General features: G+C 43.0%; 53 protein-coding genes and 4 pseudogenes (1 of these 57 running past the window's edge). 37 read left to right on the top strand and 20 right to left on the bottom strand.

Going from position 1 to position 57,671, the window contains the following annotated elements:
• The 9 genes from AC3WU2_RS26280 to AC3WU2_RS26240 form a co-directional block, all read left to right on the top strand.
• Positions 1 to 956, top strand: partial view of a DEAD/DEAH box helicase gene (locus AC3WU2_RS26280; protein WP_492457914.1) — the 3' end only. 4,750 nt of this gene lie to the left of the window's left edge; the window shows 956 of its 5,706 coding nt (coding positions 4,751–5,706); the start codon falls outside the window, past its left edge; its stop codon occupies positions 954 to 956.
• Positions 937 to 2,031: a PD-(D/E)XK nuclease family protein gene (locus tag AC3WU2_RS26275; RefSeq protein ID WP_492457913.1), complete on the top strand. Its 1,095-nt coding sequence runs from the start codon at positions 937 to 939 to the stop codon at positions 2,029 to 2,031. The genes AC3WU2_RS26280 and AC3WU2_RS26275 overlap by 20 nt, the downstream gene beginning before the upstream one ends.
• Positions 2,032 to 2,139: 108 nt before the next feature.
• Positions 2,140 to 3,744, top strand: a complete 1,605-nt coding sequence (locus tag AC3WU2_RS26270; RefSeq protein ID WP_492457912.1) for a dsRNA-binding motif domain-containing protein — start codon at positions 2,140 to 2,142, stop codon at positions 3,742 to 3,744.
• 58 nt (positions 3,745 to 3,802) lie between these two features.
• The gene (locus AC3WU2_RS26265; protein WP_492457911.1) at positions 3,803 to 6,292 is read left to right on the top strand and encodes an MBL fold metallo-hydrolase; all 2,490 of its coding nucleotides are present in this window, start codon (positions 3,803 to 3,805) and stop codon (positions 6,290 to 6,292) included.
• 12 nt (positions 6,293 to 6,304) lie between these two features.
• Positions 6,305 to 7,657 carry a hypothetical protein gene (locus AC3WU2_RS26260; RefSeq protein ID WP_492457910.1) on the top strand — a complete coding sequence of 451 codons (1,353 nt, stop codon included), beginning with the start codon at positions 6,305 to 6,307 and terminating at the stop codon, positions 7,655 to 7,657.
• Between the two features lie 13 nt (positions 7,658 to 7,670).
• Positions 7,671 to 9,425 (top strand): Hsp70 family protein, encoded by a 1,755-nt coding sequence (locus AC3WU2_RS26255; protein WP_492457909.1) that lies wholly within the window; start codon positions 7,671 to 7,673, stop codon positions 9,423 to 9,425.
• 12 nt (positions 9,426 to 9,437) lie between these two features.
• Complete coding sequence (locus AC3WU2_RS26250) at positions 9,438 to 11,171, top strand: HEAT repeat domain-containing protein (protein WP_492457908.1); 1,734 nt, start codon at positions 9,438 to 9,440, stop codon at positions 11,169 to 11,171.
• An 86-nt stretch (positions 11,172 to 11,257) separates the two neighbouring features.
• Positions 11,258 to 12,394 (top strand): hypothetical protein, encoded by a 1,137-nt coding sequence (locus tag AC3WU2_RS26245; RefSeq protein ID WP_492457907.1) that lies wholly within the window; start codon positions 11,258 to 11,260, stop codon positions 12,392 to 12,394.
• Positions 12,395 to 12,477: 83 nt separating this feature from the next.
• On the top strand, positions 12,478 to 13,461 hold the full coding sequence (locus AC3WU2_RS26240) for a hypothetical protein (protein ID WP_492457906.1): 984 nt from the start codon (positions 12,478 to 12,480) through the stop codon (positions 13,459 to 13,461).
• Positions 13,462 to 13,565: 104 nt separating this feature from the next.
• Here AC3WU2_RS26240 and AC3WU2_RS26235 read toward each other — a convergent pair whose 3' ends face one another.
• The gene (locus tag AC3WU2_RS26235) at positions 13,566 to 13,694 is read right to left on the bottom strand and encodes a DUF7695 domain-containing protein (RefSeq protein ID WP_492457953.1); all 129 of its coding nucleotides are present in this window, start codon (positions 13,692 to 13,694) and stop codon (positions 13,566 to 13,568) included.
• Positions 13,695 to 13,977: 283 nt separating this feature from the next.
• Positions 13,978 to 14,274: pseudogene (locus AC3WU2_RS26230) on the bottom strand (tyrosine-type recombinase/integrase); the annotation flags it as partial.
• Between the two features lie 953 nt (positions 14,275 to 15,227).
• On the opposite strand from AC3WU2_RS26230, the gene AC3WU2_RS26225 reads away from it, so the two are divergent.
• The gene (locus AC3WU2_RS26225) at positions 15,228 to 15,473 is read left to right on the top strand and encodes a helix-turn-helix domain-containing protein (RefSeq protein ID WP_492457905.1); all 246 of its coding nucleotides are present in this window, start codon (positions 15,228 to 15,230) and stop codon (positions 15,471 to 15,473) included.
• The gene (locus AC3WU2_RS26220; RefSeq protein ID WP_492457904.1) at positions 15,470 to 16,675 is read left to right on the top strand and encodes an MvaI/BcnI family restriction endonuclease; all 1,206 of its coding nucleotides are present in this window, start codon (positions 15,470 to 15,472) and stop codon (positions 16,673 to 16,675) included. The genes AC3WU2_RS26225 and AC3WU2_RS26220 overlap by 4 nt, the downstream gene beginning before the upstream one ends.
• A gap of 107 nt (positions 16,676 to 16,782) precedes the next feature.
• Here AC3WU2_RS26220 and AC3WU2_RS26215 read toward each other — a convergent pair whose 3' ends face one another.
• Positions 16,783 to 18,144, bottom strand: a complete 1,362-nt coding sequence (locus AC3WU2_RS26215) for a DNA cytosine methyltransferase (RefSeq protein WP_492457903.1) — start codon at positions 18,142 to 18,144, stop codon at positions 16,783 to 16,785.
• Between the two features lie 585 nt (positions 18,145 to 18,729).
• Positions 18,730 to 19,077: a helix-turn-helix domain-containing protein gene (locus AC3WU2_RS26210; RefSeq protein ID WP_492457902.1), complete on the bottom strand. Its 348-nt coding sequence runs from the start codon at positions 19,075 to 19,077 to the stop codon at positions 18,730 to 18,732.
• Positions 19,078 to 19,227: 150 nt separating this feature from the next.
• On the opposite strand from AC3WU2_RS26210, the gene AC3WU2_RS26205 reads away from it, so the two are divergent.
• From AC3WU2_RS26205 to AC3WU2_RS26185, 5 genes and pseudogenes are all read left to right on the top strand, one after another.
• On the top strand, positions 19,228 to 19,395 hold the full coding sequence (locus AC3WU2_RS26205) for a hypothetical protein (protein WP_492457901.1): 168 nt from the start codon (positions 19,228 to 19,230) through the stop codon (positions 19,393 to 19,395).
• 49 nt (positions 19,396 to 19,444) lie between these two features.
• Positions 19,445 to 19,717 carry a hypothetical protein gene (locus tag AC3WU2_RS26200; RefSeq protein WP_492457900.1) on the top strand — a complete coding sequence of 91 codons (273 nt, stop codon included), beginning with the start codon at positions 19,445 to 19,447 and terminating at the stop codon, positions 19,715 to 19,717.
• Between the two features lie 11 nt (positions 19,718 to 19,728).
• Positions 19,729 to 20,058, top strand: a pseudogene (locus tag AC3WU2_RS26195) (metallophosphoesterase); the annotation flags it as partial.
• Positions 20,059 to 20,207: 149 nt separating this feature from the next.
• Positions 20,208 to 20,766 (top strand): annotated as a pseudogene (locus tag AC3WU2_RS26190) (RNA 2'-phosphotransferase).
• A gap of 20 nt (positions 20,767 to 20,786) precedes the next feature.
• Complete coding sequence (locus AC3WU2_RS26185; protein WP_492457899.1) at positions 20,787 to 21,572, top strand: TatD family hydrolase; 786 nt, start codon at positions 20,787 to 20,789, stop codon at positions 21,570 to 21,572.
• A gap of 92 nt (positions 21,573 to 21,664) precedes the next feature.
• Here the strand turns inward: AC3WU2_RS26185 and AC3WU2_RS26180 are convergent, their stop codons facing one another.
• Together AC3WU2_RS26180 and AC3WU2_RS26175 are read right to left on the bottom strand one after the other, a co-directional pair.
• Positions 21,665 to 22,489, bottom strand: coding sequence for a WYL domain-containing protein (locus AC3WU2_RS26180; protein WP_492457898.1), 825 nt, complete (start codon positions 22,487 to 22,489; stop codon positions 21,665 to 21,667).
• Complete coding sequence (locus AC3WU2_RS26175; RefSeq protein WP_492457897.1) at positions 22,464 to 23,786, bottom strand: helix-turn-helix transcriptional regulator; 1,323 nt, start codon at positions 23,784 to 23,786, stop codon at positions 22,464 to 22,466. The genes AC3WU2_RS26180 and AC3WU2_RS26175 overlap by 26 nt, the downstream gene beginning before the upstream one ends.
• A 628-nt stretch (positions 23,787 to 24,414) precedes the next feature.
• Between AC3WU2_RS26175 and AC3WU2_RS26170 the strand changes: the two genes are divergently transcribed.
• A complete protein-coding gene (locus AC3WU2_RS26170; RefSeq protein WP_492457896.1) occupies positions 24,415 to 25,530 on the top strand; it encodes a slipin family protein in 1,116 nt (371 codons plus the stop codon).
• Between the two features lie 186 nt (positions 25,531 to 25,716).
• Here AC3WU2_RS26170 and AC3WU2_RS26165 read toward each other — a convergent pair whose 3' ends face one another.
• Entirely contained in the window at positions 25,717 to 25,932 is a 216-nt protein-coding gene (locus AC3WU2_RS26165; RefSeq protein WP_492457895.1) for a helix-turn-helix domain-containing protein, read from the bottom strand.
• A gap of 110 nt (positions 25,933 to 26,042) precedes the next feature.
• Here AC3WU2_RS26165 and AC3WU2_RS26160 point away from each other — a divergent pair, with 110 nt between their 5' ends.
• Positions 26,043 to 26,315, top strand: a complete 273-nt coding sequence (locus AC3WU2_RS26160; protein WP_492457894.1) for a hypothetical protein — start codon at positions 26,043 to 26,045, stop codon at positions 26,313 to 26,315.
• Between the two features lie 124 nt (positions 26,316 to 26,439).
• Positions 26,440 to 27,132, top strand: a complete 693-nt coding sequence (locus AC3WU2_RS26155; protein WP_492457893.1) for a Vat family streptogramin A O-acetyltransferase — start codon at positions 26,440 to 26,442, stop codon at positions 27,130 to 27,132.
• Positions 27,133 to 27,148: 16 nt separating this feature from the next.
• Here AC3WU2_RS26155 and AC3WU2_RS26150 read toward each other — a convergent pair.
• Positions 27,149 to 27,412 (bottom strand): annotated as a pseudogene (locus tag AC3WU2_RS26150) (toxin-antitoxin system TumE family protein); the annotation flags it as partial.
• Positions 27,402 to 28,082 (bottom strand): hypothetical protein, encoded by a 681-nt coding sequence (locus tag AC3WU2_RS26145; protein ID WP_492457892.1) that lies wholly within the window; start codon positions 28,080 to 28,082, stop codon positions 27,402 to 27,404. The gene AC3WU2_RS26145 and the pseudogene AC3WU2_RS26150, both read right to left, overlap by 11 nt.
• A gap of 202 nt (positions 28,083 to 28,284) precedes the next feature.
• Here AC3WU2_RS26145 and AC3WU2_RS26140 point away from each other — a divergent pair, with 202 nt between their 5' ends.
• Positions 28,285 to 29,655, top strand: coding sequence for a hypothetical protein (locus AC3WU2_RS26140; protein ID WP_492457891.1), 1,371 nt, complete (start codon positions 28,285 to 28,287; stop codon positions 29,653 to 29,655).
• 93 nt (positions 29,656 to 29,748) lie between these two features.
• Here the strand turns inward: AC3WU2_RS26140 and AC3WU2_RS26135 are convergent, their stop codons facing one another.
• A complete protein-coding gene (locus AC3WU2_RS26135; RefSeq protein ID WP_492457890.1) occupies positions 29,749 to 29,964 on the bottom strand; it encodes a helix-turn-helix domain-containing protein in 216 nt (71 codons plus the stop codon).
• A 112-nt stretch (positions 29,965 to 30,076) separates the two neighbouring features.
• On the opposite strand from AC3WU2_RS26135, the gene AC3WU2_RS26130 reads away from it, so the two are divergent.
• A complete protein-coding gene (locus AC3WU2_RS26130; protein WP_492457889.1) occupies positions 30,077 to 30,334 on the top strand; it encodes a hypothetical protein in 258 nt (85 codons plus the stop codon).
• A 141-nt stretch (positions 30,335 to 30,475) separates the two neighbouring features.
• Complete coding sequence (locus tag AC3WU2_RS26125) at positions 30,476 to 31,123, top strand: Vat family streptogramin A O-acetyltransferase (protein ID WP_492457888.1); 648 nt, start codon at positions 30,476 to 30,478, stop codon at positions 31,121 to 31,123.
• Between the two features lie 155 nt (positions 31,124 to 31,278).
• On the opposite strand, the gene AC3WU2_RS26120 is transcribed toward AC3WU2_RS26125, so the two are convergent.
• Entirely contained in the window at positions 31,279 to 33,651 is a 2,373-nt protein-coding gene (locus AC3WU2_RS26120) for an NPCBM/NEW2 domain-containing protein (protein ID WP_492457887.1), read from the bottom strand.
• Positions 33,652 to 34,015: 364 nt separating this feature from the next.
• On the opposite strand from AC3WU2_RS26120, the gene AC3WU2_RS26115 reads away from it, so the two are divergent.
• Genes AC3WU2_RS26115 through AC3WU2_RS26105 form a run of 3 tightly spaced genes read left to right on the top strand, consistent with a single transcriptional unit; the run spans position 34,016 to position 36,001 of the window.
• Positions 34,016 to 34,618, top strand: coding sequence for a hypothetical protein (locus AC3WU2_RS26115; RefSeq protein ID WP_492457886.1), 603 nt, complete (start codon positions 34,016 to 34,018; stop codon positions 34,616 to 34,618).
• 42 nt (positions 34,619 to 34,660) lie between these two features.
• The gene (locus AC3WU2_RS26110) at positions 34,661 to 35,371 is read left to right on the top strand and encodes a DUF7832 domain-containing protein (protein WP_492457885.1); all 711 of its coding nucleotides are present in this window, start codon (positions 34,661 to 34,663) and stop codon (positions 35,369 to 35,371) included.
• A gap of 18 nt (positions 35,372 to 35,389) precedes the next feature.
• On the top strand, positions 35,390 to 36,001 hold the full coding sequence (locus AC3WU2_RS26105) for a TetR/AcrR family transcriptional regulator (protein ID WP_492457884.1): 612 nt from the start codon (positions 35,390 to 35,392) through the stop codon (positions 35,999 to 36,001).
• A 172-nt stretch (positions 36,002 to 36,173) separates the two neighbouring features.
• Here the strand turns inward: AC3WU2_RS26105 and AC3WU2_RS26100 are convergent, their stop codons facing one another.
• Both AC3WU2_RS26100 and AC3WU2_RS26095 read right to left on the bottom strand, forming a co-directional pair.
• Entirely contained in the window at positions 36,174 to 37,754 is a 1,581-nt protein-coding gene (locus AC3WU2_RS26100) for a DUF5597 domain-containing protein (protein WP_492457883.1), read from the bottom strand.
• 48 nt (positions 37,755 to 37,802) lie between these two features.
• On the bottom strand, positions 37,803 to 39,194 hold the full coding sequence (locus AC3WU2_RS26095; RefSeq protein ID WP_492457882.1) for an MFS transporter: 1,392 nt from the start codon (positions 39,192 to 39,194) through the stop codon (positions 37,803 to 37,805).
• A 373-nt stretch (positions 39,195 to 39,567) separates the two neighbouring features.
• Between AC3WU2_RS26095 and AC3WU2_RS26090 the strand changes: the two genes are divergently transcribed.
• Entirely contained in the window at positions 39,568 to 40,599 is a 1,032-nt protein-coding gene (locus AC3WU2_RS26090; protein WP_492457881.1) for an LCP family protein, read from the top strand.
• A 95-nt stretch (positions 40,600 to 40,694) separates the two neighbouring features.
• On the opposite strand, the gene AC3WU2_RS26085 is transcribed toward AC3WU2_RS26090, so the two are convergent.
• A complete protein-coding gene (locus tag AC3WU2_RS26085; RefSeq protein ID WP_492457880.1) occupies positions 40,695 to 41,744 on the bottom strand; it encodes a 2,3-butanediol dehydrogenase in 1,050 nt (349 codons plus the stop codon).
• Positions 41,745 to 41,996: 252 nt separating this feature from the next.
• Between AC3WU2_RS26085 and AC3WU2_RS26080 the strand changes: the two genes are divergently transcribed.
• The 3 genes from AC3WU2_RS26080 (at position 41,997) to AC3WU2_RS26070 (ending at position 46,064) form a co-directional block, all read left to right on the top strand.
• Positions 41,997 to 43,025, top strand: a complete 1,029-nt coding sequence (locus AC3WU2_RS26080) for a LacI family DNA-binding transcriptional regulator (protein ID WP_492457879.1) — start codon at positions 41,997 to 41,999, stop codon at positions 43,023 to 43,025.
• A gap of 171 nt (positions 43,026 to 43,196) precedes the next feature.
• Positions 43,197 to 44,642 (top strand): alpha/beta hydrolase family protein, encoded by a 1,446-nt coding sequence (locus tag AC3WU2_RS26075; protein WP_492457878.1) that lies wholly within the window; start codon positions 43,197 to 43,199, stop codon positions 44,640 to 44,642.
• A gap of 174 nt (positions 44,643 to 44,816) precedes the next feature.
• Entirely contained in the window at positions 44,817 to 46,064 is a 1,248-nt protein-coding gene (locus tag AC3WU2_RS26070; protein WP_492457877.1) for a chloride channel protein, read from the top strand.
• A 69-nt stretch (positions 46,065 to 46,133) separates the two neighbouring features.
• Here the strand turns inward: AC3WU2_RS26070 and AC3WU2_RS26065 are convergent, their stop codons facing one another.
• On the bottom strand, positions 46,134 to 46,475 hold the full coding sequence (locus tag AC3WU2_RS26065; protein WP_379349210.1) for a helix-turn-helix domain-containing protein: 342 nt from the start codon (positions 46,473 to 46,475) through the stop codon (positions 46,134 to 46,136).
• Between the two features lie 194 nt (positions 46,476 to 46,669).
• Between AC3WU2_RS26065 and AC3WU2_RS26060 the strand changes: the two genes are divergently transcribed.
• The gene (locus AC3WU2_RS26060; RefSeq protein WP_492457876.1) at positions 46,670 to 47,140 is read left to right on the top strand and encodes a hypothetical protein; all 471 of its coding nucleotides are present in this window, start codon (positions 46,670 to 46,672) and stop codon (positions 47,138 to 47,140) included.
• Here the strand turns inward: AC3WU2_RS26060 and AC3WU2_RS26055 are convergent.
• Both AC3WU2_RS26055 and AC3WU2_RS26050 read right to left on the bottom strand, forming a co-directional pair.
• The gene (locus AC3WU2_RS26055; protein ID WP_492457875.1) at positions 47,131 to 48,300 is read right to left on the bottom strand and encodes an MFS transporter; all 1,170 of its coding nucleotides are present in this window, start codon (positions 48,298 to 48,300) and stop codon (positions 47,131 to 47,133) included. The genes AC3WU2_RS26060 and AC3WU2_RS26055 overlap by 10 nt on opposite strands.
• Before the next feature lie 196 nt (positions 48,301 to 48,496).
• Positions 48,497 to 49,477: a helix-turn-helix transcriptional regulator gene (locus AC3WU2_RS26050; protein ID WP_492457874.1), complete on the bottom strand. Its 981-nt coding sequence runs from the start codon at positions 49,475 to 49,477 to the stop codon at positions 48,497 to 48,499.
• A gap of 251 nt (positions 49,478 to 49,728) precedes the next feature.
• Between AC3WU2_RS26050 and AC3WU2_RS26045 the strand changes: the two genes are divergently transcribed.
• Positions 49,729 to 50,235: a ferritin gene (locus tag AC3WU2_RS26045; protein ID WP_492457873.1), complete on the top strand. Its 507-nt coding sequence runs from the start codon at positions 49,729 to 49,731 to the stop codon at positions 50,233 to 50,235.
• A gap of 64 nt (positions 50,236 to 50,299) precedes the next feature.
• Here the strand turns inward: AC3WU2_RS26045 and AC3WU2_RS26040 are convergent, their stop codons facing one another.
• Positions 50,300 to 50,647 carry a hypothetical protein gene (locus AC3WU2_RS26040; RefSeq protein WP_492457872.1) on the bottom strand — a complete coding sequence of 116 codons (348 nt, stop codon included), beginning with the start codon at positions 50,645 to 50,647 and terminating at the stop codon, positions 50,300 to 50,302.
• Positions 50,648 to 50,806: 159 nt separating this feature from the next.
• Between AC3WU2_RS26040 and AC3WU2_RS26035 the strand changes: the two genes are divergently transcribed.
• The 3 genes from AC3WU2_RS26035 to AC3WU2_RS26025 all read left to right on the top strand — a co-directional run bounded on the left by AC3WU2_RS26035 (position 50,807) and on the right by AC3WU2_RS26025 (position 53,336).
• On the top strand, positions 50,807 to 51,460 hold the full coding sequence (locus AC3WU2_RS26035) for a M48 family metallopeptidase (protein ID WP_492457952.1): 654 nt from the start codon (positions 50,807 to 50,809) through the stop codon (positions 51,458 to 51,460).
• A 35-nt stretch (positions 51,461 to 51,495) separates the two neighbouring features.
• Positions 51,496 to 51,888, top strand: coding sequence for an iron chaperone (locus tag AC3WU2_RS26030; protein ID WP_492457871.1), 393 nt, complete (start codon positions 51,496 to 51,498; stop codon positions 51,886 to 51,888).
• A 149-nt stretch (positions 51,889 to 52,037) separates the two neighbouring features.
• A complete protein-coding gene (locus AC3WU2_RS26025) occupies positions 52,038 to 53,336 on the top strand; it encodes a DUF5050 domain-containing protein (RefSeq protein ID WP_492457870.1) in 1,299 nt (432 codons plus the stop codon).
• A gap of 32 nt (positions 53,337 to 53,368) precedes the next feature.
• On the opposite strand, the gene AC3WU2_RS26020 is transcribed toward AC3WU2_RS26025, so the two are convergent.
• Entirely contained in the window at positions 53,369 to 53,566 is a 198-nt protein-coding gene (locus AC3WU2_RS26020; RefSeq protein WP_492457869.1) for a hypothetical protein, read from the bottom strand.
• A gap of 163 nt (positions 53,567 to 53,729) precedes the next feature.
• Between AC3WU2_RS26020 and AC3WU2_RS26015 the strand changes: the two genes are divergently transcribed.
• Both AC3WU2_RS26015 and nudK read left to right on the top strand, forming a co-directional pair.
• Complete coding sequence (locus AC3WU2_RS26015) at positions 53,730 to 54,953, top strand: MerR family transcriptional regulator (protein WP_492457868.1); 1,224 nt, start codon at positions 53,730 to 53,732, stop codon at positions 54,951 to 54,953.
• A complete protein-coding gene (nudK, locus tag AC3WU2_RS26010) occupies positions 54,950 to 55,900 on the top strand; it encodes a GDP-mannose pyrophosphatase NudK (protein ID WP_492457867.1) in 951 nt (316 codons plus the stop codon). The genes AC3WU2_RS26015 and nudK overlap by 4 nt, the downstream gene beginning before the upstream one ends.
• Before the next feature lie 117 nt (positions 55,901 to 56,017).
• Here nudK and AC3WU2_RS26005 read toward each other — a convergent pair whose 3' ends face one another.
• A complete protein-coding gene (locus AC3WU2_RS26005) occupies positions 56,018 to 57,052 on the bottom strand; it encodes a zinc-binding alcohol dehydrogenase family protein (RefSeq protein ID WP_492457866.1) in 1,035 nt (344 codons plus the stop codon).
• Between the two features lie 125 nt (positions 57,053 to 57,177).
• Here AC3WU2_RS26005 and AC3WU2_RS26000 point away from each other — a divergent pair, with 125 nt between their 5' ends.
• Positions 57,178 to 57,552 carry a winged helix-turn-helix transcriptional regulator gene (locus AC3WU2_RS26000; protein WP_492457865.1) on the top strand — a complete coding sequence of 125 codons (375 nt, stop codon included), beginning with the start codon at positions 57,178 to 57,180 and terminating at the stop codon, positions 57,550 to 57,552.
• Positions 57,553 to 57,671 lie beyond the last annotated feature (119 nt).

Raw genomic sequence — 57,671 nt, 5'->3', positions numbered from 1 at the left:
ACGATAACAATAAACAATTATTTCGCGGCGGTATTATTACTACGAATAAATTGAAGTTGCCAAATGGCTATGTTATAGAAGCACCAGAAATGGAAGGGCAATGGATACTAGAAAAGTACAAATACACCAGTGATCATAGTTTCAATAACCTAGAGGAAATTGGTATTGCAGCGGCTAAAACAACGGATCTTTTACGGATCAAACCAAGCGAGACACCGAATGGTCTTGAGTTAAATCCAACGAAAATTACCTCACGAGCTGCTATGATTTCTGCGGGCTTTTTATTGCGATCCGTTGTAGTTGAGCGATTAGATATTGATACTGATGAAATTGAAATTTGTGAACATATCAAATCTATTGCTAAGGATGGTAGCGAAGTAGGCGAAATAATCCTAAGCGATAGGTTGCCCAACGGTGCAGGTTTCGTCAAATGGCTGGAAAATAATTGGACTTCAGTAATCGAAAGTATTGTTAGTTCGAAAAAGTATTCGTTTATAAAATTCATTACTGGAAAGCAGCATGATTGCGATTCTGCTTGTTATAGTTGTCTAATGAACTATCGTAATATGCAGTACCACGGACTTTTGGATTGGCGACTTGGTCTTGCTTATCTAAATGCGATGAACAGTAAAGATTACCAATGTGGACTAGATGGGGATTTTGCCCATGACGAACTGTATAATTGGAATAATATGGCGGATAGACTGACAAAGCAATTTGCAGATTACTTCCATTACGAACAAGTCAAATTTGGTGAGCTTCCTGGCCTGCGTATTGGCAGTCAAAATCTAATCATAGTGCATCCTTTATGGTCACAACATACTCATAATGGCTTATTAGCCGATGCAGTCGATGAAGCAGGAGGATCTCCTCTCTATATGGATACCTTTAACCTGTTACGTCGTCCTGGTTGGTGCCATGAGCAATTAGGGAAAGATGTGGAAACGTGGTGGTAGTGTGTTAGTCCAGATCAATCCAGTCCAACAACTTAGCAGAATAGCACCTAGTCGCTTTTTTGGATTCACTCAATGTAAATTAAGAGAAGTGTATGCAGCCTCGGGGTATCCAGGGCTGCTTCCTTCATATCCTAGTACTTATTTTGGAAAAGCGGTCCATAAGTTACTTGAAATGGCAAGTAAAGGTCATATTCAAAGTGCTGAATATATTGAAGAGGCATGGAATGAATGTTTATCCGAAGCAGAGCAGGAGTTATTCAATGATGAGCAGACCAGACATCTCGTCCCTTTGAAGAAGTTCGTCAAGCAATACGAAGTAAAAAAGCGACAACTTATAAGGACCGCTGCTTCGTTACTACAAAGAAAGCGAAGTGCTACACAAAAGTTATTTAGCGGAAATGAGCGATGGATAGAATCAGAAGATCAGACCATAGGAGGGTTTGTCGATAAGATTGTCTGGACAGTGGATGGCTATGAGATTGTTGATTATAAAACAGGTGAAATTTTTGAGCCAACGGGTATAGAGATTAAGCCAGAGTATAAGAATCAACTTATGCTTTATGCTGTGACTCTATACGAGAATATTCACGAGTGGCCGGTCTCATTAAAAATAATAGAATTAAATGGAACTGTTCACTCACTGGCTTTTTCAACAGAAGACTGTTTGAATCTAAAAAAACAGGCTCGCAGAATCTTAGAGGATATTAATTCAAGCTTATATATAGGTAACTATGACCGCGAGATGCAGCAAACATTGCTAGCCAATCCCAAACGCGAAAATTGCACATTTTGCAGGTATAGGCCCGCATGCTCTCCCTATTGGAAGAAGAGAAGTAAAAGCGTTGAAGATTGGCCATATGATGTCGCAGGGGAATTTGTGGATGTAACTCGGTTGGGCAATGGGACCGAATTACTCAAACTAAAACATAATAATAAGATCTATAGGATCAGGGGCTTACAACCTAGTAGACATAACATTGTCCCTAAAAAACATTACGCAGTCTACAATTTAATTCCAGATAATGTAGAAAATTGTTATAAGGAAGGACCTATGACAACAATATTAACATTTTAATATCTAGGTCAAATATACTATAAGAAACCTAAATATAAAGGAATAATAAGTTGTTTGTCGAATTCATACTAAAAAGATGTATTGTACATAATTTGGAAGAGGATACCTATGAATACCCCAAACTCTGACGTCAGTATAAATGGCCAAAGAATGCTTCAATTGTTAATGGGCCAATGTAATCACATTACTATACAAGAACTCGATGATATCCTGAAAATTGCTTGCAATTCTCATGATATACGTTCAAATAAGCACGATACGAACATCGCTGAGGCTATTGCTGGAAAATCGTTACTCGAATTAATTTTTTGTTATTTACTTTTTCATGATATTCATCTTCCAAATTACCGTTTAGAAGGTACGTTTTACCAGAACTATGAACCGTTACTATCAAAGCTTTATCAGCATTTACAAATATCTGACCTTGTTTATCTAGTAGCAGAAGAAGAGGAAGCTAGGTATTTTCTACAGTATCGGGAAATTTTGCTCAATATCTTGTCTCTCATATTTAAGAGAGAGGGATTCTATTGTATTACTGATTTTATTGCACCTTTTGTGATAACCAATCAGGAACCCGATTATAGAAAAGTATTGCAAGAACTTGCAAGTCAACAAAATAGTCAAGTGCAATATCAGCGATTTATAGATCCTGTTTGGAATGGTACAAATAATACTTGGTATGTCGTTGAAGTAAGTGCATTAGGAAAAAGAGCTGTAGGAAGTGGTTCTACAGAAATTGAAGCTCAATCAAAGGCTGCCCATAAGTTACTTGAAAGTCCGAGTGAGAATATGAAGGCTTTCTCAAACCAATTCTCATTACGTTGCAAGAAGATGTGGCAAGTACCCCCTGAACGTGAGCGAGTACTTCAAAAATTCAACTTAAAATCACATCTTTTTCAGTTACCGACATATTTCCTAGATACGGTTTTTTTGCAAAATTCATATCTTGATCGAGAATCAGCTGCTACTAATCTAAATAATGACACACTCAGTATAATGGGATCGTACGTTCTAGGGTACTCGATTGATGCTTACTTGCTAGAGCATTTCGATTCCATTTGTAGCTTTAAGTCTGGTAACATGTTAAAAATACGTGGAAACTGGTTGAGTAATAATTTTGTTGTTTCGATGGCTAAGAGTATATTGGTAGGTCATGAGAACTTAATAAGAGAATCACAAAGCGATCAGGAAATAATTAATGATGACTTATGGCAGCGTACATTTAAAAGGCTATTGGGAGCCATTTTTATACATGAAACCTCGATAGGCATAGCTGATCCATTACAAACGCTTCAGAAAGTACTTGAGGATTACTTCACATCTCATAGAATAGTCACCACCAACAAAGCACAACAACATATTGAGGCGGACTTAGTAAAATGCCTAATAAACAATTTATACAAATACGAAGATACAGGCGAAGTACAATATGATTCTGTAACTTCAACGCAAATTAATGAAACGCTAAAATTACTTAATTTACCTTCTGTTATAAAGCTGTTTGAAATGGGTGGATTTCAGTCCGTAGATATCTTTGTCCAGACATTACGCATGCTTGCTGAACAATTGACTATCTATAGATCTGGTGATTTTATCAAATCTTTATTAAAAATAAATGAATACTACGAGTCATTATCTGTTTTAGGTGCAGCCCATTGGTTGGATGAATGTATTACAGCAGTATTCAGTGATAAGTTATCTACCAATACATAATCAAATCCTAAACATAAGAAAGATATCTTTGATATGTAATATTTACCAAGGAGAGCAAATGATGACGAGTGCCAACACCTTACAAGGTCTCCTCCAACAAGCAGCAGCTTTTCAAATTAGAGGTGATAATCAGTCAGCCAGATTTTATTATCAGAAACTACTTGGAGAAGAAGCAAAAGCAGGACTTGACCATGCATTTTTGCAAGCAGTGTTATTTTTTAATTCCATCAAAGAGTACAAAGAAGTGATTACCTTATCACGCTTATACATACAGAGTGGTGGGCTACTTAACAGAATTGCTTTCGATTATGTGACCGCGTGTATAAAGAATGCTGAGGCGACTAATACAGATGCATTTCAAGATCTAAAATGGATTTTAAGCCAATCAGGACAGGGGACTATTTTTGGGGAACGACTACTTATAGCCCAATGTTTTTTTGAGACAGGTCATGAAGAAGAAGCATATTTTATCTTTGTTTCTCTCATTGAAATATTTGAAAAAAAGATGCTTGATTCGCCTAATGTGACATATGAGCACTATGTGAAAACGTTGCTTTATTTAGTTAAGTACGAGTACCATTTTGGATCATGGCCACAAGCTCGATTTCATGTTCGACGACTCATTGGACTTGAAGGTTCCTGGATCATTAACCATCAGTTAATTGCACGTTGGAGCCTTTTACTTGATGAGACAGCACTGCTTGTTACTCGTAACGATTGGGGCGAGTTCGCTACTCATTTGGCCGGTGAAGTATCCAAACTTTGCGGAATGTACCGAGAATTTTATGAAGGTTATGTAAACCGTGAAGCAATTCATGTGTTGATGAATACTTCGTTTGGGGATACTGAGTTGGACAAAAAGAGAGGAACTTATGTTTGCCTTCTCTCGAGAGCGTTTGAAGATTTAGGATGGCTAGATTGGATTGAAGTTCAACATAGAAAGCTTCCAAATGATATGCTTACTTCACTACTATATAGTGAAATGCTTACCTTAAGAAATTCTCAAACATTACGTGAATTTTGGAAAAATCACTTCTTAAGACATGCCGATAAGCCTGAAGTAATTCGTGCTTATAGTGCAGCTTTTAAGAAATCAAAAACTGTACAAAAGAAAGAAATTAATGTGATGTTTTTAGGTGGGGGAGAAAGGATTGGAGGTACCTCGATCCTTGTTAGCATCGAAGGAAAACATATCTTACTTGATAGTGGGATGCATCTGCATGGAGAAGATCGTTTTCCTGATTTCTCACTTTTGATTCGAGCAGGAATAACAGTACATGATTTGGACGCATTGCTAATTACTCATGCTCATTTGGATCATACGGGTGCGGTACCGTATCTTCATAGTTTATACCCTGAACTACCAATGTTTGCTACCGAGGAAACTAAACAACTCATGAAAGTACTTCTTGATGATGTTGTTCGTTACAGTGAATCTACAGATGAAATGTATGACTTGAAACAGCTGCAGATGACACTGATGAGTATTTCCTCCATAGACTTTTTCAGTACTTTTGAAGTGCCATCAAAACAAGGTCAATGGAAAGTTACCTATTACCCTGCTGGTCATATTCTAGGAGCTGCAGCGATTCATTTGGTGACCGACGGAATTTCTGTTCTCTTTACAGGTGACTATAGCGTGGAAAATCAAAGAACAGTGAACGGGATACAACTGCCTGACGACCTACATGTGGATGTACTAATAACAGAAAGTACCTACGGCTTTCTTCCGACAAACGCTTCGATATGCAGGAAGCAACAAGAGAAATTGCTAGTGCAAACTATTCTCCAAACTGTTGAACGTGGTGGGCCGATATTAATTCCCGCATTTGCAGTAGGCCGTGCTCAGGAAATTATCCAAATAGTAAAGGACCATTTTTCTGCTTATGAGTTCTTGCCTTTCCCTCTCTATTTGGATGGTAAGGTAGCTGAGGTGTGCCGGATCTATGAAAAGAGTGTGCCGTCAGGTCAAATCTCAAATAATAATCCATACTACGGGCATGGTGTTCAGGCTGCTAATGAAATTTACTCAGACCGGCAAGGAAGCAACTACCCTTTTACCAAGTTTTTTGAAGAGTACATACTTGCGGGAGGTAGCTGTATCATCGCAAGTTCTGGAATGTTAATGGATGGGAGCGCTTCCTCCCGTTATGCGGAGAAGATTGTTGGTTTGGAAAGAGCTTGCGTTGCATTTACTGGTTACTTGGATGAAGAAAGCCCCGGGGCTCGTCTGTTCCAAAACACTGCAGAAGGATCATCTGTATTTATACAGCTCAACGGTAAAAGCAATGAGATTCGGGCAAACGTTTCATCATATCGGTTATCTGCTCATGCAAGCAGGGAAGAAGTTTCTCAATTAATTCTCCAGTTACAACCAAAAGCTGTTTTTCTAATGCACGGCGAGCATCAAAAACGTTATCGATCATCTAGATCCTGGCTCGAGGGGAATGTCATCTATCCAAGCGTAATAGATCTTTTGAGTTCAATCGAACATATTCAAGTTTATCCTGCTTTTAATGGTAAAAATTATCACATTACAATCTCTTAGGAGGATGATTTGATGAGTAAAGAAGTGTTAGCAATTGAACATATTATCCGATACTACTCCCAACCAAACAAAGAAATATATAGTCAATGGGCACAAGAACATGAGGATGATCTCGAATCGATACTTGAAAAGTTGGACTTATTTGAGTATTCAAAAAGGGATGCTTTAGTGTGGGACTTACAATTGAGGTTTGAGAAAGTATTAGTTGAATCCCCAACATTAGATAATACGGATATCGCGGATATAGTTGCTCAAAACTGGAATATCGATAGTCAGCTTCGTCTTAATCAAGACACTATTCTTAGTTTAATGGCGCAACTTTCAATGAGAGCTTCCAACTCACAAAAAAGCTTTCTTTCATTATGTGAAGGTGATTTAAAATCATATTTTTACTACACCAAGAAAGCAGACCAGTTGGCTGAGCTTTACATTCGCTTATTAATTGCTGTTCTGGATGATATGAAACCTATCTCATCACTGGTGAATAGCATCGTGAGTGTCCTTACGGGTGCTTCAGTAGTAGAAGAAGTGCGCCAAGCCTTCCATCGGATGGCTCTTATTAGACGGAAGGATAATAAGATTAATTGGGGAAAAATGAAAGCATACAAGCAACACGTAAACATAAATGATCTTGTATATGCAAATGGCTTGATCCGAATATATTTAGAGAACGCCAATGCAATAAATGAAATAAATGAGGAGACATCATTATTATATAATGCACTTCTATCGGACTCACATAATACGAGGAATACTTCTGAAGTAGTTGAAGTTCAGATTCAATCTGAAACCCAGCCAGAGCCAATTAATCAAGAAAAGGCAACTCTCTCATTAACCATTCGTAGCTTGGCGAATAAAGTGTTAGATGCCGTGTCGCAAGTTGAAAAACTTGAAGAGAGTACCCTGCTTTTGGATCCCACTTACATTCAAAGACTTGAAGAGGAGAACAAGCGGCTCGTTATTGAGCTTGAAAAAGAGAAGATGAAGGCTCAAGCAGCAGGTGAAGAGTCTATCGTAAATCTTCTGAATAGAATTGCAGGAAAAAGTGGTGGATATTTGCTATCTGATTTATTAGAGGAATCTAGAGGTAACTTGCCTCAAGAGCGAATCATCAGTACAGGAAGGCTCGTAAATCTCTTTTCTATGTTAAGCCTTTTTGGAATAGAGGAGTATACGGCCGGTTACCAACTTCATGAACAGATCATCATCCCAAGGGATAAATTGGCAAAGACATTTATGATTAGTGGGCCTATACGTACAGATGCAAAAGAAGTTCCTGTCCGAATGATACGCTGTGGTTGGGCGTTAAATGATAAAGTCATGATTCAACCTCTTGTTGAAGAAATTCAATCGAATATATCTTAGGAGGAATTTTCATATGAACCGTTTCGTTGGAATTGACCTTGGTACTACTAACTCAACTATAAGCGTATCTCATCTTACCGCAAGAGGGGATGTCCAACCTAAAACCCTTGAGGTTACCCAAGTTCAGGAGAATGGTATCAACTTAGTGCAAGATACACTATTACCAAGTGTGTTGTATATAGACGATGAAAAGAATGCATATATTGGGCAGTTTGCAAAAAAGATGGTTGGTTTTTATCCTAAACGAGTAATTAAAGAAGCAAAACGCTTTATAGGAGATGAAGTCAGTTGGAAGGTCGACGAGGATTCATACCGTCCTGAGGTAGTGTCTCACTACGTTCTGAGAACATTAAAAAAGCAGGCCGAAGAATTTTATATAGGAGATAAAATTGATAGTGTTGTTATCACGGTACCAGCTAATTTTAATTTTCAACAAGATAAAGCAACACGACTGGCCGCACAGCTTGCTGGCTTTGAGAAAGATAAAATCCACACCATTCCAGAGCCTACTGCTGCGCTGGTTGACTTTATTAATGAGGAGAGGTCAATAGATAATAACGCCCGTAGGATTCAGTTAAACGCGAAACCTAAAAACCTCTTAGTATTCGACTTGGGAGGTGGAACATGTGATGTTTCAATTCTTAGTGTTAGTGAGTCCTCCACAGGTCAAATCGATATTGAAGAACTTTCAATATCTCAATATACAGAACTTGGTGGTATTGATTTTGACAAAAAAATTGCCAACTATTTACTCGGTAAGCTTTTGAAAGATAAGGGGATAACTGGGCAAGAACTTAAACGAAAGTTTGATGAAACTGTATTATCTAAGTTATGGGAGAGCTTAATTGATTTCGCTGAGAAGGCAAAAATGTTCTTTTCAACAAGAATCGAAACAACCTTGTTGAACAGAGGGCAGTCATACCATGATTGTAAAACGCAATTTGATAATCTGGTGTTCACTCTGATGATCTCAGACCAACTCCCTGCAGAACTTGCCACACTTGTATCCATTAGCAAAAGTGATTACGATTCTGTTGTTGCAGACCTTCTATACAGCGAAAAGAGTACAGGCAAAAATATTGAGAGTCCTATCCTAAATGCTCTAGCAACTGCTAGAAGTGGAGCGATGAAAAAAAGTGATATAGACGCGGTATTTCTTGTTGGTGGTATGACGATGTATCCGACAATTCAAGAACGAATTTATGAAATTTTTGAAATGAAAGTTCGACCTGTGCGCTCTTTAAATCCGATGCATGCTGTTTCAAGGGGGGCTGCTGTTTATCACTATTATATTAATCAAATTAACCTCACCAAATATATTAATAATAAACAGACGGTCCCTAATAATGTCTTCATTCACGTTACTGGGGGACACGCAGTACCTCTACTTACTAAAGGGGAAAAAGTACCTTGTACCCGATATTTTACGGATACAGAAAACTCAGAACATAAGTTTTTCGTTACAGGACCTTCAAGCATGTCAACAGTTAATTCTATGGAGCTTGAGCTGTTTACAGCCCCATCTGCGGATTCGCTCTTAGATGTGAAAAGTCTGAAAAATGCGTTTATTAATTTCAAACGACCAGTACGTGTGGGATCAAGGCTCTTCATTAAAGTCGAATGTAATGATGAACGAGATGTTACAGTGAAGGCCTGGCTAAAAGATGATGAAACAGAGGTTATTGATGTTAATGTAGGATCACATGAGTTCACGGAAGAAGAACTAAAACAAATCAAGCTCAGGCACGAAAATATAAATAAATTGTGAGGTCGTGTTTCCATGACAAAAAAAGAGCGAGTTTCTTTTAATCAACTAGCAGATCTGAATAAAATCAGAGAAATGTTTGGCTCTCTTGAAAATGAAAGCACAACACCAAAAGCTAATTTAATGGAAACAAAAGAAGCAATGTTCTCTAAGGAAGAAAAACTAGTAATTCATCGGGAATTACTCGAACAAGCAGGTCAGGCAGAAAGTGATTACGATTTTGACGGTGGGGATTTATTTGGCAATACACCTAAGCATTCCTCTGGTAGTAAAGTTGTTGAGGTCGAATATCCTAGAGGCTATGTGGGGTATGTAAATATTCACTTTGATAAACCCGAATTAACAGAGGCTGAGTATCAACGTGTGATTCGTTCTGTGGAGTTAATTTCTAAGGGGAATAATCAATATGATGGGCGAAATGTTTTAATGGAAGTTGAAGCGCTTGGAGACCCTGCGATTGAAGTGATATACCGTGAGTCTCGTCGATTCCTTTTATCGGATACAAATCAACGGAACGGTATTGTTCAGCTGCTAACACGTATGACTGTACGAAGCCTTAAAGGCAGGAGGATATTAAAAGCAATATTACAGCATTCTCAAAGTAAACATCATATTCAGCTTGCTATCATGGTATCAGGATCCGTTCAGGATGAGGAAGTTACTCATGAATTGCTGCAGCTTGCATCCAATAATGATTACTTCGAGTTTTGTCTGGATGCGCTGCTCAAAATAAGGAAGCTTGATACAGTAAAACCGTTATTAAATCTTATTGATACTTTAGACTCTTCCCGCAAGGACTTACTTGAACAAGCTATATTCATGGCTCATCGATTTAATGGGTTTGGGTCGGAAGCTGTCCAAGATGTATTTGAGGCATATCATAATTCAGAGCGGCACCAAATAAGGCCAGTTTTATCCAATGCACTAAAGTCATTTAAAGAGGATGCTATTCCATTTTTAATGAAGGTTCTTGAACAAGAAACCGATGAAAGAAGAATTATACGTGTATGTAGAACTCTCGGTGGTTTAAGGCATGCCTTTGCATCTGATGCTCTAAGAAGAGCTTACGACCAGTTTCCTGAAAAAAGGGGCCCCATATTGGATGGGCTTGGCCATACCAATGATTCAACCTTTTTGCCATTAATATTTAAATCACTGGAAGAAAGCAAAAATCCAAAAATTCTTGAGGCCTGCTTTAGTTCCATTTCTAGTTTAGGAACTCGGGAAAACATCAAAACCATCCGTTCTGCAATGGGTGAACGAGGAGATCGAACGTTTCCTCATGCGTTATTTTGTTTAGTAAAATTGGGTGATTCTACCGCGCTTGAAGAGTTTATTGAAATGTTCCTTAACGGAACATCTCAGGAACAGTATTCTTTAGAAAAATACATGAACCGTCTTCCGATGAATGCAATAAAATCAATGAGTTCACAAATTAATGTTCTTCCAGATAATAAGTCAATTTTGATCATAACCGCACTACAACGAGTTAAAGTGCCACCTAGAGAAGTGGGTACATACATAGCCGAAAGGTTTAAAAGACCAATAGAAGATGCATTGCGCTTAGAGTTATACCGCTTAATTGCGATGCATAACGATACAAAGAATCAACTTCTGCCCGAGATGGTACTTTACGACGCAAGAGATCGGGAAGAAAACCCACGCATTAAAAGGGAATTGAATACAATAATCGCCGGGATGAAGAATCGGACAGGCGCGCTCACTATTAAACAACACGGAGATGAATAACTATGCCTCCCAAAAAGAAGACTTACCGTTATATTGAAGTAGAGGGAGTTCGGATGGACCTATTGGATAGGTGCCTTCTTGAACTTATGACCAAAGAGTCCCTTATCTCATATTTAAAAGCAAATTCAAAGTTACGGCGTATGATCGGAATTGAAAGTAATGAAATAAATAGCTACCCTCATGCGGAGCTGGCAGGACTCATCGTCCCTCACTTATTAGAAGAATACAACTTATATAATCAACTTGTTGGAATTTGGAACACTACTCCCTCTGATCGCTTCTTAAATCAAGTTGCTGAAGTTAAAGACACTTTGGATCTTGCTTTATGGGAACAAAAATTACATCAAAAATTAAAAGAAGAAAAAATTCCGCTGTTTCAAGTGTTATGTCATTTGCGCTTTCACAAAGCACCTCATTTTCATAAGTTAGTTCCAACTTTTCTTGATACTTATTGGGAAGTAAACTACTTAAAGAAACAAGAAATAGATTCTAATGTTCCTTCTCAAATAGAATTAGCGAAAGATACTTTAGACGAGACGAACATTTCAACAGAGGACTATCTTAATAAAATTATACAAATGGCAGAAATGTTGAAAAGCTTATCAGGGCTTGATATGGCTTCACAAGAAAAAATAGATGTACTTCAAGCTAAAAACGATCAGATCGAAAAAGAACTTGCCAATCTAAATAAAGAGTTAAAAGCCAAGGACAAACAGCTAAAGACCAAAGATGAAAATTTAGAAGTTGCGGGTAGGAAAGTAAGTGATCAGGTACGGCAAATAGAATCTCTGCAAGAAAAATTGGAAAATGAGCGTAGAGATAAGGGCAAGTTATCACAAATGCTTGGAGAGAGTAGAAAAGATGTAGAGCTGCTTGAATTAGAAAAACAAAAAAGTATGCAAAAACTTCAACTCGCTCTTAAAGAAAATACGACAATTGCCGAATCAGTTGAGAAGCGGTTGAAAACAGAGTGGAATATGGAAAAAGCACTATTCGGAGAAAATCATTTAAAAGATAGATTGGAACAAGAAGAAATAATTAGAACATTACGTGTTGAGATTGAAGAACTCACTACAATAATCCATCAGAACAGCACACGAGAACAAGCTGATGCGATAGAAGATTCAGTAGTTGATTTAGTAGCTGAAAAAGTCAACGAAGAAGAGAATTCAGATGACCTAGGACTAGATTTTCTCATCGATTTTCAACCAAATCGTCATTAATAGTATTATCATATTATTCAACCATTGCTGCTATAATCAATTGCGTAATTACTCACGGCATTATCAAGTGGGAGGATGGAAGTATGCCTTCAAACGAGGACATAGACAACTTGGATTTTCTTATAGTAGATTCAACTCTTAAACCTCAAATAGAGAAAAAGATTAATCAATCTATTACTGATCCAGATATTGATAGTTCTAATACCAAAGAGTATGCTTCCGAATTTCAAGATGAAGCATTAATTGAAGAGAGTGATTTTAATTCACTCTCTTTTTTGCCTACGAACTTATCTACCAATCACTTGATGAAACGGGCCTATAAAGAACCTATTGACTATATTAAAGAGGTTATTCAATTTCCGTCCACGATACTGGGGAAGGAACCGGAAATAGGTGATTTCGTTGTATGTTCTATCATCGCTGGAATTGTTGGAACTGGAAATAGAAGAGTGGTAAAGCTCCGAGATTTTAAAGGCTGGGTATCAGTTTTGCAAACAAAGGGAGAGTTGAACTCTAAAATGAATGATCATAATCTTCGGGTCTGGGTTATGGGGAAAAACTCGTTAAAGAAAGAGATAGTCCTTTCCACTGAACAGTTTGGTCGTGCAGCACCAAGTGCATCCGTGCAGCATCGTTACTTAGCGGCAGTGATGAAAGTTCATAAGATGTTAAAGATGTTTCTTAGCAGTGGTAGTATCGAGCAGTTTAATTCTCTTGAATCCTTGTATGAACTCAAGGGATTGTACAGCCGAAGTGTTAAAAAGGACCAGTGGGACTGGCTTTATGCATTTAACGCACTGGGGTTTAAAGATGACAAGGACGCAGTGAACAACCGGAATGCTTACATCGATTTTCAAATGAAACTAAAATTGTTTCAACAAGTAAATCAACAAGACATTGAGATCTCTGAAGTCATTAGGTCACTTTATACACTCTTAGAAATGGATACTGTTAAAAAACTGGAACGAGCGATAGAATTCATCGAGAAAAATGGCAGAGATAATTGGGGAACCATTAACGGAGAAAAGATACTTATACATAAAAAAGAGGGTGAAAACCAGAGCTGATTTGTGTATTCTATCCCTCTGATAGTCAATGGAGTCGACTAGGCTCAAACAAGGATGCTCCTAGTTACTGATCGACCTCGATTGTCAAACCGATCAGCAATTACTTACATGTTTACCCATTCAGAAAGTTCTTCATAATCATCTAAATTACCAATGCGTCGTAAGTAATCATGGCCTCCATCAACACCTACTTTACCACAAGAGCAATAATTAACTTCATGGGTAGTTTTGATTCAATTACAAAATGGCAATTATTACAGCGCACTGCATTTCGGATGATTTTTTTCTTAGTCACATAATCAGCTCCTTAAAAACAAAAAAGTCAATTATGTTATAAGAAATAAAGGGGATTCCTTATAGTAGTGTAGACTACTATAAGGAACCCCCCCTCGATCCATTACGGACTTGATTTCTCAGTGATCCATAAGTACTCATTGCGAGCCTGAATAATTATATGTTAATGTATTAAATTAAAACCGTCAATGAACGTTTCGTTTCGCAATATAATTGTTATTGTTATTTTGTTATTCTCTGTTTAAATGGAACAATTGAATTGAACTTATTTGCAGCCTCTTTATCGGCTGACTGTAATGCGTGACCGTAAACATTCATTGTCGTAGTGATGCTAGCATGACCGAGTCTCTCGGATATAATTTTTGCATGGACACCTTTATTAATTAATAAAGGTGCAGAAGTATGCCGTAGATCATGAATACGAATATACCGAAGCCCATTCTTTTTAAAAAAATAAAAAAACCAAAGATATGGCGTTTCCGGGTAGAATGCCTTACCTTCAAAGTTTGGGAATACAAAAAAATGTTCCCCTTCCTCTCAGGCATCACCTAAAGTTAATCTTTTTTTGCGTGAAAATAGATAGTATTCTTTCAAATTCTCAAGGTCATAGTTGCTAAAAATGTCGATGAAAAGCTTAGATATGCTGCTTGGTTGTACCAGAATTATCGTTATTTGAATACCATGTAAAATTCTCAATTGAGCAGGTAGAAACTTGCTAAATAAAATAATATCATTCTCACTCTTAATCAGAGAGAAGCAAGTTGCTGGCAGGTATGGTCGAAGCAAAATTGAATAATCATTTCCTTCTTATCATTATCTTACGGTAGGTGAATAGATCTTCATGAATTCACATGAAGGGTCTGTTGCTTATGAAACCGATAGAAATATTTATATTCAATGTGTAATTGTCATTATCTAAAATAATCAGGACATTTTAATATTCCTCGGTATGGCAACCTCCCAGAGAATCTTGCCATAACTTGCCTCTTTAACCTTTATGCTACGTTTAATGTTATTTTGTATTTCTCCCTTTATGAGACGGTGCTTGATGGCGAGATTGTAGTTACTGACAATGCGGGAAACCTGATTTTGAAGTGATGAAAAAAAGAGCCGTTAGGGTGCTTCCCCTGTGGCTCTTTTTCACCAGTGCTTCTGGATTTGTTAATAGAAATATATCATTTTTGGGAAATAACGTCAATACGTTTATTTGTTGCATCATACGGTCAAGCAACTTCATGAATTCGAAAAAACGAGCGCCTTTCGGATAAATCCGGAGAGCGCTTCTTTTGTATTCAAATTCCATTTTATGCAAGCAACGAAGGATCGCTGACAGAGGTAATTGCAGAGTCGGAGGTATAACTGATAATCTAATACATTGAAATAGTTAGCCTTATAAATACAAACGATCGTTTGTTTATTTACGGAATATTATCTTTTACTGTTAATACAGGAAGTTGCAGGGGGGATTCCTTATGGAGAAGGGCACGATCAGCTACGAATTCGGGGTTAATGTTCATAGGATAAGGACAGAGGTTAAGGACCTTACTCAGGAAGAACTAGCAGAACTAAGCGGGTTAAGCTCCGTTTATATCGGCGAGATAGAACGTGGGCTCAGGAACGTAAGCTTGGAAACTGCAGAGAAGATTGCTGATGGGCTTTCCATGGATCTAAGTGAGCTTATAAAGTATGACAGACCAAATCAGGAGGACGTTGAATGATTCCATTTAAGAATCCAGAGAGAGTTGAAGATGTATTTTGTAAGGTGCTTACACCGAACGATGATAGCGGTCGTCATGGTGTTTTGATTCCTGTGTTTGCATACCGGCTTTTCCCCGATTTTGTTGGATTTGATCCATTGAGTGCAACCAACTACGAAGCATCTATTACATCGCACTGGGAAGAATCTGAAGGATGGTCTCAGAAAAACAGCAAATGGAAACATTATCATCGCTATCCAGAACGGCGAATGACATCATTGTCGCCTGAGTTACTCAATACCAAGCCTGAAAATTCATTGCTAATAGTTGGTAAATATAAGGATTTGTACGAGTATGAATGTATTATCATACATCCAACAGATCCTCGGTATCTTCCAATTGGACAAGGATTATTCCATTTTGACCTTGAACAGGAGAGGGTCAGCGGCTTATCCGCAATCTTCCCTTACAGTGAGCTTGTCGACGCCATAGATGAGCCATCGGTATTGAATGAATTAGTCGCAATGGTGAGGGAGATTTCCAATCGTGGATTTGTTCCTTCCATGAGATCCGGCGATACAGGGATCGGTTTTACGTTTGAATCACTACTGGGGATCCAAGCAAACTCAGGAAAGGAACCCGATTACAAAGGCATTGAAATCAAGTGCTCACGTTCCAATAAGCCAAAAAATAAACGAACCACCCAAACGGGTAAACAAACGTTGTTTGCACTTGTCCCTAATTGGGGAATCACAGGGGATAGAAAAGGTCTCGTACAGGGCTATGGTTACTGGGATGAAGAAAGAGAAAGAACTGCGCTTTACTGTACAATTAAGATTGCCGAGAATAATTTAGGCTGGAAGCTTGAGGTTGTAGAATCCGAGGGTAAGATCTACGTATGTAAACACGGTGAATGTATTGTTTATTATGAGCTGTCGGACCTACAATCAGCTTTGGAAAGCAAACATAAGGAAAGTATCTTTGTAACGGCCCATTCGATGAAGCTAGCTTCCGGTGAAGAAGCATTCCATTACGATAGCCTCGTTCACGCTAAGGAGGTCCTGTTTAAGGAATTCATTGCCTTGATCAAAGAAAATGTCATTGGTTTAGATTTTGCTATCCATATGAAAGATGGTAAAGCTAGGGACCACGGATTCCTCTGGCGTTTAGAAAATAAAAAGCATCTCTTGCGATTATTCAAGTATGTAGTTGAGCTGTACTAAATACAAAGGATCTGGTAGTACACCATTTGCCCCTTTTCAGCCTCAAATGCGAATCCCCCACTTTATTATCTTTTATTAAGTGATATTAAAGAGGGGGATATTAATTTTTAAATTGTTGACAGGTGATAAGCGTGTTCATTTAATTTTATAGCCTTCATTATCTCGAGAGCAATTGCTCTAGCTAATAGTGGAGGGACAGCATTACCAACTTGGGTATATTGAGGAACTTCCACTTTACGTCTTGGACCACCAGTAGTTCTTTTTCCTAGAAACACAAAACTATCATCAAATGACTGGATTCTAGCCATCTCCCTAACAGTTGGAATTCGATGTTCAAAGGGAGTTAAGAAGTCGTCTGGTAAAGTAACCATGGTAGGCGCGACGCTACTTCTATTTAATCTAAATCGGTTGCTTTTTTTAGTTAATAAAGCTTCTAGTAACTCATTACTAATATTATCGCATTTAAAAGTATTGATAATTTGAGCGGTAGTATAGTTAGCTAACTTTCTTTCACATTCTTTTAATAATGAAGGGTAATGACTAAGATCTATTCCTTCACTTCTGATTCTTTTTATTAATGCTGCGGATGATTCTCCTTCTCGAAATAGAGAAAACCTCTCGGTTATTAACTCATTATGTCTAGAGAGATCGTGATTATAAATCTCACCATTGTACTCAACTGACTTTCCGGAAATGGTCTTTGTACGACCTCTACGAGATTCGGTTTGATATTTTGATAACTTCTTTTGAGCCATTTTGCTATTCTGATTTACAATGAGATCACTAATAGCGTCTAAAACAGTGATTTTATCTGTTTCATTGGGGGTAGTTGGTGCTGGGTATGCAGGTGGTTTATCGGTATTTAAATAACCTATAAAAATTACCCTACGTCTTCTTTGTGGTACCCCAAACTCAGATGAATCCAAAACTTGTGGTGGGAGGGTATTGTAGCCAATTTCAGAAAATTCATTTCGTAATATTTCCGGCATTAAACTGTTATCAGCATATACCCTACCTTTTACTCCAACAAAACCATCTAGTCGTGTATCATTAAAGCCCTCAACATTCTCCATAACAACATAGCTTGGTCTTAGGTCATTAATAATTCTGAGATACTCTTTGAAGAGCGTATTACGAGGATCATCCTTTTTTCTTTGTCCGGCACGGCTAAATCCCTGACATGGTGGGCCCCCAAAAATAGCATCTATTTTTGGGAAAGGTTTATCTTGAAACATTTTAAGATTTTTAATTGATTCTATTATTTCGCTTGATGGAAGTTCGCGAATATCAGCTCTTTTAAAGAAAGTGTTCACACCTTGGATAAGGCCTAGCTGATCGTGTCTATTTCTGTAAGTTCTTTCGACATCTACATTAATATCACTTGAAAATAGAATATGAAATCCTGCTTGTAGAATGCCTTCACTCATTCCTCCGGCACCACAAAATAAATCAATAGCGTATGGCTTCATTTCTAACACATCCTCTTCATTCAAAACTAGGTTATCTTTATTATGACTGAAATTGAAAGAAAAGTCCAGGGTTTTACGAATATACGTTCTATTATAAAGCAACGAATTTATCAATGAAAGATAAATTATTGAATGATGTCATAAATAAGTAGTATAGGTGATAAAATGGGACTTATACAACAGGAAAAATAAGGTGTTCCTAATGAATACATATATTTTATCTAACGAAGAAGAACAAACAAAGATTTAAATGATTCAATAGAAATGTAGGAATGAATTTTCCTTGATTGGGATTTACTTACAGAAAGAGGAACTTCAATAAATCACTCCAATGATTAAGAAGCTTCTTTTTACTTTTTCATCATCTATTCCTCAACCAAATCAATAATATTCCGAAAATCCTCTATATTCAGAGCCTCCTCAATTCGCTCAAAATGGCTGATAATAATTTCTCCCTTTTGTCATTAGACAATGCAGTATACCTTACATCAGACAACCTAGATGACTCTCAAAGGAATTTTAATGTTGTTTAGTAAGTTCGGATATAGTTACAACTTCTTTCTTCTTTTTTGGTTAACGTCATTCCTACTGGTTGGAGGTACCCAGCCTCTTGGCTTGCAGTTCCGAAAGCTTCCTTAACTGCTCCAGTGCGTAATCTTGAAAGTCTGGTTGTAACGCTTTAAATATAGCAATGGCTTCTTCAAGCTTTTTATTATAACGATTTGCGTCTATAAACATCTCGCCTTCGCCTGTCTGCAACCATTGTTCATTGACAGAGTACAGTTCGCAAATGTGCTTAAGTAATAGTTCTTTCGGTTGAACGCGATTATATTCCAGATTACTGATGACATCTCGGCTAACACCTAGTTTTTCCCCAAACTCTCTTTGAGACAACCCCAAGTGTTCTCTCACGGCTTTGATCCTATCGTGCAACACGAGTTACCTCCTTTAAGATGATGCATTTACTTTACAACACAAAAAATATGAAGTCAACACAAGTTGACTACCAATGAAGTGTTGACAACGCTTAATATCAATGTTATTTTGTGTTTATAACACAAATAATGAAAGTGGGTTGATGTAATGACACAACCACAAACGCAGGTGAATAAAATTGAGGAGTTGAAGGCTGTGTTTACAACACTTGACGAAGTTACCCAAGAGTATGCTCTAGCGCTATTACAGACATTACAATTTGCACAATCCAAGTGCTATAACGTTAGAAGAGAAGACTTGAAGAGTCAGAAGTAAGTTAGCGTATGAAAATGAGAAGATTAATAGAATCAGGGGTGACAGTACTTTGAGTGATCTCCTTACCAAGTACGAAGAAGCCATCCAAGAAGAAAACATACTGATTCAAAGGATCGGACTTTGCAAAGAAATCATTAACGTTATTCTAGAGTATATCTCCAATAAGGCAGATGCTATTCATTTGCCTACTGCAGAGGACATTGTGACTACAATCCATACGATGGGGCAGGATCTCGATACAGAGTTGCTTCATTTACAGCTAGAAATGGGCGTTCTCGAAAGGAAGATTAAAAGCTTAAGGGGACAGAATGAATACTTCTAAATGCCTCGATGAGTACGATGGAGAACCATAAGGAAGGGATCGTCATTAAACCTGAGATATGGAACGGAAAAACGGTATCGTATATTAAGGTGCGGAATCCTGATTATTTGTCTATCATCTATGGATATGACTATAAGTTCCCGCATAAATACCGCAAGCTGCTCAAACAAACGAATGTCAGTCAAAAGCTTCGCACTTCGCTCAGGGAATACCAGCTGGGGATGCAAATGCTGGCGGTGCCATTGGATGCAATTACGCCTGAGCATGGGGAATATAAAGAGATCGCAGCTAATTTACTGATTGAGGTTGCGCAGGAGCGGGAAATCGATCCGCGTCTATAACATGGATGAGATGCATGATATTAATTCATGCATTTTTTCTTATTTTAAAGTTGTGTAAAGCTGAAGTTTTCCTATCCGCAGTTTTTCGGAACAAGTATAATACAATTAATGGAATTGTTGTGATTGCATTAGGAAGCGAAGGGGTAGTCATGTTAAATCAAGCTATGGAGCAAAGCTTAAGCAAATTGATGACCAAGCTGCTTCGGCACACACCTGAGGATTTTGGAATTGTCTTGGATCCTGAAGACGGTTCATGTCCGGTTGATTCGCTATTAGATGCTATTCAAGCACAACCCAAGTTGTCGTGGGTTAAAACGGAAGATATAGAGCAGGTGGTCCGCAATTCGGAAAAGCAGCGTTTTGAAATCGAAGGCAGCCGCATCAGAGCAAGGTACGGTCACAGTCACGATAAAGTCCGATATACCCCGGGAGAGCCTCCAGCCATTCATTCTATATCATGGAACGAACAAGAAGGCTCTCTTGTCGATCTTGAAGGAAGGGTTGCGACCGATGAGCCGGCAGTATGTTCATTTGTCGGAAGGCACCCATTTTGCAACGCTGGCAGGAAGCCGCAGGGGAGAGCTAGTCATTCTCAAAGTAGACACGGTTCATGCCAAGCGGTTAGGAATTACATTCTACTACGCAGGTAACGAAGTATGGCTAGCTGACCGGGTGCCGCCTACAAGCTGCTCGGTCATGGAGCCCTAAGAAAAGGAGTCATTGAAATCATGAATCAACCAATCATTGATATCGGCGTTAATCTAATGCATCGTTCGTTTCACCAAGACCGAGAACAGGTCGTTGAGAGAGCGGCGGCTAATAATGTCAATCCCCTCATTATTACAGGAACGAGCCTAAGGAACAGCGTCGATGCGGCTCGGTATGCCGGCCGTTACAAAGGGAAACTGTATTCTACAGCAGGCGTTCATCCGCATGATGCGAAAAGCTGCGACGAAGGGACGATCGCGAAGCTCAGAGAATTAGCGGCATTGCCACAGGTTGTTGCGATTGGCGAGTGCGGCCTGGATTATAACCGGGACTTCTCACCGCGGGAGGTGCAACGGAAATGGTTCGCTGAGCAAATTCAATTGGCGCTTGAGCTGAATATGCCGTTGTTTCTGCATGAGCGGGACGCATTTTTGGATTTTACGGCGATGCTGAAGGAGTATGCCGTTCAGAAAGCGGTAGTACATTGCTTTACCGGGAATCTGACTGAACTTAAAGCATACCTGGATATGGGCTTCTACATAGGGATTACAGGATGGATTTGCGATGAGCGGAGAGGCAAGCATCTGAGGGACCTTGTCCGAATCATCCCGCTCAATCGACTGATGATCGAGACGGATGCGCCTTTCTTAACGCCGCGCGATCTGAAGGAGAAACCGGCAGACGGGCGGAATGAGCCTGCGTTCCTGCCGCACATTCTGCAAGCTGTAGCGCGATGCACAGGGAAGACGGTCGAAGAGGTCGCAAAGGCGACGACGGAGACTTCGGTCGAGTTTTTTCGAATTTGATAAATCTTAATGAACACAAGAAGCTCAAGCGTCAGTTCCCTTTATCCGACGTTTGAGCTTCTTTTCTGTATGAATATTGAACCCCATGATCCTTACGAAGATCGTTCTTCACTAACATTAACGACGCCATATCGCTCCAACGCTTTCGTTGACGACTCTAGCATCCTTCTTTTTAAATAATCTCCCTCTATAACCCGAACACGCTTCCCGAGAAAACGAATCTTGGAAAGCAAATACTTCATTTCATCTCCTAGCAGACAGACTCTGATTCGATAGGTATCGTGATCCAGATCATACTCGACATTTTTTTCGAAGCTGGAGAAGGCATAGAGGATGCGGGACAACTCTTCGTTATACATTGGAATAATTTCGATGACCACTTCACTTTTACGTGAATTCAATGTGTCACCGATCTCCCGAAGGATGCGCTCTGCTGTCGATTGCTTGATCGATTCTGTCGTGACAGCATGAATATTCTTCAGCCGGGTGCTCATGAAGGCGTAATGCCGCGTGTGATACCAGAGTAAATACCATTCTCTCTTAACCATGGAATATTCCAACTTATACGGAAAGCCTGAATGATCTGTTTTCACCCGACCGCCCTTAATCTCGTAGGTGATTCGCAATCCCGACTTATCCATGATGTGTCGGCGCAGCGTACGTAAGAGTGGATGATATACCTGTTTCTCCAGACTGCGGGCTTTCTCGATCAAATGGGAGGAAGTATCCATCACTTGATCCGATTCCAGAATGGAACGCAACTTGTCCAGCGTGTATGTAGTAAAGGCCTCGACAGCCGCAGGATGTTCAAGCATTGTCTTCAGCCATGATCGTTCATGCGAGGTGACCATGAAGGTGCCCGAATCCTCCAACCGGGAAATGATCTGATGGTTAAATATTTTCTCGAACAGATGCATAGTAGGTTTGAATCTCCTTCCATTCGGCAATTATTTCCTGCCGGAGCTGCATGGGTTCCAGTATCTCGCAGCTGGACCCGAAACTGCGCAGCCATGGCTTGATCTCTGTCGTCCCATTCACGGTTATTTCATAGATAAATGAGTCTTCATCTTCGGAGACGATCTGTCCCCACTGCCCTTGCAGCGAGACTCGCTCTTTGATGAAATTCGGCTCGGACCCACCTGGATTATAAAATCTAGCGCGTACCTTCACCGGACGTCCCGTATCGATGAGCCAACTGTACTGCATTTTGGCGGCAAGCTCGGTCTTCTTTTCCTCACACCAAGCCTCGTCCACGGTTTCATCCTCTTCGATCTGCGTGATCCCTTCGATGCGATATTTGCGAATTCCTTCTCTGCCGTAGGCAAGCAAATACCATCTTCCATACTGATGATCGTAAACAATCTTAAGCGGAAGCGTCTTTTCGGCTTTGCCCTTCGTATCCCGTTCAAATAAGGGGTTGGTATTTTTGGAGGCGTAGCTTTTCTCGGACTTTGGCGAGAAGTAGAGGAAACGGACCTTCCTCCGGTGACGGATCGCATGCAGCAGCGTAAATAGATGCGCCTCATCCAATATCCGTGAGTAATAGTGATACTTATATAAAAATGGCTCGACGGCATGCTGCTCGACTTGATTGCGCAATAGATGTTTCTTCAGCCCATCACGCAGCAGATAGCCTTGAACAGAAGGTACTTGCGTGTTCGCCATGACATCGACGAAATCATACAAATCGATAAGCTCTTCATCCGATAAGCTGCGAACCAAGTCATCCTGAATGCGATAACGGTAGGGGCGAGGACCGGGCTCCTTCTTGACGACGCCGACCGCCTCCAAATATTTGAGATCGGACCGAATCGTCTTCTCGTCAGGTAATGGAAGATCCGAAGATAGGCTGCTGCAGCATACATCTAAGAGCTCCATCGTAGTCAGAGCTTGTTCATTCATCGCACCTAACAGCATTGAGATTCGCTGACTTTCGGACTCCTTGACCGATTTGGCACGGTACAGGAATAAGAGTAGCGGATCGGTGGTGTCATAGTAGCTGTACCGAATCGTCTCGGATAATTCCTTGCTCTGCTCTTGCGGCAACACCTGATGCAGCGAGCTGACGACTTCTTTGAGCCGCCGTATTGTTTTATCGAATGTGTGGATGGAAATGCCGAGCCGTTCTGCGAATTGCTGTCTACTGAAGGCACCGCTTGTCAGCACGAGCATACGCAGGAATTGGATTTCTTTATCAAAACTTTCCTTAGCCAATGGGATCCCCCGTTCAAATTAAGCACTTCTTCCATTGTAACAGGGGAGGGATTTGGGTGAAATGGAAAACTTTATGCCCAGTCGTAATACTTTCGCCATGTTCGTTCAGGTTGAAATGAGCGATGATAGAACCTGTAAGAAGCATGTAGCAAGGTGGTAAACGCCAACTGGCGTTTCATCATACATTGTTTCTTGTTCGGACGGTCGTAACGAGGCGGGGATATCGATTTATCCCGCAGTGCCGTGCATGGTATGTTACGGTATCCTGTACGATCGGATCGGCAAGAAACCACTATTTGGGGTTCGATTCCCCAATCGCCTAGGGAGCGATTCTGGTAGAATACTCGACTTCCAATCGAGCAAATTTGATCAAAAGACCAGAGGATAGAATCCTTAGCGGCTATTTAAGCGCACTGCAGGAAGGCTATGCAATCCGTGGATACCGATGGAGCGAAATTCCGGGAAGTTCTCTTGGCTTGAAGAATAAGAAGGGCGGCTGAATCAGGGTCACTCGCTTATTCCAATATCCATGAAAACGACGGATAGATCGCTACGCTAAAACGAGATTCCGCCGGATCGCAGTGGGATTCTAGGTCCATTGGTCGAACTATTTAGGGGGTTAATGAACATGTTTACAAAAGTAACGATTCAAGCAGACGAGCGTGGTTTGCTATTTGATAAAGGAAGTTATGTGAAAAAGCTGATGCCGGGGACGTATCGCTTCTCCATGTGGTCCAAATCCACCGTTGTGGTGATGAATATCGCTAAACCGTTTCATGTGGATGGAAAAGATCTGAAGTTGTTCCTTCATGACGAAAATCTTGTGCGTGAGCTCGATATCGTACGCGTGCAAGATCACGAATACGTTCTGCACTACGAGGACGGACAATTCGTACAATTACTTAAGCCTGGTGCTTACGCTTATTGGAACAACCTTAAAAAGCATACCTTTGTGCATGCAGATATCAGACAACCTGAATTGCCTGTCGAGGTCAACCGTTCCATTGTGTCGAAGCTGACTGCCAATGTGCAGTCCTACGAAATCGTGAGTTACGAGTCCGGATTTTTGTTCTATGATCACGTGTTACAACGAGAGTTGTCTCCTGGCAAGTACTACTTCTGGAGAGGCCCAGTCTCGACGATGGTCAAGACGATTGATCTAAGACAGCAACAAATGGATCTCATCGGCCAAGAAATCATGACAGAAGATAAAGTTACGCTGCGCTTGAACTTCGTCTGTCAATACAAGATCGTACAGCCATTACGCGCTTTGGAAATGAAGTCGTTCGACGAGCAAATCCATATCCAGCTTCAGCTCGCGCTTCGGGAATATGTCGGAGCTCTTAAATTGGACGATCTATTGAAACGCAAAGAGGACGTGGCAACGTTCGTACTCTCCCGTTTACGTGAGAAGGAGGAAGAGTTCGGCGTGCATTTCCTGAGTGCGGGGGTGAAGGATGTTGTTTTGCCGGGGGAAATGAGAGATATCTTGAACACCGTCCTGCTCGCGGAGAAGAGAGCACAGGCGAATCTCATTACGCGTCGAGAAGAAACAGCCTCGACCCGAAGTCTGCTTAATACCGCAAAACTGATGGATGAGAATCAGACGTTGTTCCGGTTGAAAGAGCTGGAATTCCTCGAGAAAATATGCGAAAAAGTCGGGTCCATCTCATTATCGGGTGGCGGTGATCTGTTGGAGCGGTTGGGTGCTCTTATTGGTGAGAGGAAGGCTGGGAGCAAATAGCGAACACTAAATTTGCAGATTCCATCGACATACGCCAATGTCATTTTGATCAAGGATCATCTGGACGAAGTCTCGTTGCGATTGTATCGCTTACGGATGGGGGAGTAAGATCCCGGATCATTAAGAATAGAAAAAGAAGCTTCGGTAATCATCTCAATGATTATGAAGCTTCTTTTATTTTGAGTTCTATTCCTCAACCAAATCAATAATCTCCCGAATATCCTCTATATTCAGAGCTTCCGCAATTCGCTCAATGTGGCTGAAATTAATATTTTCCCGTTTGCCATTCGACAATTCACTTAATGCAGCATGTCTTACATCGGACAATCTAGATAACTCACGTAGGGAAATGTTATGTTGTTTGGTTAGTTCATTTATTTTAACAACGACTTTTTTGGCCATCTAAAGAATCACCTTTCGAGCAATCATATGAACGTTGACTATACGCATTAACGTACCATATAATATGTTCATAACTGGTACGTATATACGTACCGGAAGAGGTGACAGCGATGCATGATCTCCTTACCCAATACGAAGAAGCCATCCAAGAAGAAAACATTCTGATTCAAAGGATCGGACTTTGCAAAGAAATCATTAACGTTATTCTAGAGTATATCTCCAATAAGGCAGATGTTATTCATTTGCCTACTTCAGAGGACATTGTTACTGTCATCCATACGATGGGGCAGGATCTCGATACAGAGTTGCTTTATTTGCAGCTAGAAATGGGTGTTCTCGAGAGGAAGATAAAAAGCTTAAGGGGACAGAATGAATGCTTCTAAATGAGATGTACCTTGATGAGATATAAATTCACTCCAATCGATTTCCCGTTTTTGTATCCAGTCATCATCCCGAATATAATAAGGTCATAGTTGAATAATTGGCTCATTAAAGGAGAAATCACCTATGACACATGGTCCGAATCCGAATGCGATCTATCCGAACGAGGCGATCAAGAGTATCTGCTTTATCAAAAATGTAGTCACGCGTCCGAACATTCAAGTAGGGGAGTATACATATTATGACGATTCGAATGGCCCCGAACGGTTCGAGGAGCACGTTACGCATCACTATGAGTTCCTCGGTGATAAGCTGATCATCGGGAAGTTCTGCGCGGTCGCGAAAGGCGTGGAGTTCGTGATGAACGGCGCGAATCATCGGATGAACTCTGCCAGCACGTATCCATTCAATATTATGGGTGGCGGATGGGAGAAGACCATGCCAACGCTGGATCAGCTGCCATTCAAAGGGGATACCGTCGTAGGGAATGACGTGTGGATCGGGCAAAATGTGACGGTGATGCCGGGTGTGCATATCGGGGATGGTGCAATCATTGCAGCGAATTCGGTTGTGGCGAAGGATGTGCCTGCATACCACATTGTCGGCGGCAATCCTTGTAAAATCATCCGCAAGCGATTTGATGACGAGACGATTGATTGTCTGCTACAGCTACGCTGGTGGGACTGGCCTGCAGAGAAGCTATTCGCGAATCTTGAGAAGCTGTGCAGCACTGATCCTGATGAGAATAGTTTGGAAAGCGATCTATGTTGGACAGAATGGAGTCCTTTGGAGGATGAATATGATAGGGCTCCGTTTTAGTTTGGTAACGCTTATCCTGATCATGGGGTTCGCTATGGTATTGAGCTTTTAATCGACCGCTTTCGTCTTCCCAGTCGTAATAGTACTTATCTATATAACCTGATTTATTCGTATATTCCGTAACGTAAAGCTTTGAATGATCTGTAAAGGTAATTGTTGCTCTTTGAGCATATATATTTGAAGTTATTCCTGATCGGTCATTATTTCGTATTTCGCCTAAAATCCCGTGGCCCAGGTCGCGTTGAATACGATCTAAATCACTTTTAGGTTTACCGTTCACCGGCTAACTCCTTCATGACGTACCACCATTCATCAGCATCCCGCGTCCATTTCCAGTCTTGGGACGATTCAGGGTCGCCTAAACGAGCTACTACTTCATCATATTTGCCACCGTATTTTTCTTCAAAAGCTAGAATGACCTTGACGAGTGCTTTCATTCGTTCTACTTCATCATAAACCGGCGCTAAAGATTTCTGTCTTTCGTATTCTTGAATGATTTCACGAAGCAACGTCTCTTTCCCATTAGGGGCTTTGTATATGGCTGTGTCCGGAATTCGTGCTTGTTTATAAGAGGGCTTGTCATCCATTCCTTGATAAGAAATACGTTTTTCTCGAAGCCAGTTATTTATTGTCGTAATTGAGACCCCAAAGTATGTACTCATTTGTCCCGTTGTATAATACGTTGGCTTGTCTAATTCTGATGCATATTGAAAGGCTAAATCGAGGAGTTGGAGCATTTCTATAGACAGATCATTTTGGTCAATATGATTGTTCATATCATTAGTAGTAAAATGGGCAAAACGGTGCTCTAAATCTTCTGTAGGACCAATCCGACTTAATAAATTGTAAATGAGTTTAAAAGTGGCCAATCCGTACTGTGGATTATTCCTTACATCCCGAAATATCTCTTCCTCGACAAGTCTCCGATCCTCATAAGTAATCATAAACATATCACCTCACCCCCATAGGATAACAGAATGACATCTTAACTACAAGTGAACTGCAAGATAACTGAAATGGAACTGAAAGTTATTATTAAATATAGTCAGACGTTGACCGTTTTATTCAACGTATCTTTGACAGTTTCGAAATTAGGAAAAGTCTATTATTATGAAAAGAAGAGACTTGTCGAAAGTTTGAGGTGTGATTTCTGTGAGCAAACAGTCAGAGTTAAATAAAGTGTTGGATAGCCTTAGCAAAGATCAATTGATCGAAATCATTGAGCATTTCGCTCAAGTTGATCATATTTTCGCAAACAAGCTCATCGTCAAGTACGGCGAAGTTCAATCTGGGCAAGAAATAAAGCAGTGTAAGAAATTGATCAAGTCAGTCGTGACGAAGTATAAGGGTAGAGAAGGATTTATCCACTACCGAGAAACGTATGGATTTGTTCAAGAAATGATGGATGTATTGGATCAAGCATGTAATACATCCGATGCATTGCTAGCATTGGATATTGCATTTTTAGTGCTGGACGAAGCCGTGGAAGCTTTTCAATATGCAGATGATTCCAATGGAGGAATTGGATTTCTAGTACAAGAGGTTCTGGAACAGATACGGAGGATGGTGCTTGAAAGAGAGACTGAGGATATTAGAGTGAATGCGGCAATGTTCGATCGGATTTTGGTTCAATCTGAGAGTGAGATATTTAAGGGCTGGGAAGATTTCCGTATAGAGCTTCTTGGAATATGCGCCGAATTTGCTGATCAGGCTGTTCTTAGGGAGCGACTTCGGGACAAGCTTCAGCATGTAATGACCCAGCAATCTAACGACGATGATATGAAGTACACCCAAGAGCAGCTGCTCCAGTTGCTATTCATGCTTGTGGCAGATTATGGTTCGGAAGCGGAGAAGGATCAGTTCATTCAAGAGCACATGCATTTTACCTTTTTCCGGGAAAGGGCTATTGACCAATGCATGGAACAAAAAAATTATGACAAGGTTATTGCATTGGCGCTCGCTGGGGAGGAAAAAGATAAGCATTATGCAGGATTAGTCCATAAGTGGAAGAAAGTCAGATATGTAGCCTATCAAAAGCTGTCGCTAGCGAAAGAACAATGGGAGTTGGCCGAAGAACTTTTATTGGAGGGGGATTTTGATTACTATCATGAATTGAAGTTATTAGCTGCCAAAGATCGACCGAATTATTACGTAGAAATAAAAGAAAAACTGAAGAAAACGCCAGGGTGGCGAATCAGGGAGATCTATCTAAAGGTTATCGAGTTGGAAGAAGATGTCGAGGCAATCATGGAAGTGGTCAGACTAGACCCTAGCAGGGTTGAGCAGTATGCTGATAGACTGATAGATTCGTACAAAGATGAAGTGATATTCATTTATGGTAATCATATTGAGAACGCAGCGAGACTATCCAACAAACGAAAAGATTATCAACAAGTATGTAAAATCATAAAACGGTACAAAGCGATAGCAGGTAAGGATCGCTGTGATGAATTAGTAGTTAAACTAAAGGACTTGAATGGCAATAGGCCAGCCTTTTTGGATGAACTGAGCAAGCTGAAATAGAAGTAAGAAGTAATCTGTTTTGAAAATAAGGTTTTACAGAAAAAAAGCTTCAGAATCATCTTAATGATTATGAAGCTTCTTCTATTTTGAGTTCTATTCCTCAACCAAATCAATAATCTCCCGGATATCCTCTATATTCAGAGCCTCAGCAATCCTCTCAATATGACTAAAATTAATATTCTCCCGTTTGCCATTAGACAATTCACTTAACGCAGCATGTCTTACATCAGACAGCCTAGATAACTCACGTAAGGAAATATCATGTTGTTTGGTTAGCTCAGTTATTTTTACAACGACTTTTTTGGCCATCTAAAGAATCACCTTTCGAGCAATCATATGAAACGTTGACTATACGCAATAACGTACCATATAATATGTTCATAATTGGTACGCATATACGTACCGTAATGAGGTGATAGCTATGCAAGATCTCCTTACCAAATATGAAGAAGCCATCCAAGAAGAAAACATACTGATTCAAAGGATCGGACTTTGCAAAGAAATCATTAACGTTATTCTAGAGTATATCTCCAATAAGGCAGATACTATTCATTTGCCTACTGCAGAGGACATTGTTACTGTCATCCATATGATGGGGCAGGATCTCGATACAGAGTTGCTTCATTTGCAGCTAGAAATGGGTGTTCTCGAGAGGAAGATAAAAAGCATAAGGGGATAGAATGAGTAAACCTAAATAAGATGTACCTTGATGAGATATAAATTCACTCCAATCGATTTCCTTTTTTTTTGTATCCAGCCTTCATCCCGAATATAATAGGGTCATAGTTGAAAAATTGGGACATTAGAGGAGGAATCACCTATGACACAGGGTCCGGATCCGAATGCAATCTATCCGAACGAGGCGATCAAGAGCGTCTGCTTTATCAAAAATGTAGTCACGCGTCCGAACATTCAAATAGGGGATTATACATACTACGACGATCCGAATGGTCCCGAGCGGTTCGAAGATCGCGTCACCCATCACTATGAGTTCCTCGGCGATAAGCTGATCATCGGGAAATTCTGTGCGATCGCGAAGGGCGTGGAGTTCGTGATGAACGGCGCGAATCATCGGATGAACTCTGCCAGCACGTATCCGTTCAATATTATGGGCGGTGGATGGGAGAAGAGTACGCCAACACTGGATCAGCTGCCATTCAAAGGGGATACCGTCGTGGGGAATGATGTGTGGATCGGGCAAAACGTAACCGTGATGCCGGGCGTACATATCGGGGATGGGGCGATCATTGCTGCGAATTCGGTTGTGGCAAAGGATGTGCCTGCTTACCACATTGCCGGCGGCAATCCTTGTAAGGTCATCCGCAAGCGATTTGATGACGAGACAATTGATTGTCTGCTACAGCTGCGCTGGTGGGATTGGCCTGCAGAGAAGCTATTCACGAATCTGGAGAAGTTGTGCAGCCCTGATCTGGAGCAAGTCAAAGCGTTGTTACGAGATGGCCAATGAACCTGGTATCATCATGATCAGTTCCTAATCTAGTAAGGCGAGCATTCTCCTGTTGATCCCAGAGAAACGCTCGCTAGAGAAACCTCCGACAGCAGGTCTTAGCCTGCGCATCGGAGGTTTTGTATATCGCATCTATTCAATACCGTTCTAACACGCTATGAATTGGCATTAACTAAGATCTTAGCACCAGCCCAGTCTGCATGGTCATAATTGTTATTGTCGCCGCCTTTCGAGACGACGAGCTTAAGCATTTTGGTTCCGGTGATATCGACATCGACATGCTGTACCGGTGAATTGCCATACAATTCGCCGCTGTCGTAGATCTTATTCCCATCCGCCCATACTTGGAATACGACAGAACCATTGTCTCCAACCTCATCATCAACCCCTACGTCGGTAATGAATTTGGCGAATTTGCCGCCAATGTAATAGGTGATGGCGGAATCTGCATGCGTTCCAAGTCCTTTCTCATACGTTGTACCATCTATAGTGATTGTTTTCCCATCCCCTGAACCGGATTCTCCGTTGCTCTGATCTCGCTCAACAGGGCCCCAGCCGTTCTCCGCTTCAAGCCAATTCATATCGCTAAGGTAGGTATCCGTTGCCGGCGGAGCTGCATATACTTTGATCTGGCTTGTTGCCTGCTTTTCTCCCTGTTCATGACCTCTATAATTAAAATCTGCATTGGCAGGGATGTCGTATACCCCTGAAGTCACATCGCTGGACACGGTCATATCCCACGTCGTAGTAATGGACTTTCCTGGAGGAAGGTTGTGAAAGGTGGTCGGCGAAGTCGCGTTAACAGACCACCCGTTAGGCGTCTGTAACTGGATTGCGATCCTCTGAAGCGCTATTTTACCGTTATTCGTAAATGTCGTCGTGACCTGGCTGGTTTGACCTGCTTCAACAGTAGGATCTGACGTTATCGTAAGATTCGTTGCCGGCTGGGCCGTATTCGGCGTGCCGGGTTGGACTCTAAACATGGCTGCCCCATGGGACGGCACATCGGCGCTAATGATGTTCGTTGCTGCACTCTCACTGTGCTCCCACAGGTCGCGTACGATATATACGGGAGCCTTCTTCAAGCCGAGCTCATCGATGTTCAAACTCATGGTTGTCGATGCTTGGCTCCGGTTAAAGAACAATACGGCCTTGTCTCCGTTAGATAATGGTTTTACCCATACTTCATAGTCTCCGTCGTCACGTATTTTACTTCCCTGTATACCTGCCGGGTCCTGATCGATGGCAATGACTTCCTTGTTCAGAAGGATTTCCTTCGTAGCATCCGACATGGCTGTAATATCGTTGCCTGCGATGAGAGGCGATGCCATCATGCTCCACAAGCTGAAATGCGCACGGTACTCCGTATCCGTCATCCCGCCGTTGCCAACCTCAAGCATATCCGGATCATTCCAGTGTCCCGGTCCTGCATACTGGGCAAGTACGGAATTTTCGTCCAATAAGGTAGTCATGCTGTTCCACGTATCGGTGATATCGCCGGTTGTACGCCATAGGTGTCCTACCGACGGACCCCATAACCAGGGCTTATTGGCTCCCCATTCACAAATACTGAATATGATTTGGCGTCCTGTCGCTACGAGAGCATCTCTCATGGCTCCGTATTGTTGTTCCGAGATCTTGGAGCCATCTTCCGGGTTGTAGAACTTGATCGTATTTTCACCTTGCTGTAAATCAACTTGAATTGGATAAGCAGCCGCAGTACCCCAACCTCCTGAATAAGGTAAGCTGTATTTTTGTCCCGCACCGCCGTTCACGCTGACGTACAGATTTCTGCTGGCGTCCCCATTCATATAGTAAATGGTTACTGTATAATTGCCTGCCGCAGGTGCATTAATTTTATTGATAATTAATTCACCAGAGTTATTGCCGATATATCCGACCTTCGAGCCGACTATTTTGGCGTTTCCGACAAGTGTATTGTCAGGCGATTCCGCTTCATATGTCTTGGTGTTCTTTCCATCGGATATAACGAACTTATCTAGATCTGGCGCATAGGTAGATGGTCTCTCATTATAGCAGAAGTCATATTTTAAATAGTCCACGTCCCATTCTGCGAATTTTGCGGCGTCTCTTTTCTCATTGCCTTGGCTTGCCGGAAGACCCATACAGGTCTTCGTACCGTTAGAGGAGTAAATTCCAAGCTTTAAGCCTTTACTGTGAACGTAATCCGCAACCCCCTTGATTCCGTCGGGGAATCTAGTAGGGTCGGGCACGAGGTCGCCGTTCGCATCCCTTGATCCGGTCATCCAGTTATCGTCGATGTTGATATACTGATAGCCTGCATCTTTCATACCGTTCTCCACCATAGCGTCTGCCATGGCCATAATCTTCCATTGATCTATATTGCCGCCAAACTTGTTCCAGCTGTTCCATCCCATAGGGGGAGTAAGGGCAAGTCCATCATCTAATGCATATGCCGTTGGTGTCAGCTTACTCATGACGCCTGTCTGGATCCATAGGGCACATACCAATGCAATGGATAACAATAACACTTTGAACCTACGCATACGATTACCTCCAAATGATTTAATTCTTTGTATCTGTCATCGTGTATGTAATGATTCTCTGAGTTATCACCAGCCTTCCATTTTAATGGAGATAGCTTACTATGTTTAGGGAACGCAATCATTTACATCATATGCAATCACCAATTGACGTATGCGGCAAATCGTTGCTGCCGGTAGGAACTAAAAAAGATGACTCCTGGTGAATGATCTTATCCCCTTTAGGTTTGTCCAAGCCACCGTTGATAGACTAATAAGAGATGATATATTATCAGCAATTGAAGTTGAGAGACTCTCCAAATCTTGTTCTTTGGAAATGCTGTATAATGATTACGTATAACAATTATCTTATGGAGGAATACATCAAATGCCAGAAATAATTGAAGAGCTCAAGAAAATGTCTCAAAAAAAGGGATTTGAAAATAAAACTGATTTTCAACAGTTGCTGGAAAAATGCAAGACCATAGCGTTGTCAAGTGCAGATGTTGAATTTTTAACAGAACTATATTCTTTAGCAAAAAATTTGTACATTCGTAACACAATAATGATGTCACTTGTGTTTTGTGAAGATATTGATTTAAAGGATTTTTTCTTCAAAGCCTTTAAAAAAGAACGCTATCTAGATATGAGATTGACTGCAATCCGAGGATACGCGAATTATGCCACTGAAAAAGAATTAGAGAAACTGATGTCTAAGTTCATAGAAATTCTGATGAAGCGTCCTGAAAATACACCATATAACTATCAAGAATATGAGTTGATTCGTTCTGCTTTTGGGTTACCGTATTTAGTAAATAGATTTGGATACGCTTGTTTTATTCAGGCATATGCACAAGAAGAACAACAATACAATGCAATGCCAGATGCTTTCAAAGGACATTTTACGATAGATGAAAAAGGGAATTCTGTCCAACTTCGGTCATCAGAAGAAACCACGAAAATGATTGATGAATTTTGGGGCAGAGTATAAGCATTTTCTAATTAATTCATTATGTATAAGGAGGAAGGGGAATTGAATCCGAAGAGAATATTGCTTACAAAACCGAGCAAAAATTATAAACAATATATTCATTTGATGATCACGGAGACTTCGTCAGATCTACATATTTTGAATATCGTGAAAGGCCGGTTAACATTACGTAAAAAAACCACTAATGCGGTGTATCAACAATATCCAATGGAAGAAGCGCTCTATCAGCTTGAGCAGTTGTCTCTGGAATACCAAGCGAAAGGATATATCGAAGAGCCTGAATCGATTCTAGATGCAATTATGATTCCTGAGGATCGTGTATTAGATAAAGCGAAGTGGCACTATGAAGGGGATTTCCCGGAGGATTTAACAAAAGATGCTGCTTACACCGCTACGGGCATGTTCATCACTTGGTTAATTAAAAATAATTGGTTTTCAGAGGAAATAGAGCATCAGTTCGCTAATGAAATAGAGAAAGTAAAGCAGAAGCAGCTTACGGGTGCTGAATTCTATCGAAAATGTCTGGATGGCGTGTTTTCAACCCAAGAACTTGCAGATGAGATTAAACCATTCGTGAATGAATATTTGAATATTCAACAGGACATTTATACAGCCGAAGACTATGTCCATACCTTTCAAGGAGTTGGACTTACATTCTACCATGTTGCTAATACATGGGAAAATTATGACTTGATTGAACCTGTAATTGAACAACGTTTTAAAGAATTTTGGGAGAGAATACAAAAGATATAAGAGAGAGGGGATGAAGAGATGGATATGCAAACGACAAGACAACGTATCCTGATAGAAGCAGAAAAACAATTTATAGCGCTCGGGATCGCAAATGCCCAAATGAAAGATATTGCATCGGCTGTGAACATCAATAGGAGAACACTGTATCGTTATTTCCCCACGAAAGATGAATTAGCTTTTGAAATTGAGATCCTGGTAATGAAACAAATACAGGACTATCTTACACTGGATATCGGGGATACGACCGGCAAAACGGGTTTTGAAAAAGTAAAAGCGTACTTCTTTCAGGTTGATCTGGATAAAGTCAAAGAACAGATCAAATTCACTGCCGAGTTCGACAGGTATTTTCAGGAGAGTTATCCGAATCCAGAGCTGGAACAATCGTTTATTGAAGCTTTAAACCCCGATCTGGACCCGCTGTTTCATTATATTCGCGAAGGGGTGACAGATGGCTCCATTCGTAACGATCTGACGGTCGAAGAGCTGTACCACTTTATTAGCCACAGCTTTATTTCTCTTTTCCAACGTCTCATTCTGAGAGAGAACCACTTGAAGCATGAATACTGCGATAAAATTGATTTTGGCAAATCTTTTCGGGATATTATGTTAAGTGGAATAAAGCGCACATGAATACCGGAGTTTATTTGACCACATCAGAAAGTATGAGTTTTAGATATGCAAAGATGACTTTCTGATTGGCGATAAAACCTACATCTAATCGCGGTCGCTCATCTTTGAATGACCTCGATAGAGGTTTTCTCACTACGGTTTCATGTGCGCTGCATCGGTGGTTATTCGATAGCTATGGCGTTAGAACGACCCTTACAACACCGCAATATGGAGTAACCCAGAAACCTCCGAATACGGATTCATCGCCATTTCTAGTGCGTGTGGGTACGAACTCGCCAGCATCAGTCAGATAGCCTTCCTCCACGGAAAGATAGTCCACGGGGGTTTGTACTAACGACATTTTCAGAGCATCCAACCATCCAGGTCCTGACCCGGGAACCATAAAGAGATGGAAGTTGCCGGCCAAGTAAAATTCTTGCGGTCCGGCTTCAATGATAAGCCCGTGTTTAGGTCGTCCTTCAATCAACTTAGGATTACGGGCATGTCTATGATCCTTGTTATCGCTCGCTGGGCCCATATTGATAAAAGGCACTGCTCCGATGTACTGTTCGAATTCAAAACTCTGGTTCATTTGATAATCCTCTTCTACGACGGCATGAACTTTGCCTGTACCTCGATACTTCTGAATTAACGGCAATAGACTCATTACGCTGCGGAAGCTTTCGGCGAATAATACGGCATCTTCCAGCAGGTTTCCTTCCATATCCAGGATGCTGTCTACACCAAAACAAAAGTACCCGATCGCGTTGTAGTCAGCCAAAGCCCGGAGCATATTTCTCGCATTAAGCCCGTCTGTGCCGGATTCCGGAACAAATAAAGGGTTGTCGGACCGGAGATAGTCTTCGCAAATAATCCTGTAGTCGCTATAATTTACAGAGTAAATATCCGGTGCGATCAGATCCAAATGAGGCGTCGCAAATTTCCAAATGTCTAACGTGCTCCTTACAGGCCCGCCGGCAGGATAGAATCCCGGAATCGGCCAACCCGGAAAAGAGAGCCAAGCATTGGTATACATGGGAAGGTTGTATATCGCGCGGCCTTCTGCGGCGATATGATCGATATATTTGGCAATAGACCAAGCCGTGCAGAACTCTCCGCCCTTGACACCAAAAACTTCCTCCCAACTCCCTTGTTCTTTAGAGCCGTTCTTCTGCAAGACTTCCCAGACGTTGCCTTCTCCAAGGCCCTTCACATGTTCGAGGAGTTCGGAGGGTACAGCCCCGGATAATGCGGCATTAGCCTCTGGTCCATAATCCCTGTCACAGCCAAGAATGCCCGGTTCATTCTCCACTTGCACCGAAATGACCGTCTCCGTCTCGCTATCCTTTTCTTTCAGATGGCCCATCAATGCGCGGAACGCTCTTGTATCTGCCTGAAGCGCTTCCTCGCAAAAAGACGAAAGTATATTCATAGGGACGCCGTCGCTGCGAAGTACCCTGAAAAACCGCTGCTTGTCTGTCTTGATCCAACCGGGACAATAACGCATCTCGCCATTCTTCCAGGTTGCAAACCATAATACGATAAGGTGTAAGTCATTCTTCCGGCACTCCTCCAGCAGCATATCTACTGAAGAAAAATCAAATTGCCCCTCTATCGGCTCTACTTGTTCCCAATAGACCGGTGCTTCCAACGTATTACCTCCCAATGCCTTGACGCCAGCAATAGCTGATGCTAATTCTTCTGCCGTATAGGCGCTGGAGTTTTTGGACTGGCCTCCCATCGGCATGAATGGTTTTCCCTTTACTGTAAACATACAATCATCTCCTGTTCTTATATTCAAATGGGGTATATGAATTTCAACTTACGCGGGGTGAGTCGGTTCTTGAGCTTCCAAATTCCCTATCGGGTGATGACTTGCGCTGATTTTGTTCTCATCGTATTTAAGAAAAGCTAATAAGGATAAGAGGGAAACAATAGCAGCTATGATGACGGATATTCGGATCCCGGAATCATCATGAATCGAATTCCCGATTGCCAATACGGTGGGCAAGATGATAACGGATGAAGCCGTTCCAAATTTCGTTAGAAACGAGCGTACGCCAAAGTACAGCGCTTCTTTGTTCTCTCCGCTTGAACTGGCGTCATATACGGCGCAATCCGCAACGATAGCATTCGGCAATATGCCTGATATGGCCGCGGTAACCGCAGAGAGAAGAACGATGGGAATCAACTGTAAAAATCCGTCAAACGGAAACATCCCCATAAGCGAGATATAGATGAAAGAAACGATAAGAGAAACGAACGATACGATCATCAACTTCTTCTTGCCATAACTTTTACTTAATCGATTGATGAGCGGATACAGCAGGAACGAAATTACGCCGACGGCAGCCACAATCAGCCCGACATGCGTTTCCTTCTGCCGAGCGAGCACCGTAATGTAGTAAACAAGAGATGATTGGAAGAAACTGTTCGTGAACCAATACCCCAGCTCGCTCATTAAGAAAAATCTGTAATCTCGATTTTGAAATATTGATTTAACGGATGCTTTGATGTCCAAGCTTGTCGCGTTCGGGGAACCATACAGATTCTCATCAATCGTATAGGCTGGTATGAGCATAAGAATCAATGCGATGGCTGCTAGTCCCGCAAAGGTCCACTGAATCGAAGCGGTTTTTGAAATCCCGAAGACCGTCATGACGGCCTCCCAAATATTAGGGGCGAACGTTGCAATAATCAGGCCCAGAAACCAGGTAACCGAGATATACGTCGACAGATCGATTCGGTCTTCCGTGCTGCGGCCCAATTCACTTAGAAGGGCAGTGTAGGGTATCGTATAACAAGTAAATGCAACAATGTATAGAGGCAGAAGGATGAGAAGCCATATGGAATTGATGGTATGAATGCCGTCTTGAAAAGGAACGAAAAATATGCACACGAGCAAAATGGCGCAAGGCAGCGCGCTTCGTCTCAAAAAAGGCGTCCGTCTCCCAAGGCGGTGCTTGGTTCTATCGCTCATGTTGGCAATCCACAGGTCGGTCACTGCATTGATCAACGTAGAGATTCCCATGATGACGCCAATAATCGTAACGCCCATAAACACACTACCTTGCGGGATCACCACATTTATGTCTGATTCTTCCGGCGGCAAATAAAAATAGATGAGCCATGTTCCCATAATTCCGGCCAGAATCGACCAGCCTAACTGCCCAAGCGAGTAGAACACCCTGATCCTCCTTGGTAATTCCACCATTGAAGCCCTCCTTTGCTATTGTTTTTCATTTGAATGCCACACGTGTGGCATGTAGTAATTGTACAATATTGGAAATAATATCGTCAATATCCTTTTCATGCCCTCAACCCAGCCCGGATCTGGAGCAAGTTAAAGCAATGCTGTGAAAGGGTAAATACGAAAACTACAGAAGAAGCTTCAGTCCTCACATCATGAGGAAGAAGCTTCTTTGTTCAGTTTCATCCAGTTCCCCTCGGCCAGCACCTCAATTTTAACTTTTTCATAACTTTTTATCTCCGATCGCGAGATACAATAGTATGAACTGAGAAAAATTAGAAGAAATGTCGAATATGCGGCTGCGGTGCAGCGGTAGGCATTTCGTTCGGAGGAAACGATGACCACGAAACACAAATCTTCAGTATTGCGGCGGACGATCTGGATCTCCGCGCTCGTGCTCGGCACGCTGCTGCTCGTTACGGCAGGTTATCTCGGACATCTCTACTATAAGGCGGATTCCGCGATTGAGCGGATGGCGGCGCCGACAGATGCCATGCAAGCGAAGGGACAATCCCATGAAGTTGTTGCGAATGAAAAGGCAATCCGACCGTTCCTCATGCTGCTCGCCGGAATCGATAACCGGGAAGGAAGTGGAGGCACGTTAAATACCGATGTCCTGATGTTCATCAGTTACAACCCGGAGACGCGCTCGGCGAGCATGATGTCGCTGCCGCGGGACCTGCTGATGAAGCCGAAAGATATGCCGAATCGGAAGGCCAATTTCTATTATGCCTACTACGCGATCAAGGATAAGAATTCCGCGATTGCGAATACGAAACGGTTTTTCAGTGATATGCTGGGATTGCCGATCGATTATATGGCGCTGGTGAATTTCGACGCACTGCGTCAAACCGTGAACACGGTTGGCGGGCTCGAGATTGACGTTGATATGGATATGAAATACGTGGATACCGCAGATGGCACCCACATTGATCTGAATAAAGGACTGCAGAAGCTGGACGGGCAGAAGACGCTCGACTTCGTTCGATACCGTAAATCCAATCGGGGCACCCAAGAGTCATCCGACTTTGCGCGGGGCGAACGGCAGCAGCAAGTCATCAAGCAATTAACGGATAAACTGAGTGCTTTCCAAGGGATGGCGCAGTGGGGGAAAGTGCTGGATATTATCGGGGACAACGTGAAGACGGACATGCCGGCGAACGAACTGAAGCAATGGCTCTTCAACTTCCCAACCTACTATCCGAAGACGATTCGCTCGTTGCATGTGGAAGCCGATTGGAAGAGTCCTTATGTCTACGCCAAGGAAGAGGATATGAGGCAGGCGCTCGCGGATCTGCGGACCGAAGTCGGCCATAAGGAGGCCGGTCCGATTCGTCTAGGCGACGTGATGGGGCTGATGAAGAATTAATTACATACCCGAACGAGCAAAGCGAATAACGAGATATAACCAAAAAAAACGTTAGCAAACCATGCGGTCTGCTAACGTTTTCTCCATTATATGCCTTATTCCGCCTTCACAAGAATCTTCACCTGATTCTTTTCTTTCAACAACGCCTCAAAGCCTTCCTCCACAACCTCATCCAGCTTAATCCGTTTCGTCACAAGCTTCTCAGCCGAGAAGTAGCCCTGAGCCATCAAGCTAATAACGGCAGGGAAGACGTTGCGGTAACCGATAATCCCTTTGATGGAGCGTTCCATCATGACAATGTTGTTCGGCATAATCGGAGCTTCTTTCTCGAAAATGCTGACAATCATCAATTCGCCGCCAATTTTCGTGGAGTTCAATGCCTGCGTGAGGACAGGAGGGACCCCAGTCACTTCATAAGCAACATCAGCTCCGCCGCCAGTGCGTTTGTGGATTTCTTCCACCACATTATACTCTTTCGGGTCAATGACGATGGCGCCAAGCTCCGTTGCTTTTTGCTTCCGTTCGGGAGACAGTTCAACCGCATAGATCTCGGCTGCGCCAGAGGCTTTCAAGGCTTCAATCACGAGCAAGCCGATTGGGCCCGCACCGAATACGACAGCTTTATCGCCGACTTTTAATTTACTTTGACGAACGGCATGGAGCGCAACGGCGGATGGTTCGACCAGTGCACCTTGTTCATAGGAGATGCTATCGGGAATTTTGTGAACCATATATTCTTCCGCAGCTACGTATTCGGAGAAACCACCGCCGCCTCCGGCAAGACCGAGGAAGCCCATGGTGGAGCATAAGTTATAGTAACCGGATTTACATGCATCACATGTACCGCAAGCATAGATCGGCTCCACAACGACGCGATCCCCGACTTTCACTTTAGAGACGCCTTCGCCAATCTCGACGACTTGTCCGGAAAATTCATGGCCCATTACGATCGGCGCTTTTTCCCCTGTAATGGGATGCGGAGCACCCTCAGGAATGAAGATTGGACCTGCTGTATATTCATGTAAGTCACTGCCGCAAATGCCGCACCATTCGACTTTAATTTTCACTTTACCTGGTAATGCCGTTGGTTCTTCAATGTGTTCTACACGCAAATCTTTGAGGCCATGCCATCTGAGTGCTTTCACCTTGTTCATCCCCTTAGAAATGTTGAATTACGAAATAATATATTTATTTTTCGGAAATGCAAAATAATTTTAGGAAACGTTTCCGATGACTACTATGTCACTAAATCGTCAAACTGTCAATGTTAAAAATGTTATTGACGTACAAAAATGACCATGTACCTGATTCCATTGCGTTTATGATATAATAGAAATATTCATGAATGACGCATACTATTGTGGAAACGATTTCGGATAAGTAGGGACGTGCTGGAATTGAGTAAAGATAAAGTGACGATCGAGGATGTCGCTGCACGAGCGGGGGTTGGGATCGCAACCGTGTCGAGAGCGATTAACAATATGGGCGGGATTAGCCCGAAGACGAAAGCCAAGGTGATGGAAGCGGTCGAGGAGCTTGGATTCATTCCGAATACGAATGCGCAGAACTTGAAGCTGCGTCAGACCAAGCTGATTGCGCTCGCCGTACCGGATATTCGCAACGCTTTTGTACCTGAAATCGCCTATTCAGTCGAACAAGCGGCCAAGCATTACGGCTATCGTGTGGTTCAAATTAATACATTAGGCAATATAACGTCGGAGCTCGAGCTGCTGCGTGATATGAAGAAGCTTCATGTGGACGGGCTTATTATTCTGCCGCTTGCCTATCCGGATACACTCAAGGATCTTATCAATAAAGCCAAGCTTCCGATCTCCATTATTAATTACGGCAAAAAATTAGAGCCAGACATTAAGGCGGATATCGTCAGTCTCTCCACTCAAGAGGGCAGGCTCGTCATGGAGCATCTGATTAGCATTGGCAGGACGAGAATTGGCTATGCGGGGGCGCCGAAAGAGATCATTGAGGAGCGGTTTTTTGCCTATGAGGATGCACTGGATCAAGTCGATCGATCGCTGGTCTATTTCGGGGATGACTTCTCACTCCAGACGGGGGCAAGAGCAGCAGATTATTTCGTGAACCTGACGCATATGCCGGATGCCATCTATGCGGGCAATGATATGGTCGCGATCGGGCTGCTGAATCGGTTCAAAGAACTAGGTGTTCGTGTGCCAGAAGATATCGCGATCGTCGGCATCGATAACAATCTGCTGTGTACGATCACGACGCCGAAGATGAGCTCAGTCTCCATTATGGGGTCGGAAGTCGCGAAGGTGGCGACGGAGCTTCTATTGCAGCGCATCCATGAGCAGAAAAAAGGCTTGTATGAGCGGATTCAATTCGAGCCAAGACTCATCGTGAGAGAATCCAGCTTGCCGCGAACGCGCACGACCCAGCATATTGAATAAATCGAGCATAAACAATGAAGAAGCTGTTTTCCTGAGGGAAGGCAGCTTCTTTGGCATGTTCAGGCCGTAACAAAGACACTTGAGAAAATATTCAGAATTTCCCTCCGTTAGTCTTCATTTTTCGAGAGTAAGATGGAACTTATTCAGTGACTTGTCGTAGGAGGGATACAGATGAGACTGTTGGAGATCGTGTTGATTGCGGTCAATTTTGGATTGTTGTTCTGGGCGGTGATTGCAAACAGGAAGGTCGGGAAGACCTTTGTGATCCCATTGGTGGTCGCCTTTGGTTTGGTGATTGCACAGGTTGCCGTTGAAGGTGCACGGTGGGAGATGATTCCGGCTTATTTGACGCCATTCGTATTAACGGCATATTTCTACGTGGGCAGGCGGAAAGAAGGACGTAGAAGCCCGGTCGCTTTCTCGATGCAGATGGTGTTATTGATCATGTTTTTGTTCGCTTCCATCGCCCCGCCTTGGCTGATGCCGGTATTCTCGTTCGAGAAACCGACGGGGCCTTATACGGTCGGATCAACCGTGTATCATTGGGTGGATGAACAACGGCATGAACCTTACTCGGAGAACACAGCTGACAATCGTGAACTGATGGTGCAAGTATGGTATCCGGCCGCGGAAGGAAGCAAGGAAGAGCAGAGCAGTTATCTCCAGAATGCTTCGACCATGACGCAAGCCATATCGACGAACATGATGAACCTTCCAGCTTTTACGCTAAGCCATTTGAATCTGATCAAGACGCATGCAATGTTGGAAGCCAAGCTATCGGACTCGGAAAGCCGTTATCCTGTATTGATTTTCTCCCACGGGATGAACGGGTATCGCAATCAGAATATGTTCCAACTGGAGGAACTGGCAAGCCACGGTTATATCGTGATGGCCACGGATTATGCCTATGAAGCGGCTGCCACCGTGTATTCTGATGGACGCGTAGCGCCAAGTAAAATCGATCCCAACCTGACTTCCAATGCCGAGTACACCAAGCACATTCCGCTATGGACGGCTGATGCCACCTTTATGCTCGATCAAGTAGAGAAGCTGAATCGGAATGATCCGATGGGGCGTTTTACCGGCAAAATCGATATGGATCGAATCGGTATGCTTGGACATTCATTCGGTGGAGCCGTTACGCTGCAGATGGTCAAGAATGATCCGCGCGTGAAGGCTGCCCTGAGTATGGACGGTGGATTTTATGGTTCTCCGGTTTCTGATAAAGGACTTGGCAAACCGTTTCTAATGATGTATGCAGAGGAGACCTACAATAAGGTGATGACCTCTTACGATGATGTTGCCAAGCAGTTAGGCGGGGTAAGCCGCGAAGCGTTTGAAGCCCCGAGGAAAGAATATATTCAGAAATCAGGCCATGCGCTGGCAGGCGGCGGTCTATCCTTACTTATTCCAGGTTCCAAGCATGCAAGCTATTCCGATCTCGCGTTATTCTCTCCACTGCTGGGGTTGAACGGACCAGACCCTCGGCGGGATCATCGCATCGTGAATGAATTCAGTGTTGCTTTTTTCGACCGGTATCTAAAAGGAAAGGACGATTCTGCACTGCAAGGATTAGCTGCCAAATATCCGGAAGTGAATTTTAAAGTGAACCCATAGGTTTGACGGCCTCTGAATTCATCAGGGGTCGTCTTTTTTTAATGTCCATTGATACGTGGATTCTTAATGAACGAGTGGTTTCTTCATGCTTCTTTTGCTATACTCAAATAATTATTCCATTCGGAATCTCTCCCTTGTTGCTATTGTTTCTAAGGAAGGAGGGGAAATAACAAGATGAAATTATTAAGTTTAAGTCGTTTAACGCTAAATAGCGTCATGATCGGCGGGGTTGCTGGGCTTTTGACTTGGAGCTTTTTAGCTATTGTCTCTTTAACGACTCACTTTTTATGGGATACGATACCGAGTGTGGTTCAAGTTCCATATTGGACCTTCATCGTGTGTTTAGTCGGAGGTATTTTGGTCGGAATATGTCAGAAGTACTTTGGTAATTACCCGCGTAATATGGAGGCTGTATTAGCAGAATTCAAGGCAACCAAAAGAATTGATTACAGTTCAGGATTGAAGAGTGCGATTACTGCGCTTTGTGTTCTTTCTTTTGGAGCCAGTCTCGGTCCCGAGGCGGCTTTGGTTGGCATTGTAGGCGGTCTTTCTACATGGGCAGGAGACGTGCTTAAAGCTAGAGTGAAGAAAAAACCTGTCGCCAATGAATATGGAGATATCATCATCGAGTACAGTGTTGAGACAACCATTGGTATGATTTTCAGATCCCCGTTTTTTGGTGTGACGACATTCTTTGAGGATCGGAAAGACCCTAGATTTATCAAGTTGATCAAGATACTTGTGTATACCATCACGACGGCTGCTGGTTTTGGTGTATTTGTATTTTTATCCAAAATCGATAACAGAAAATTTACGATAGCTGATTTTGGTCCGGCAAATATTGGTGGGAAAGAAATCATAGCGATCATCCCACTGATACTGATCGGGGTATTGCTGGCAAAATTGTATGGGTTTTTTGGATCTGTTTTTCATAAGGCACTCAAGCCGCTTGATCATTATACAGTCCTAAAAGCTGTGATTGGCGGATTAGCACTCGGATTAATAGGCACAGTGCTTCCTCTGACTTTATTCTCAGGGGAGCATGAGCTGACAGAATTAGCGGCAGACTGGCCCCAGATGTCCATTTATTTATTATTGATATTAGGTATTGTTAAGTTATTCTTAACCGAATTTTGTCTATCCACGGGCTGGCGCGGAGGACACATATTTCCTATTATTTTCGCAGGGGTAAGTATAGGGTACGCCATGGCGTCGATCTTCCCAATAGATCCCGTAACATCCATTGCTATCGTCACGACTGCACTTACCAGTGCGATACTCAAAAAGCCAATCGCCGTTGTATTGATTTTAATGATGATATTCCCATTCGAGCTAATTATCCCAATGATCATAGCGGCATATCTGCCGATCTATCTGTTCAAAAAGCTGAAATGGCTGCAGGATGCTGAAAATGTTACTTGAAACACAGAAAAAGAAGCTTCCAATCCACATCTGAAGTGGGTATGGAAGCTTCTTTGTTTTGGCTTGACCTTACTTATAATTAAAAATTTCCCTCACCACATTCTTCGCCATGGCAATCTTCTGAGGGTTCTGCTGATTCAGCATATATGTAATTTCCTGAATATCCGATTGTGATTTCTCGGTATTATCTTGATTGATCGGGGTGAAGAGCTGCGAGATGTCTACATCGAGCGCTTCCGCAATTTTGGCGAGGTTCAATAACGCGACGTTCTTCTCGCCTCGTTCAACCTGTCCGACATAGGAAAAGTGAAAGCCGCCTTTTTCGCCAAGCGCTTCCTGCGTTAAGCCTTTTTCTTTCCTCAGTTCGCGAATGCGCGCCCCAACCCGAAGAAGTACTTCTTTATCCGTCATTCCTTCCACACCTCTCTACTAGAAAGTGTAGATAAAATACGACCCATCATACACCATCATTTAAATATCATAAATTGTACTTATTGATATTATTATGTAGTATAATGGGATATAAAGGTAAGTATTTCCACGATTCGCCAAATCATAACCGCAACCGTTGAATCGTGCACTAATCCGAGTGGGAGCTGAAGCATGTGAATCATTCAACCATCCTTGATGAATGCAGAGATCATCGCTCAATCCAAGCTAAGACGATTAGGAAGCTGCAGCAGCTATCACAGCTCCACATCGACTCGGCGGCCTATTTTATGCATCCATCCTCTGTGCATGTGTGCATCTTGTTTAGCGACCGTGCGCTGGACTATATGCTGAAGGCGGTGTATATGAAAGAGAACAACTGCCAGGTTGCTCCAGCTTCATTATCTCATCATGATGTCATGCAACTCGCGGCAGCCGAGTCGATTCCGCATTTGGACATGGTCACGTTTATTCTCAACATTCACTATTTGGCAAGCTGCAAGGATATTTCACTGCTTCAGCACATGCACAGCTCTCATCTGGAGAAGATGCTGAACACGGTGGAGGACATACGCATGCACCTGTCCGCTCGAATCACAACGCAATGCACAGAATTGCATCAGGGGAGCTCTCCAATTTACCCTTGAACGACACGCGGTCTGCGTATACTCAATTTAACGCCGCCGAACCAGATCCCTGCACCGAAGAGAAGGGCGGAGAATCCGAACAGCCAGCCATAGCTGCTATCTGCGTACAACAATCCACCGACGACAGGACCTAACGCCATCCCTACAAAACGGATGAAGTTATATACCCCGATCGCTGTCGCCCGATCACGAACGAATTCCTCAGCTAGAATGGTCGTCTGCATTGGCATCGAGATGCCCGCCGTTATCCCGTACAGCGCCGTTGTGACAATTAATAGCGTTAAGGATATGGACGATAGTCCAATAAATCCAATCACGACAAGGAAATTGAGCAGACATGCTGCAATCAGACCTTTACGTGGCGGCACCATCGTCTGGATTCGTCCCCCTAAGAAGCTGCCGACCATTAACATGACCGACATCGGCAAGAAGACGAATCCGATCTGCTTCGAATCGAGTCCATAGCGATAGCTTAGAATATTCGGCAGGAAGACCAGGAAGTTATACAGCGTGAAAAATTGGGTGAACCCAATCAGCAGTAGGGCGGAGCCTATGCGATTCTTCATAATAGAGGTAAAGCTATCAAGCTTGAACCGTGTACCAACAGCACCCTCGGGCCGTGTCTCCGGCAGAAAGCGTACCGTAGCTAGTACGAGCAGCAACCCGAAGACGGCCAATAGGATAAATACACCGGCATAGGTGCCTATGACACCGCCGAGCGTCGGCCCGATGATAGGCCCAAGCGCCACGAACATCTGATACGTTCCCATCGCTTTGCCCCGGCTGTTACCTTCGAACAAATCGCCGATGACCGTCGCTGTCACGACCGATGTCGATGCAATGCCTATCGCTTGCAGTGCCCTACAGATCAACAGAACATAGATATTCGTAGCCACTGCACATCCGATGGAGGCGATCACGAATAGGGTTATCGTCGGAATGATGATGCGGCGGCGGCCTTTGGAGTCGACGAGGGGACCGTACACGATTTGCATGATGGCGGAGACGAACATAAAGATCGAGATGCTTATGTTGACCCCGTAATTCGACGTATGCAGTTGATTCACCATATCCGGCAGGATCGGCGTAATAATCGTCTGCGATAACGAGGCTAGGAACGTACTTAGCCCGAGCACATATAAGATCAGCATTTTTTTCATCAGAATCAACACCTTTCAAGGACTTACGGTTAACTCAATCATGACTTCCCGTTGTACATAGAAAGGTATCATGTGTATCCTTTTTCCGTCTTCCACTGCACGGATTATTTCTGTCACGGCATGGATTTCTTATTTTTAACGACATAAAAAAACAGGAGGAGCAGCTTGTGAAGGCTACCTCATCCTGTTCTCATCTTCATACATGCTGAGTCTTTAAGAGCTGGCTCGGCTTAACACCGTACTTCTCCTTGAAAGCAGCAGCGAAATATCCAGGGTTCGAATAGCCCACCGCATACGCCACTTCGGTAATATTCAATTGGCCTTGCTGCAGCAAGTAGAGTGCCCGTTCCAATCGCTTCTCACGCAAGTAGCCAAACACCGTCGTACCGAACATTTCCTTGAAGCCGGCTTTGAGCTTGAAGTCATTCAGGCCGACTTCCTTTGCGATCTCCATGAGTGTCGGGGGATTCTCCATGTTCTGAAGCAACAGTCGTTGTACGGCATGCAGCTTCACCGTGTCATCTCCGCGTAGTATGGAAGGCTTACCTATTGAATCGCTAGTGGAAGGACGCAGGAGAGACAAGAAATAAATTGCGAGGAGCTCTGTGACTTTGGCTTCCATATACATGCTCCTTATCCCTCGCGGATAAGGGCAGCGCAGCATTTGCCATAGGATGATCTGTACAGCAGGGTCAAGTGCCTCTTGGCAATAAGATCCGCCGTGCATCGCATCTACGAATCCCACATCCAGACTGAGGTCCGAAGAGAGCTGCTGCAGTAGCTCTTCGAATATGGGAGGGGGGATGCGAATTTTCAGAAAAGTCACCTGTACGCCGGCGACATATTTGATCCTCTTCCGTTGGTTCTTGGACGTTAGTTGATTGAAATTCACTACGGCCTGCTGCCGTACGCCGTCAACCGAATAATCGAAATGTCCATGGAGAAGGAAATTCAAATCGATAAAAGAAGACGAAGAAGTAAATTCGACCGCATCAGTCTCCTCCAGCTGAAAGTCCCAGGTGTGGATCTCAATACCGTTACGAAGCCGAATGCGTTCTATAGAGCCTTGGCCTATGATCTCGGGGATGCGTATTCTCTCCTCATCGGAAGGGGGGCTTGGCAGATGCATACGCTCCATCAATCCGTAGAAAATGGCAGGAAAAGCATTGGCGTTCATGTTCATCACCCTCTTGTTCTACATTCTATATGCCAAAAGTTGTTACTTTATTATATTTCTAATTGATAATCATTTTCAATAAAATGTGCTATAGTGGTTTACATTCCCGTTAAATTCCAACATACTAGGAATAGAAGGAAGGTAAATCGTGCAGGATAACATCGATTGCCATGGAAAGGTGTCGAATGGTGGTCAAATACGGTACAAGCTTACCTTTCATCTAGACAAGCGAATAAGGGAGAGTGATCCGAATGTTAAGTGAGAAGCTGCTCGCGAAGTTGAACGATCAAATGAATTATGAGTTTTATTCCTCGCAGGTATATCTGGCGATGGCGGCGTATTGTTCGTCGGAGAGTTTTGATGGATTTGCGAATTTCTTCATCATGCAGTCGGAAGAAGAGAAATATCATGGAATGAAAATTTTCCACTATATAAATACGTTGGGGAAACGCGCCGTTGTCAGCGGCATGGAGAATCCTCAGAATGAATACAGCTCCTTGCTGGATGCGTTCGAGCATTCCTTCGAGCATGAGAAGACGGTAACGAAGCGCATCTACAAATTATCCGATATCGCGTGGGATGAGCGGGAGCATGCAACGATCAACTTCCTCAAATGGTTCATTGATGAGCAGGTAGAGGAAGAAGCAACCTTCGATAGCATCATTCAGAAGCTGCGCCGCATCGACAACGATAGCAACGCGTTCTATATGCTCGATTCTGAGCTGGGTAAGCGCACGTTCACGCCAGGCGAAGAATAGGCCATACACCACTGAGAAGCTGTTTTCCCAATAGGGAAGGCAGCTTCTTCTGTATGCTCCGAGCTTATTTCTGCTTCACGAGAAAAAGTCCAATTCCAATCACGCCGACGCCAACCCATGTCTTCCAGTTGGGAACTTCGCGAAGGAACAGATACCCCATACCGATCGAGATCAGCACCTCGATGCATTTGGCAGTCACGAGGACAAAGCTAAGATTGTGAGCGGCTTTCACACCGAATTTCACGCCGTATCCGACACTTAGATTGGCTGCTAAGAATACCGGAATCATCATGAGCTGGAATTTGAAGGTGGTCCAGAACATTGGATCAATATGCTTGCTCTGATATGAGAAAATAAGGTTAATGACAGTTAGTCCTCCGAATAGGAGTACAACGCTATATAGGTAGAACATGACAACCTCCTGAAGAATACGTGCAAGTATCTTCTTAATGTTTCCTAGGTGCAACTTTCTTATCCCTATGCAGGAAAAATTGACGCTCTCTAGCGCCAACCCATTCTGGTACAATAGGGGGAGAGAATTTGATAAAACCTTATAGGAACGATGTTGATGATGAGAATAGAATTAGGACAACGAAGTATCGAATTTCATGTAGAATACGGACCACGCAAAAAGCTCTCGATCCATATCGACCCTTCGGGTCTCATGACGGTAAAAGCACCGAATCATACAAGCGACGATGTCGTGATGAGCGCGGTGAAGCAGCATGGAAGCAAGATTGTGAAGCAATTGCAAGCGATTGAGGCGGCTCGGACAGCCCCGAAGGTCAGAGAATATCAAGAGGAAGGCAAGTTCCTTCATCTCGGCAAATACCATGCGCTGCAAGAATTAATCGAGACGAATGGACGGACGGAAGACGAGCTTCAACGCGACCTGAAGAAGTTCTATTTCGCCAGCTGCAAGAAGGTGATTGGGGAACGGATCAAGATTTATCAGAAGCAGCTGAAAGTCACGCCGAAATCCTACATCATTGAGGAGTCCAGAACGAAGTGGGGGAGCTGCAGCTCGGCTAAGCATCTCACCTTCAATTACCGACTAGCGATGGCGCCCATCGAGGTGATCGACTATGTCGTCATTCATGAGCTCTGCCATCTCCTGCACATGAATCATGATCGATCCTTCTGGCGGCGCGTCGGAAGCGTCATGCCGGATTACAAAGCGAAAGAAGCGTTTCTCGCAAGGTATGGACAAGCTATGACGTTGTAATACCTTAAAGAATGAGTAGGAGAGGGGACGGTACTATGGACGGGAACAAAACGACGTATGAATCGATTGATCATTACATTTCAACCTTTCCAGCGGACATTCAGGAGATCCTGGAATCGATCCGACAGGTCATCCGAGAGGCCGCGCCCGAAGCGACGGAGAAGATCAGTTACCAAATGCCGACGTTTGCGCAGCATGGCAATGTGGTGCATTTTGCCGCGTTCAAGAACCATATTGGGTTCTATCCGGCTCCGAGCGGGATCGAGGAATTCGAGCAGGAGCTAGCTCCTTACAAGGCAGGCAAAGGGACGATTCAATTCCCGCTGGGCCAGCCGATGCCGATGGAACTGATCGCCAAGATCGTGAAGTTCAGGGTCGCGGAGAACCTCGCGAAGGCTGAACAGAAAGCGGCGAAGAAGAAAAAGTAATTGAACGAGTCCGAATCTCAGGTTGAGATGATTACAGAAATTAACATTATTTCATGAAAAATATAACAAATCTGGTGGTTCATCCGATATAGGTAAAGTGCACCTCCTTGAAGAAGGGGTACAACCTACCTAGAAAGGATGTATCGATAATGAAAAGTATTTCTACACTAATTAAGAAAACGTGTAGTGTGGTTCTACTCTGTTCACTGATGTTGACAGGTATCGGAACCTTAGCCTTAGATAAGGCGGCTGCTGCAACGGGGGATGCGTATGTCTATTATGTATCCGATAGTGATTTGTATCGTGTGAAAAGTGATGGTACTGGAGCACAACGATTGTTGAAAAGTTTTAATTTTGAAGGCACCGAGATGAAGCCTGCTGGAGACTATTTATATTTTGCATACAGCCAAGGATCAACGACGTTACTGCGTGTTCCTGTAGACGGATCGACGAATATACCAAAACGATTCTTCGATGATGCAATCTATTTTGAGACGGATCATAACTTCTTGTATTATATGGATAGTAAAGGGAAAATCTATCGCGCGCCAGCCAATGCGGTGGATAAATCCGAAGCCAAATTGATTGCCGATATGGCAGATACGAAATTCTCTGGTTTTGTCGTGGTTGAAGGTCGCGTCTATTATAATGCACTGAAAGACGGACGCAAGACTTGGGTGGCATCGAAGGCAGCTGATGGTACGGGACAAGTGCAATGGATTGCAGCAGGTGCTTTTGAGAAGCCTTGGGAAGCACGAGTTACGGGTTCAACCTTGTATTTCGTAGTAAATATCAAACCGGAAGAAGTCCAATACTCCACGAACAGTATCGTAATTTACGCCATGCCTGCCAAAGGCGGGGCAGCGAAAGCCGTTAATGCAAAAGCTCCACTTGATGTGAATGCGGCTTATTCCGGCTGGTGGGCTAACCATCTCTTTGTATTTAACAAAGGAATTAAGCTGAATGTAGATGGAGATTACGATTATAGTATCAGCAAAGGGACACTCTTGACCTCAGAAGGAAAAACGATTGATCTGCATAAATCTGGCGTGCCAGAGATTGCAAGTGTAGGAACAGATAAGCTCGCATTTGTTGATGCGGGTGGCCATGCTTATGTGAGTACGCTCAAGAATAATAAAGTCGTCAGCACCAAAACATTGCCCGTTACCGACGCTTGGTATGTTCGTAATCTCGTAACGGATAGTCAAGCAAGAGCGACCTTGATCTTTGCGGATAGTGGCGCATATTTGTTGAAGAATGATCTTTCATTGGAGAAAATCGTTGGCGTGGAATGGGATTATGTAAAATACAAAGATAATGTATCTGGATTTTTCTATATCAATGCTGGAGACAACGGACGATTGTACCATATGGCGGATGATGGTAAGACGAGTACAAAGCTAAGTGAAGAGACGATTGATCATATCGTTCTGATTGACAAACAATAAGGAGCAGAAGCTCACGGCTACGGAAAGCCGCCCTATACGCCAGCAATAAGCGGTGTATAGGGCGGCTTTCCGCCTTTTGCCTCAGTCTGGAGCGTTAATTCGAATTCATCCGGCAGGAGCTTCTCCCCTGTGCTCTGATCGAAGGTATTCGTTATAACCCCCGTCCCGAGAAGTGCTGCTGCACAGGTGGCTGCGATCTTTGTTAATAAGGTTAACGATGTGTTCTTCATCTTAAATTTCTCCTATCTTCGTTGTTGTTCATAGAAATAACAATCTCAACTTCGCCATTTGTGACAGGAAAAGTGAAAAACTTCAGCGATGAAGTTAAATAAAGCTTGCAGGTGACGCAGCGTCACCGAATACAATAGGAATCACGAGGAGGAGGAGTGCGTGATGCCGGAGGAACACCATTACTTCACAACGGGGCAACTTGCGAAGCGAACGGGGATGACGCTAAGAACACTTCGCTACTATGACAAGATCGGATTGCTGAAGCCGTCACAATACAACCATGCTTCTGTCCGCCTCTACAGTAAGGAAGATGTGGCACGGCTGCACAAGATCCAGATGCTTAAGTACATCGGGTTGTCCCTGGCCGAGATCAGACAATTCATTCAAGATGACACCACCCCCGAACAAGATCTGGGAAGTTCATTGAAGATGCAAAAAGAAATCATCCAATCTCAAATCGCTCATTTACAATACGTATCCAAAGCCATTGATGAAGCACTGGGGAAGGTGGATGAACAGGGACAGCAAGTCGATTGGGAAGGTGTAGCGGACGTGATGCGAACGATTCATAAGGAGAAGGACTGGAGTGAGCAGTACCATAATGCGGTGCGGCTGCAGGCGAGAATGCGATTGTATGATCAGTTTAGTTCGAACAAGACGGGATGGCATCGGTGGTTCTTCGAGCATCTGGGCTCGCTTCCCCATCTCAAGGTACTGGAGCTCGGCTGTGGTGATGCGGCCTTATGGCGAAGGAATACAGACCTCATTCCAGAAACCTGGAGCATTACGCTTACGGATCTATCGGCAGGGATGCTTGAGCAGGCGCGGATGAGCTTGGGTGCTCACAGCGGACGGTTCAAATTTCTGCTTGCCGACGCCCAGGAGATTCCTTTCCACGACAACGAGTTCGATATCGTGATCGCCAATCACATGTTGTATCATGTGCTCGATATGAATCGTGCCATATCCGAGATGCACCGTGTGCTGAAACCTGGCGGGTGCTTGTACGCCTCTACGATGAGCACGCGTCATCTGCAAGAAATCGAGCAGTTGACCCGAGCGTTCGATCCGCAAATTCAGGTGCTTGACCCTGTGATGGAACGCTTCCAGCTTGATAACGGAAGAGATACGCTGCGGGCTGCGTTCACCGAGATCGAGCAGATCCGGTTCGAGGATGATATGCGGATCGATGAGGTGCAGCCGCTCATCCAATACATAACTTCTACGCCGATGAATGCGAGGAAGGTTCTTGTCGGCACCAAGCTCGACCAATTCACGACTTATTTGAAGGGTAAGATTGCGGAACAAGGCAGTCTCTACATCACGAAGGATACGGGATTCTTTTTGGCCAGAAAAACGGATGAGGATAAGGGGAGATCGGGATGATACCGAACATTGAAATCGTGAAAGAAGAGATATTATCGAACAATTGGTATGTGCTGAAAAAAATGACCTTCAAGTATCAGAAGCGTGACGGCAGCTGGGAAACGCAAGCTAGAGAAGCGTATGACCGTGGCAACGGCGCTGCGATTCTGTTGTATAACCGGGAGAAGCAAACCGTCATTCTGACCCGGCAATTTCGGATGCCGACGTATATGAACGGCAATGAGACGGGTCTGCTTATTGAGGCTTGTGCGGGGCTGCTGGATAAGGACTCGCCGGAGGACTGCATTCGCCGTGAGACGGAAGAGGAAACCGGCTACCGAGTATCCAACGTGCACAAGATTGGGGAGGCTTATATGTCCCCGGGATCGGTGACGGAAATACTCTATTTCTTCGTGGCAGAATATACGCCGCATATGCAGACGGGTCAGGGCGGAGGCGTAGAAAAAGAGCAGGAAGAGATCGAAGTGCTGGAGCTGCCCTTCGGACAAGCCCTGAACATGGTGGAGAACGGTGAAATACGTGATGCGAAAACGATCATGCTGCTTCAATATGCTCAGCTGCACGGGTTGCTTCATCCTGTGAGCCAACCTCAGCATATCCTAATCGCGGGGCCTTATCGTTCCAATACGGGAGACGATTCGGAGCTAATCGAGGCCAATATGCGGCTGATGAATGAAGCGGCCTTGCGCGTGTATGAGATGGGGCATCTGCCGGTTCTCGGCGAATGGTACGCCCTGCCGCTCATGGAGACGGCCGGTTCGCAACGTATCGGAGATGAGATATTCGAGCGGATGTTCCACCCATCGGCCGTTCGGCTGTTATCCCATTGTGATGCAGTTCTTAGAATAGGAGGACCGTCCAAGGGTGCCGACGAGATGGTAAGAACTGCTGAGGCCAAGGGGAAAAGGGTATACCTTGATCTCGATGAAATACCAGTACTGGCTTAGGTAGGTGTCGCATCAACAAAAGCAGCGCAAAACTGGAACAATACAGTTTTGCGCTGCTTTTATCTGTTATTCAACTCCCTCGGTACCATCATCCATAAATGAATGAGGCGAGGGTCATCAGAAACCCTCTATTACAATTTTTCCAATAGAGGCTCCGGATTCTAGTTTGGTATGTGCTCTCTTCAAGTTTTCGGCATTGATTGGAGAAATTCGCTCTGCTAATGTAGTTTTAATTTTCCCGCCGTCAATCCAATCTGCTACATCATTTAACAAGTTGTGCTGCCCGATCATATCACTTGTTTGGAAAATGGGGCGGGTAAAGATGGTTTCCCAAACAAACGTAACACTTTTGTTCTTCAATAGTTGAATGTTTAGTAATTCTTCTGTTTCAACAATAGAACATATTTTTCCTTGGGGTGCAATCGCTTCGGCCATATTTGCCCAGTGCCGCTCTGTCGTGTTGAGGCAAAAGATATAATCCACAGAATCAATACCTAGCTCGTGTAGTTGCGGGATGAATTCTTCGAAATGGTTTATCGTGAAGTCGGCCCCCAAGTCTTTTACCCATTGTATCGATTCCAGACGTGAAGCTGTACCAATGACTTTGAGACCCACTAGTTTTGCTAATTGGATTGCAATTGACCCAACCCCACCGGCTGCGCCTACAATAAGAATCGTTTTATCATCATTTTGATTGGGATCATGACTGATCAGAAGTCTGTCAAACAGTCCTTCATAGGCTGTAATCGTTGTTAAGGGAAGCGCTGCGGCTTGTGCAAAGTCGAGTGATGTAGGCTTTTTCCCCACAATTCTCTCATCAACCAAATGATACTCACTGTTCCCGCCTTGTCGCATAAGACTTCCCGCGTAATAGACCTCATCACCAGGACTAAACAATGTACATTCAGGACCCGTCTCTTCTATAATACCTGATACATCCCAACCTAGGATTCTTGGGGTGTCCTCTATTTTGGACTTAGAGGAACGCACCTTATAGTCAACCGGATTTACAGAGATTGCTTGTACCTTAACAAGAAGTTCCTTGCCGATTGGAGATGGTTTTTGAAGTTGAAGATCCAACAGGCTATCAGGGTTTTCAATTGGGAGGTAACGGTAAAGACCGACTGCCTTCATCATTTGATGATCACTCATTTTTTTTCATCCTTTTAAGTGTAATGTCTTATGAATGAATTATATAGTGTATAATTTAAATGATGAAGTACGCATATTTTTAGTATATAGTATTAAAAATTATACTATTGGAGAGATCAAGGATTATGGGAGATCGAATAAATAAGCAAGGACCAAGTACTGAAGGATGTCCGGTAGGAACAACATTGAATGTCATTGGAGGGAAATGGAAAGGGATAATTCTTTATCATCTTCTTGACGGTACAAAAAGGTTTAATGAATTTCGGCGTCTCTATCCGGACATTACACAGTTTATGCTTACCTTGCAGCTGCGGGAGCTTGAGCGGGATGGTATCATTCACCGTGAAGTTTACAAAGAGGTACCTCCAAAAGTAGAATATTCACTAACCGATTTTGGAAAAACGTTGACACCAATCATATTGTCCATGAAAGAATGGGGTGAGACGTATAAGATCAAACTTAATGAAGCTGGAACACAAAGCGATGAAGATACTCAATGACTGTACGGATTTAAGCTTAAGAAAATATAACCCCCACATCCTATGGTCAAGACCCCATTTTATAGACACTGAATAAAGCCCTAGGCTGTAAGCTGCTTCCGGTACTCTACCGGAGGCAG

The sequence above is a fragment of the Paenibacillus sp. EB106-05-06-XG162 genome, from assembly GCF_058791655.1.
This window is presented reverse-complemented; position numbering and strand designations above follow the sequence as displayed.

Excerpts from the sequence above, each read along its gene's own strand:
- AC3WU2_RS26145 (WP_492457892.1), bottom strand. The coding sequence starts at position 28,082 with ATGTTTATGATTACTTATGAGGATCGGAGACTTGTCGAGGAAGAGATA.
- AC3WU2_RS26095 (WP_492457882.1), bottom strand. The coding sequence starts at position 39,194 with ATGGTGGAATTACCAAGGAGGATCAGGGTGTTCTACTCGCTTGGGCAG.
- AC3WU2_RS26165 (WP_492457895.1), bottom strand. The coding sequence starts at position 25,932 with ATGGCCAAAAAAGTCGTTGTTAAAATAAATGAACTAACCAAACAACAT.
- AC3WU2_RS26015 (WP_492457868.1), top strand. The coding sequence starts at position 53,730 with ATGCCGGAGGAACACCATTACTTCACAACGGGGCAACTTGCGAAGCGA.
- AC3WU2_RS26090 (WP_492457881.1), top strand. The coding sequence starts at position 39,568 with ATGACCACGAAACACAAATCTTCAGTATTGCGGCGGACGATCTGGATC.
- AC3WU2_RS26040 (WP_492457872.1), bottom strand. The coding sequence starts at position 50,647 with ATGTTCTACCTATATAGCGTTGTACTCCTATTCGGAGGACTAACTGTC.
- AC3WU2_RS26055 (WP_492457875.1), bottom strand. The coding sequence starts at position 48,300 with ATGAAAAAAATGCTGATCTTATATGTGCTCGGGCTAAGTACGTTCCTA.
- AC3WU2_RS26020 (WP_492457869.1), bottom strand. The coding sequence starts at position 53,566 with ATGAAGAACACATCGTTAACCTTATTAACAAAGATCGCAGCCACCTGT.
- AC3WU2_RS26265 (WP_492457911.1), top strand. The coding sequence starts at position 3,803 with ATGATGACGAGTGCCAACACCTTACAAGGTCTCCTCCAACAAGCAGCA.
- AC3WU2_RS26255 (WP_492457909.1), top strand. The coding sequence starts at position 7,671 with ATGAACCGTTTCGTTGGAATTGACCTTGGTACTACTAACTCAACTATA.
- AC3WU2_RS26275 (WP_492457913.1), top strand. The coding sequence starts at position 937 with ATGTGGAAACGTGGTGGTAGTGTGTTAGTCCAGATCAATCCAGTCCAA.
- AC3WU2_RS26270 (WP_492457912.1), top strand. The coding sequence starts at position 2,140 with ATGAATACCCCAAACTCTGACGTCAGTATAAATGGCCAAAGAATGCTT.
- AC3WU2_RS26225 (WP_492457905.1), top strand. The coding sequence starts at position 15,228 with ATGGAGAAGGGCACGATCAGCTACGAATTCGGGGTTAATGTTCATAGG.
- AC3WU2_RS26100 (WP_492457883.1), bottom strand. The coding sequence starts at position 37,754 with ATGTTTACAGTAAAGGGAAAACCATTCATGCCGATGGGAGGCCAGTCC.
- AC3WU2_RS26075 (WP_492457878.1), top strand. The coding sequence starts at position 43,197 with ATGAGACTGTTGGAGATCGTGTTGATTGCGGTCAATTTTGGATTGTTG.
- AC3WU2_RS26180 (WP_492457898.1), bottom strand. The coding sequence starts at position 22,489 with ATGCATCTGTTCGAGAAAATATTTAACCATCAGATCATTTCCCGGTTG.
- AC3WU2_RS26120 (WP_492457887.1), bottom strand. The coding sequence starts at position 33,651 with ATGCGTAGGTTCAAAGTGTTATTGTTATCCATTGCATTGGTATGTGCC.
- AC3WU2_RS26115 (WP_492457886.1), top strand. The coding sequence starts at position 34,016 with ATGCCAGAAATAATTGAAGAGCTCAAGAAAATGTCTCAAAAAAAGGGA.
- AC3WU2_RS26025 (WP_492457870.1), top strand. The coding sequence starts at position 52,038 with ATGAAAAGTATTTCTACACTAATTAAGAAAACGTGTAGTGTGGTTCTA.
- AC3WU2_RS26250 (WP_492457908.1), top strand. The coding sequence starts at position 9,438 with ATGACAAAAAAAGAGCGAGTTTCTTTTAATCAACTAGCAGATCTGAAT.
- AC3WU2_RS26245 (WP_492457907.1), top strand. The coding sequence starts at position 11,258 with ATGACCAAAGAGTCCCTTATCTCATATTTAAAAGCAAATTCAAAGTTA.
- AC3WU2_RS26035 (WP_492457952.1), top strand. The coding sequence starts at position 50,807 with ATGAGAATAGAATTAGGACAACGAAGTATCGAATTTCATGTAGAATAC.
- AC3WU2_RS26185 (WP_492457899.1), top strand. The coding sequence starts at position 20,787 with ATGAATCAACCAATCATTGATATCGGCGTTAATCTAATGCATCGTTCG.
- AC3WU2_RS26220 (WP_492457904.1), top strand. The coding sequence starts at position 15,470 with ATGATTCCATTTAAGAATCCAGAGAGAGTTGAAGATGTATTTTGTAAG.
- AC3WU2_RS26000 (WP_492457865.1), top strand. The coding sequence starts at position 57,178 with ATGGGAGATCGAATAAATAAGCAAGGACCAAGTACTGAAGGATGTCCG.
- AC3WU2_RS26170 (WP_492457896.1), top strand. The coding sequence starts at position 24,415 with ATGTTTACAAAAGTAACGATTCAAGCAGACGAGCGTGGTTTGCTATTT.
- AC3WU2_RS26045 (WP_492457873.1), top strand. The coding sequence starts at position 49,729 with ATGTTAAGTGAGAAGCTGCTCGCGAAGTTGAACGATCAAATGAATTAT.
- AC3WU2_RS26050 (WP_492457874.1), bottom strand. The coding sequence starts at position 49,477 with ATGAACGCCAATGCTTTTCCTGCCATTTTCTACGGATTGATGGAGCGT.
- AC3WU2_RS26130 (WP_492457889.1), top strand. The coding sequence starts at position 30,077 with ATGCAAGATCTCCTTACCAAATATGAAGAAGCCATCCAAGAAGAAAAC.
- AC3WU2_RS26205 (WP_492457901.1), top strand. The coding sequence starts at position 19,228 with ATGACACAACCACAAACGCAGGTGAATAAAATTGAGGAGTTGAAGGCT.
- AC3WU2_RS26135 (WP_492457890.1), bottom strand. The coding sequence starts at position 29,964 with ATGGCCAAAAAAGTCGTTGTAAAAATAACTGAGCTAACCAAACAACAT.
- AC3WU2_RS26105 (WP_492457884.1), top strand. The coding sequence starts at position 35,390 with ATGGATATGCAAACGACAAGACAACGTATCCTGATAGAAGCAGAAAAA.
- AC3WU2_RS26160 (WP_492457894.1), top strand. The coding sequence starts at position 26,043 with ATGCATGATCTCCTTACCCAATACGAAGAAGCCATCCAAGAAGAAAAC.
- AC3WU2_RS26260 (WP_492457910.1), top strand. The coding sequence starts at position 6,305 with ATGAGTAAAGAAGTGTTAGCAATTGAACATATTATCCGATACTACTCC.
- nudK (WP_492457867.1), top strand. The coding sequence starts at position 54,950 with ATGATACCGAACATTGAAATCGTGAAAGAAGAGATATTATCGAACAAT.
- AC3WU2_RS26155 (WP_492457893.1), top strand. The coding sequence starts at position 26,440 with ATGACACATGGTCCGAATCCGAATGCGATCTATCCGAACGAGGCGATC.
- AC3WU2_RS26240 (WP_492457906.1), top strand. The coding sequence starts at position 12,478 with ATGCCTTCAAACGAGGACATAGACAACTTGGATTTTCTTATAGTAGAT.
- AC3WU2_RS26070 (WP_492457877.1), top strand. The coding sequence starts at position 44,817 with ATGAAATTATTAAGTTTAAGTCGTTTAACGCTAAATAGCGTCATGATC.
- AC3WU2_RS26030 (WP_492457871.1), top strand. The coding sequence starts at position 51,496 with ATGGACGGGAACAAAACGACGTATGAATCGATTGATCATTACATTTCA.
- AC3WU2_RS26215 (WP_492457903.1), bottom strand. The coding sequence starts at position 18,144 with ATGAAGCCATACGCTATTGATTTATTTTGTGGTGCCGGAGGAATGAGT.
- AC3WU2_RS26005 (WP_492457866.1), bottom strand. The coding sequence starts at position 57,052 with ATGAGTGATCATCAAATGATGAAGGCAGTCGGTCTTTACCGTTACCTC.
- AC3WU2_RS26065 (WP_379349210.1), bottom strand. The coding sequence starts at position 46,475 with ATGACGGATAAAGAAGTACTTCTTCGGGTTGGGGCGCGCATTCGCGAA.
- AC3WU2_RS26125 (WP_492457888.1), top strand. The coding sequence starts at position 30,476 with ATGACACAGGGTCCGGATCCGAATGCAATCTATCCGAACGAGGCGATC.